Source organism: Streptomyces sp. NPDC052236 (assembly GCF_044548015.1).
Lineage (GTDB): Bacteria > Actinomycetota > Actinomycetes > Streptomycetales > Streptomycetaceae > Streptomyces.
This window is the reverse complement of the sequence record NZ_JBIUBL010000043.1, coordinates 1-47,969: the sequence shown is the minus strand read 5'-3', so window position 1 is coordinate 47,969 and position 47,969 is coordinate 1. Positions and strand designations below refer to the sequence as shown.

Annotated in this window: 46 protein-coding genes and 5 pseudogenes; 12 read left to right on the top strand and 39 right to left on the bottom strand. The window is 68.8% G+C overall.

What is annotated here, in order from left to right; genetic code table 11:
• Positions 1–163 precede the first annotated feature (163 nt).
• Positions 164–367: pseudogene (locus ACIHCQ_RS41425) on the top strand (transposase); the annotation flags it as partial.
• 591 nt (positions 368–958) lie between these two features.
• Here the strand turns inward: ACIHCQ_RS41425 and ACIHCQ_RS41420 are convergent.
• Positions 959–1,348, bottom strand: coding sequence for a hypothetical protein (locus ACIHCQ_RS41420; RefSeq protein WP_399674169.1), 390 nt, complete (start codon positions 1,346–1,348; stop codon positions 959–961).
• 428 nt (positions 1,349–1,776) lie between these two features.
• Between ACIHCQ_RS41420 and ACIHCQ_RS41415 the strand changes: the two are divergent.
• Positions 1,777–3,221: pseudogene (locus ACIHCQ_RS41415) on the top strand (NF041680 family putative transposase).
• A gap of 570 nt (positions 3,222–3,791) precedes the next feature.
• On the opposite strand, the gene ACIHCQ_RS41410 reads toward ACIHCQ_RS41415, so the two are convergent.
• The 5 genes and pseudogenes from ACIHCQ_RS41410 to ACIHCQ_RS41390 all read right to left on the bottom strand — a co-directional run bounded on the left by ACIHCQ_RS41410 (position 3,792) and on the right by ACIHCQ_RS41390 (position 7,924).
• Complete coding sequence (locus tag ACIHCQ_RS41410) at positions 3,792–4,802, bottom strand: IS3 family transposase (protein WP_399674164.1); 1,011 nt, start codon at positions 4,800–4,802, stop codon at positions 3,792–3,794.
• 17 nt (positions 4,803–4,819) lie between these two features.
• Complete coding sequence (locus ACIHCQ_RS41405; protein ID WP_266425331.1) at positions 4,820–5,203, bottom strand: hypothetical protein; 384 nt, start codon at positions 5,201–5,203, stop codon at positions 4,820–4,822.
• Between the two features lie 30 nt (positions 5,204–5,233).
• Positions 5,234–5,944, bottom strand: a complete 711-nt coding sequence (locus ACIHCQ_RS41400; RefSeq protein WP_399674163.1) for a DUF4238 domain-containing protein — start codon at positions 5,942–5,944, stop codon at positions 5,234–5,236.
• Positions 5,945–6,673: 729 nt separating this feature from the next.
• A pseudogene (locus ACIHCQ_RS41395) lies at positions 6,674–7,332 on the bottom strand (IS6 family transposase).
• Positions 7,238–7,924, bottom strand: a complete 687-nt coding sequence (locus ACIHCQ_RS41390) for a hypothetical protein (protein ID WP_399674162.1) — start codon at positions 7,922–7,924, stop codon at positions 7,238–7,240. The pseudogene ACIHCQ_RS41395 and the gene ACIHCQ_RS41390 overlap by 95 nt, the downstream one beginning before the upstream one ends.
• 278 nt (positions 7,925–8,202) lie before the next feature.
• Here ACIHCQ_RS41390 and ACIHCQ_RS41385 point away from each other — a divergent pair, with 278 nt between their 5' ends.
• Positions 8,203–8,976, top strand: coding sequence for a nuclease-related domain-containing protein (locus tag ACIHCQ_RS41385; protein ID WP_399674161.1), 774 nt, complete (start codon positions 8,203–8,205; stop codon positions 8,974–8,976).
• A gap of 499 nt (positions 8,977–9,475) precedes the next feature.
• Here the strand turns inward: ACIHCQ_RS41385 and ACIHCQ_RS41380 are convergent, their stop codons facing one another.
• The 4 genes from ACIHCQ_RS41380 to ACIHCQ_RS41365 form a co-directional block, all read right to left on the bottom strand.
• A complete protein-coding gene (locus ACIHCQ_RS41380; RefSeq protein WP_399674160.1) occupies positions 9,476–10,285 on the bottom strand; it encodes a hypothetical protein in 810 nt (269 codons plus the stop codon).
• Between the two features lie 1,617 nt (positions 10,286–11,902).
• Positions 11,903–12,163, bottom strand: coding sequence for a hypothetical protein (locus ACIHCQ_RS41375; protein WP_399674159.1), 261 nt, complete (start codon positions 12,161–12,163; stop codon positions 11,903–11,905).
• Positions 12,160–12,465: a DUF6247 family protein gene (locus ACIHCQ_RS41370; RefSeq protein ID WP_399674167.1), complete on the bottom strand. Its 306-nt coding sequence runs from the start codon at positions 12,463–12,465 to the stop codon at positions 12,160–12,162. Before ACIHCQ_RS41370 ends, ACIHCQ_RS41375 begins: the two co-directional genes overlap by 4 nt.
• An 80-nt stretch (positions 12,466–12,545) precedes the next feature.
• A complete protein-coding gene (locus ACIHCQ_RS41365; protein WP_399674158.1) occupies positions 12,546–12,968 on the bottom strand; it encodes a hypothetical protein in 423 nt (140 codons plus the stop codon).
• A 1,236-nt stretch (positions 12,969–14,204) separates the two neighbouring features.
• On the opposite strand from ACIHCQ_RS41365, the gene ACIHCQ_RS41360 reads away from it, so the two are divergent.
• The gene (locus ACIHCQ_RS41360; protein WP_399674157.1) at positions 14,205–15,638 is read left to right on the top strand and encodes a glycoside hydrolase family 43 protein; all 1,434 of its coding nucleotides are present in this window, start codon (positions 14,205–14,207) and stop codon (positions 15,636–15,638) included.
• A gap of 195 nt (positions 15,639–15,833) precedes the next feature.
• Positions 15,834–18,149, top strand: a complete 2,316-nt coding sequence (locus ACIHCQ_RS41355; protein ID WP_399674156.1) for a family 43 glycosylhydrolase — start codon at positions 15,834–15,836, stop codon at positions 18,147–18,149.
• Positions 18,150–18,432: 283 nt separating this feature from the next.
• Here ACIHCQ_RS41355 and ACIHCQ_RS41350 read toward each other — a convergent pair whose 3' ends face one another.
• From ACIHCQ_RS41350 to ACIHCQ_RS41335, 4 genes are all read right to left on the bottom strand, one after another.
• The gene (locus ACIHCQ_RS41350; RefSeq protein ID WP_399674155.1) at positions 18,433–18,900 is read right to left on the bottom strand and encodes an IPT/TIG domain-containing protein; all 468 of its coding nucleotides are present in this window, start codon (positions 18,898–18,900) and stop codon (positions 18,433–18,435) included.
• Between the two features lie 131 nt (positions 18,901–19,031).
• Positions 19,032–20,279: a hypothetical protein gene (locus tag ACIHCQ_RS41345; protein ID WP_399674154.1), complete on the bottom strand. Its 1,248-nt coding sequence runs from the start codon at positions 20,277–20,279 to the stop codon at positions 19,032–19,034.
• The gene (locus ACIHCQ_RS41340; protein WP_399674153.1) at positions 20,276–20,551 is read right to left on the bottom strand and encodes a hypothetical protein; all 276 of its coding nucleotides are present in this window, start codon (positions 20,549–20,551) and stop codon (positions 20,276–20,278) included. The genes ACIHCQ_RS41345 and ACIHCQ_RS41340 overlap by 4 nt, the downstream gene beginning before the upstream one ends.
• A 74-nt stretch (positions 20,552–20,625) precedes the next feature.
• Positions 20,626–21,546, bottom strand: a complete 921-nt coding sequence (locus tag ACIHCQ_RS41335) for a phage major capsid protein (protein WP_399674152.1) — start codon at positions 21,544–21,546, stop codon at positions 20,626–20,628.
• 107 nt (positions 21,547–21,653) lie between these two features.
• On the opposite strand from ACIHCQ_RS41335, the gene ACIHCQ_RS41330 reads away from it, so the two are divergent.
• Positions 21,654–21,929: a hypothetical protein gene (locus ACIHCQ_RS41330; RefSeq protein ID WP_399674151.1), complete on the top strand. Its 276-nt coding sequence runs from the start codon at positions 21,654–21,656 to the stop codon at positions 21,927–21,929.
• Between the two features lie 216 nt (positions 21,930–22,145).
• On the opposite strand, the gene ACIHCQ_RS41325 is transcribed toward ACIHCQ_RS41330, so the two are convergent.
• The 10 genes from ACIHCQ_RS41325 to ACIHCQ_RS41280 form a co-directional block, all read right to left on the bottom strand.
• On the bottom strand, positions 22,146–24,086 hold the full coding sequence (locus ACIHCQ_RS41325; protein ID WP_399674150.1) for an NUDIX domain-containing protein: 1,941 nt from the start codon (positions 24,084–24,086) through the stop codon (positions 22,146–22,148).
• Positions 24,087–24,145: 59 nt separating this feature from the next.
• On the bottom strand, positions 24,146–24,355 hold the full coding sequence (locus tag ACIHCQ_RS41320; RefSeq protein WP_399674149.1) for a hypothetical protein: 210 nt from the start codon (positions 24,353–24,355) through the stop codon (positions 24,146–24,148).
• Between the two features lie 12 nt (positions 24,356–24,367).
• Entirely contained in the window at positions 24,368–24,964 is a 597-nt protein-coding gene (locus ACIHCQ_RS41315) for a hypothetical protein (RefSeq protein WP_399674148.1), read from the bottom strand.
• 439 nt (positions 24,965–25,403) lie between these two features.
• The gene (locus ACIHCQ_RS41310) at positions 25,404–25,910 is read right to left on the bottom strand and encodes a Fur family transcriptional regulator (protein ID WP_399674147.1); all 507 of its coding nucleotides are present in this window, start codon (positions 25,908–25,910) and stop codon (positions 25,404–25,406) included.
• Positions 25,907–26,458 (bottom strand): ATP-binding protein, encoded by a 552-nt coding sequence (locus ACIHCQ_RS41305; RefSeq protein ID WP_399674146.1) that lies wholly within the window; start codon positions 26,456–26,458, stop codon positions 25,907–25,909. The genes ACIHCQ_RS41310 and ACIHCQ_RS41305 overlap by 4 nt, the downstream gene beginning before the upstream one ends.
• 156 nt (positions 26,459–26,614) lie before the next feature.
• The gene (locus ACIHCQ_RS41300) at positions 26,615–26,881 is read right to left on the bottom strand and encodes a hypothetical protein (protein ID WP_399674145.1); all 267 of its coding nucleotides are present in this window, start codon (positions 26,879–26,881) and stop codon (positions 26,615–26,617) included.
• Positions 26,882–26,891: 10 nt separating this feature from the next.
• Positions 26,892–27,242: a hypothetical protein gene (locus ACIHCQ_RS41295; RefSeq protein WP_399674144.1), complete on the bottom strand. Its 351-nt coding sequence runs from the start codon at positions 27,240–27,242 to the stop codon at positions 26,892–26,894.
• Positions 27,229–28,908, bottom strand: a complete 1,680-nt coding sequence (locus ACIHCQ_RS41290; RefSeq protein WP_399674143.1) for a hypothetical protein — start codon at positions 28,906–28,908, stop codon at positions 27,229–27,231. The genes ACIHCQ_RS41295 and ACIHCQ_RS41290 overlap by 14 nt, the downstream gene beginning before the upstream one ends.
• Positions 28,850–29,545, bottom strand: coding sequence for a hypothetical protein (locus ACIHCQ_RS41285; protein ID WP_399674142.1), 696 nt, complete (start codon positions 29,543–29,545; stop codon positions 28,850–28,852). Before ACIHCQ_RS41285 ends, ACIHCQ_RS41290 begins: the two co-directional genes overlap by 59 nt.
• A 225-nt stretch (positions 29,546–29,770) precedes the next feature.
• On the bottom strand, positions 29,771–29,965 hold the full coding sequence (locus tag ACIHCQ_RS41280) for a hypothetical protein (RefSeq protein ID WP_399674141.1): 195 nt from the start codon (positions 29,963–29,965) through the stop codon (positions 29,771–29,773).
• 189 nt (positions 29,966–30,154) lie between these two features.
• Here ACIHCQ_RS41280 and ACIHCQ_RS41275 point away from each other — a divergent pair, with 189 nt between their 5' ends.
• Positions 30,155–30,406 carry a hypothetical protein gene (locus ACIHCQ_RS41275; RefSeq protein ID WP_399674140.1) on the top strand — a complete coding sequence of 84 codons (252 nt, stop codon included), beginning with the start codon at positions 30,155–30,157 and terminating at the stop codon, positions 30,404–30,406.
• A gap of 285 nt (positions 30,407–30,691) precedes the next feature.
• Here ACIHCQ_RS41275 and ACIHCQ_RS41270 read toward each other — a convergent pair whose 3' ends face one another.
• Positions 30,692–31,246: an HNH endonuclease family protein gene (locus tag ACIHCQ_RS41270; protein ID WP_399674139.1), complete on the bottom strand. Its 555-nt coding sequence runs from the start codon at positions 31,244–31,246 to the stop codon at positions 30,692–30,694.
• A gap of 62 nt (positions 31,247–31,308) precedes the next feature.
• Here ACIHCQ_RS41270 and ACIHCQ_RS41265 point away from each other — a divergent pair, with 62 nt between their 5' ends.
• Complete coding sequence (locus ACIHCQ_RS41265) at positions 31,309–31,806, top strand: hypothetical protein (protein WP_399674138.1); 498 nt, start codon at positions 31,309–31,311, stop codon at positions 31,804–31,806.
• On the opposite strand, the gene ACIHCQ_RS41260 is transcribed toward ACIHCQ_RS41265, so the two are convergent.
• The gene (locus tag ACIHCQ_RS41260; RefSeq protein ID WP_399674137.1) at positions 31,721–32,656 is read right to left on the bottom strand and encodes an IS5 family transposase; all 936 of its coding nucleotides are present in this window, start codon (positions 32,654–32,656) and stop codon (positions 31,721–31,723) included. The two genes, ACIHCQ_RS41265 and ACIHCQ_RS41260, sit on opposite strands and share 86 nt — an antisense overlap.
• 488 nt (positions 32,657–33,144) lie before the next feature.
• On the opposite strand from ACIHCQ_RS41260, the gene ACIHCQ_RS41255 reads away from it, so the two are divergent.
• Positions 33,145–33,456, top strand: a complete 312-nt coding sequence (locus ACIHCQ_RS41255; protein ID WP_399674136.1) for a hypothetical protein — start codon at positions 33,145–33,147, stop codon at positions 33,454–33,456.
• A gap of 505 nt (positions 33,457–33,961) precedes the next feature.
• Here the strand turns inward: ACIHCQ_RS41255 and ACIHCQ_RS41250 are convergent.
• The 3 genes from ACIHCQ_RS41250 to ACIHCQ_RS41240 form a co-directional block, all read right to left on the bottom strand.
• On the bottom strand, positions 33,962–34,327 hold the full coding sequence (locus tag ACIHCQ_RS41250; RefSeq protein ID WP_399674135.1) for a peptidase inhibitor family I36 protein: 366 nt from the start codon (positions 34,325–34,327) through the stop codon (positions 33,962–33,964).
• A gap of 320 nt (positions 34,328–34,647) precedes the next feature.
• Positions 34,648–35,493 (bottom strand): DciA family protein, encoded by an 846-nt coding sequence (locus ACIHCQ_RS41245; protein ID WP_399674134.1) that lies wholly within the window; start codon positions 35,491–35,493, stop codon positions 34,648–34,650.
• A gap of 65 nt (positions 35,494–35,558) precedes the next feature.
• Positions 35,559–35,792, bottom strand: a complete 234-nt coding sequence (locus tag ACIHCQ_RS41240) for a hypothetical protein (protein WP_399674133.1) — start codon at positions 35,790–35,792, stop codon at positions 35,559–35,561.
• Between the two features lie 192 nt (positions 35,793–35,984).
• On the opposite strand from ACIHCQ_RS41240, the gene ACIHCQ_RS41235 reads away from it, so the two are divergent.
• On the top strand, positions 35,985–38,120 hold the full coding sequence (locus tag ACIHCQ_RS41235) for an endonuclease (RefSeq protein WP_399674132.1): 2,136 nt from the start codon (positions 35,985–35,987) through the stop codon (positions 38,118–38,120).
• Positions 38,121–38,364: 244 nt separating this feature from the next.
• Here ACIHCQ_RS41235 and ACIHCQ_RS41230 read toward each other — a convergent pair whose 3' ends face one another.
• The 7 genes and pseudogenes from ACIHCQ_RS41230 to ACIHCQ_RS41200 all read right to left on the bottom strand — a co-directional run bounded on the left by ACIHCQ_RS41230 (position 38,365) and on the right by ACIHCQ_RS41200 (position 44,739).
• Entirely contained in the window at positions 38,365–38,670 is a 306-nt protein-coding gene (locus ACIHCQ_RS41230; protein WP_399674131.1) for a hypothetical protein, read from the bottom strand.
• Positions 38,652–42,491, bottom strand: coding sequence for a hypothetical protein (locus ACIHCQ_RS41225; protein ID WP_399674130.1), 3,840 nt, complete (start codon positions 42,489–42,491; stop codon positions 38,652–38,654). Before ACIHCQ_RS41225 ends, ACIHCQ_RS41230 begins: the two co-directional genes overlap by 19 nt.
• Positions 42,488–42,745: a hypothetical protein gene (locus ACIHCQ_RS41220; protein ID WP_399674129.1), complete on the bottom strand. Its 258-nt coding sequence runs from the start codon at positions 42,743–42,745 to the stop codon at positions 42,488–42,490. Before ACIHCQ_RS41220 ends, ACIHCQ_RS41225 begins: the two co-directional genes overlap by 4 nt.
• 584 nt (positions 42,746–43,329) lie before the next feature.
• On the bottom strand, positions 43,330–43,476 hold the full coding sequence (locus ACIHCQ_RS41215) for a hypothetical protein (protein ID WP_399674128.1): 147 nt from the start codon (positions 43,474–43,476) through the stop codon (positions 43,330–43,332).
• Positions 43,477–43,614: 138 nt separating this feature from the next.
• A pseudogene (locus ACIHCQ_RS41210) lies at positions 43,615–43,782 on the bottom strand (IS256 family transposase); the annotation flags it as partial.
• Positions 43,783–44,113: 331 nt separating this feature from the next.
• Positions 44,114–44,494, bottom strand: a complete 381-nt coding sequence (locus tag ACIHCQ_RS41205; protein WP_399674166.1) for a toxin Doc — start codon at positions 44,492–44,494, stop codon at positions 44,114–44,116.
• Entirely contained in the window at positions 44,491–44,739 is a 249-nt protein-coding gene (locus ACIHCQ_RS41200; protein ID WP_399674127.1) for an antitoxin MazE7, read from the bottom strand. The genes ACIHCQ_RS41205 and ACIHCQ_RS41200 overlap by 4 nt, the downstream gene beginning before the upstream one ends.
• A gap of 160 nt (positions 44,740–44,899) precedes the next feature.
• On the opposite strand from ACIHCQ_RS41200, the gene ACIHCQ_RS41195 reads away from it, so the two are divergent.
• Positions 44,900–45,571, top strand: a complete 672-nt coding sequence (locus tag ACIHCQ_RS41195) for a hypothetical protein (RefSeq protein WP_399674126.1) — start codon at positions 44,900–44,902, stop codon at positions 45,569–45,571.
• Between the two features lie 215 nt (positions 45,572–45,786).
• Here ACIHCQ_RS41195 and ACIHCQ_RS41190 read toward each other — a convergent pair whose 3' ends face one another.
• Entirely contained in the window at positions 45,787–46,884 is a 1,098-nt protein-coding gene (locus ACIHCQ_RS41190; RefSeq protein WP_399674165.1) for a class I SAM-dependent methyltransferase, read from the bottom strand.
• A gap of 165 nt (positions 46,885–47,049) precedes the next feature.
• Positions 47,050–47,204, bottom strand: a pseudogene (locus ACIHCQ_RS41185) (transposase); the annotation flags it as partial.
• Between ACIHCQ_RS41185 and ACIHCQ_RS41180 the strand changes: the two are divergent.
• On the top strand, positions 47,179–47,418 hold the full coding sequence (locus ACIHCQ_RS41180) for a hypothetical protein (protein ID WP_399674168.1): 240 nt from the start codon (positions 47,179–47,181) through the stop codon (positions 47,416–47,418). The pseudogene ACIHCQ_RS41185 and the gene ACIHCQ_RS41180 overlap by 26 nt on opposite strands.
• Positions 47,419–47,586: 168 nt before the next feature.
• Here ACIHCQ_RS41180 and ACIHCQ_RS41175 read toward each other — a convergent pair whose 3' ends face one another.
• The gene (locus ACIHCQ_RS41175; RefSeq protein WP_399674125.1) at positions 47,587–47,763 is read right to left on the bottom strand and encodes a hypothetical protein; all 177 of its coding nucleotides are present in this window, start codon (positions 47,761–47,763) and stop codon (positions 47,587–47,589) included.
• Positions 47,764–47,969 lie beyond the last annotated feature (206 nt).

Sequence of the window (47,969 nt, the reverse complement as noted above, 5' to 3'; positions counted from 1 at the left end):
GTGCGGCCGCGGGCATGAGAGAACGGGCCCCTTGGTAGTGACGCGGTTACGACACCAGCACGACCAAGGAAGCCCGTTGCCTGATCAGTTGAGCAATACCACTGTGCCTGCGTCCACCGCGGTCACCCCTGGGTGTGACTGCTACGTGCACCGGTTCGGTTCGATCGCTCCGGGACGGCGGGCAGGCTGCTATCCCAGTGACATGACGGATGCGGAGTGGGCCGAGGTCCGCTCCGCGATGCCGGTGCCGGCCTGGCTTCTCAAGCTGGGCGGGCGTCCGGAGGAGTTTTGCCACCGCGAGATGCTCGACGCGGTGCGCTACCTCGTCGACAACGGTGTGAAGTGGATGGCCCTGCCGGTCGATTTCCATCAACCCCGGCACCGACGGCATCGCACCCTCCTCGACCCACAACAAGCCGTCCGCTGCCTGCCCCTACCCCAGGGCGATCACGCCCCGCACACGAAGAAGCCCCTGCTCATCGAACAGGGACTCCCTTTGCCACAACGCACTGAGCCCCGGATGGGGCCACCAGTACGTGCGGGCGACGACGGACGTGGTCGCCACAGCCGGAGGGACGGTCCCGAGGGAGCCCGGCGACTACACCGGCACCTTCGACGCCACCGCCGCCCCCCTAAGGACTTCCGGAGCCGACCACGTAGCAAGATGCTCGGCTGGGTTTCCCAGCCGAGCATCTTGCCTGCACCCATGGACGAAGAGGCCTTCCGCCTCAAGCCCCACGGCTACAACGGCGGACACCGAGCGGCGAGTGGCCACCCGCCAGCAGGCTCCCTGAGACGCATCTGCCTCACGCCCCAGTGTGTGCGGGGCGCGACGTCACGAGCCGCCCGTGCCCTGTGCGTCGCGGCGCTGGCGATCACGTGCCGTGTCGCGGTACCGAGGCAGGCGGTGACGCCGGGACTGCAGGGCCACCGCTGCGGCGCCGCGCTCGGTGGCGGGTCAGAACCTCGGGTCGAGGAACGAGCCCCACGTCCAGGCGCCGGAGGCTGGGATTTCCAAGTCGCTGGTGATGTTGATCGACTTCCAGTCGGGGTTGTCAGGGTCCAGCCACGTCGAGTGGATGTAATAGCCCCCCCAGGCCGGGTCCAGGCAGTCCCCCCAGGTGTACCAGCCCGCGCCGAGGTAGAGGTTCGGGCGCACGACGGTGTCCGTAGACCCCCGGACGTGGCCCCAGTCGTAGTTGCCGGATGCCAAGTAAATGCGGCGCTCGACGCAGGAATTCGGCATGTCGCCGGTGGGCTTATCCGTGAGGTACTGGGTCTTGATGTTCTTGGCCGTCACGGCCGCCGGGGCCGCCGAGGCGGTGCCTGGCGTGCTGAGGACGGCCACGCCGAGCAAGGCTATGACGGATAAGAGGATTCGCGAAATTCGTGCCACGATCGTTTCCTTTCCGATGGGACGGACCGGTGCGCCGGGGCAACAAGCCACGAATAGATTCCCCGGCACGCGCGCCGCCGGTAGCTGCGGTTGTTTCCCGCCTCAGGCGACATCCCTCGTTGTAACGCAAGCCTGCCGGGACCGGTCCCGACCCGGGGCTGGTTCTGCGCGCGGCATCGAGGCTCAGGTCAGCCGACGGTGCCCTGCCTCGTGTCGACCAGCCAGCTAGGCCCAGCAGCTAAGCTTGTTCCTTAACCTCCGGCTTGATCATCAGCGTCCGTCAGGTCGCTCGTTCGGGTGATCGCCGGACGTAGGTGCGGCCTTCTCGTGATCCTGAACTCTGCGACGAAATCAGGGTGTTCACGAAGAAGGCCGCGGTGATGAGTGTGCTGGAACAGGACTGCAAGCGGGATGAGTTCGCGGAACTGTCATACTTCCGGACGGACTTCTACGGGTGTCTGTCGGCGCGGGCGGACGCGTTCTTCGAGCTCACCGACGCGCTGCTGTGTGCGGACGGGCCGGTGAAGACGCCGGTGGAACTGTCTCTGCTGGCCGAGCACCGTCGGGGTTACGGCTCGCTGTACGGCGCGCTGAACCACGGCCGCTTGGACGTGGACCGGCTGCGTGACCTTCTGGTGTCTCTGCCGCTGCCGCGTTTCGGCGGGCGGATCGTGCTCTCCGTGGACGTCTCCCCGTGGCTGCGCTCGGACGCCGCATGCTCGCCGGAGCGGCTGTTCTGCCACGTCCACGGCCGCTCCAAGGCGGCCGCGCAGATCATCCCGGGCTGGCCGTACTCCTTCGTCGCCGCCCTGACGCCGGACCGCACATCCTGGACCGCGGTACTGGACGCGGTCCGTCTGGGGCCTGCCGACGACGCGGCGGCCGTCACCGCCGCCCAACTCCGCGACGTCGCCGAGCGGCTGATCGCGGCGGGGCGGTGGCAGCCCGGAGACCGGGACATGCTGATCGTGATGGATGCCGGCTACGACGTGATGCGCCTGGCCTGGCTGCTGCGGGACCTTCCCGTCGAGCTGGTCGGCCGCCTGCGCTCGGACCGTAACCTGCGACTCTCTCTCTCTCCCCCCCCGGCGTCTACCAGCCCAAGGGCGGCCGACCGCCCAAGCACGGCAAGGAGTTCAGTCTCGCAAGGCCGCAGACCTGGCCGGAGCCGTCAGTGGTGACGGTGAACGACACACCCCGCTACGGCAAGGCCGAAGCCCGCGCCTGGGACCGGCTCCACCCGGAACTCCAGCAGCGCTCCGCCTGGATCGACCACGACGGCGAACTCCCCATCATCGAGGGCACGTTGATCCGCCTCAAGGTCGATCACCTGCCCGGCGACCGCGACGCACCACCGGTATGGCTGTGGTCCTCGGCCACCGGAGCCGAGTCGGCCGACGTCGACTTCGTCTGGTCGTGCTACCTGCGAAGATTCGACCTGGAGCACACATTTCGGCTGTTCAAACAGAGCCTTGGCTGGACTCGCCCACGACTACGGAATCCCGAGGCGGCGGACCGCTGGACCTGGCTCGTGATCACCGCGCACACCCAGCTCCGTCTCGCCGCCCCGCTCACCACCGACCGGCGCAAGCCCTGGGAGAAGACCACTCGCCCCGGCGTCGCACTCACCCCGACCCGTGTCCGGCGCGGGTTCCGACACCTCCGACCCCACTTGCCCTGCCCGGCCCGCGTGCCCAAACCCAGCCGCCCCGGCCCCGGACGCCCGCCCGGCTCGAAGAACCGGCACCCCACCACCCGTCACGACGTGGGCAAAACCGTCAAACGCCCGAGCACCCTCTACGAACGAGACCAAGCCAGACGTTAAGGATCAAGCTAAGGCGGTAGAGACCTTGCCCGACGGGACGGAGACCAAGCTCGGCATCTGGTACAGCAATATTAAGTCCAGGCGCGACAGGCTTACTGCGGAGCAGCTGGACGCACTGCGGAAGCTGGGCGTCGAGTGGGCGTAATCGGTGCGTCAGGACTACCTCATGGCCACCATGGCGCACAAAGGTCGGCATGTCCGGTCGAGGGTCTCTGCCCCGTAACCGGTGCCAAGCTCGATGCCACACCGGGGTACCTTCAGATCGATGGGCGTGCAGTCTACGGACAGCTGCGGTCTGCGTCGCAGGCTTCGGCCGGCAGGAAGGTCCGTGTCCTGTGGAAGGGCGATGACCGCTGCTTCAGCATTCCTGATGACTGCCGCGCGCAGTCGGTCGACCTCCCTACGGGCCAAAATGCGATGGACGATCTTTCGCGGCTGCAGGTTCTGGCTAAGCACGAGCAGGCGGGAAGGACTGAGGGGCCACCACAGGTATTGGCTCGTCAGCGTCGAAGGAGAGCGGCCGGAGGCGTCGGTCCGGAAGATTTCAAGTCCAGTGAGACGGTCGTGATGCTATGAGATCTGTGGTGCGGGTTCTCTGCGCTTGGTCGGGTCGTTGATCCACACCTGTCGAGGTATCGCGGGTGGTCTGGGGCGGCGGCCGAAGCGTTCGGGGTGCCGGGCGTATGCCTCGGTGAGGGTGACGGCCCGCTGGTCGCGGACCTCTTCGGCGGTGCCGAAGTGGACGCTGGCCGGTGTGTGCCATCCAATGCCCGAATGCCTGTGCTCGTGGTTGTAGTACGCGGTGAACGCGTCGAACCATTCGCGGGCATGGGCCAGGGAGTCGAACCGCTCGGGGTAGTCGGACATGTACTTGGTGGTCTTGAACTGGGCCTCGCTGTAGGGGTTGTCGTTGGAGACTTTCGGCCGGGAGTGACTGCGGGTGACACCGAGATCGATCAGCAGCTGGGAGACCTTCTTGGACGTCATCGAGGTGCCCCGGTCGGCGTGGACGGTCTGGGGCACGATGCCGTTGCGTTCGATGGTCTCGCGGATCAGCTCCTCGGCCCGGTCGGCTGATTCGGCGCGCTCCACGGTGTGGCCGACGATGTAGCGGCTGAAGATGTCGATGACGACGTAGGCGTGGTACCAGATGGTCTTGGCCGGTCCGGCCAGCTTGGTGATGTCCCAGGTGAAGACCTGCGAGGGGGCGGTGGCGAGGAGTTCGGGCACGGCTTTGGCCGGGTGGGTGGCCTGACGGCGCCGCTCGCCGCTCTGGCCCTTCTCGCGCAGGATCCGGTACATCGTGGAGATGGAGCAGTGATAGCGGCCGGCGTCCAGTTCACGGGCCCAGATCTGGGCGGGTGGCAGCTCCGCGTACTCGGCGCTGTTCATCAACTCCAGTACCGCTGCACGTTCTCCATCGGTCAGAGCCGACGGTTGCGCCTGGGTGTGGGAGCGGGGTGTGCGGGCCGCCGGGGGCTTGAGCCTGCGGTAGTGGGTGGCCTTGGACCGGCCGGTCAGTTGGCACGCGGCCGTGATGCCGAGCTGGTCTTCGACGCCGGGGAACGCGGTGTCCACCACCGGATCGACGGCGTGCTTCAGTCCGCGCTCTCGGAGATCATTTCCAAGAGCGCGGAAGCTTTTCCCATCACCTCGAGTGCGGCCTTGTTGCGGGCCAGGTCCTTCTGCAGCCGCTCGACCTGCTGTCGCAGCTTTTCGTTCTCCACCTCCGCGGCGGACTTCTTCGCACGGGCCGGGCTGGTCCGGCGGTCGACCAGGTTCTCCAGGGCCCCGGCATCCCGGGCGGCCCGCCACTCCTTGACATGCGAGTGGTAGAGCCGTTCCCGGCGCAGGACGGCACCCTTCTCGTTTCTGGGCGCGGCGTCGTACTCGGCGACGATCCGCAGTTTGTACTCCGAGGTGAAGGTGCGGCGCTTCGGCCTCGGTGCCGGGTCGGACCCGACGGGCTCAGTGCTTGGCATACGGGACTTCTCCTGTCGTGCCCTCTCAGGCTAACCCCGCGGAACGGGACGTCTCACCCAAGGCTGACAGAGAGGGGTCGACAGGATGACTGGCTGGTCGCTGGTGATCAACCGCGCTTGAGGGTCGTCCCACAGCTCAAGTTGTCGGGTGGAGTGCTCGTCGGCTACCCCGTACGCGCTGTGGAAGAGACTCCCTACGAATCCCGTCGTCGTCAGGGTCGGGGTTTCCTGCAGTGCGCGCTTTCTCATCCAAGTGTCCTGCGCCTCCAACAGGCGCTTGCGCTGCGGTGTGCGGTTGCGCTGGAAGGCGAGAACCACGGCGAGCGACATGAAGTCATCGAAGTCCATATCGTCGTCTGGCTCCCATCCACGCAGCAGGCGCAAAAGCCTTGCGGCCTCGTCATCGATGACGGAGAGCATCGCTTCAGCCTGATTGTGCGCGCCAAGAGGGTCTGTAACGCGGTAGAAGTTTTCCCGGACGCAGGTGTCTCGGAGGCCCCGGAGGCGGTCAAAGCCGTTGATCGTGTCCAGGACCCGTACTCGCTTGCCATCGGGGCTCCAGGCCTTCATGTAGGCCTGGGGAACGTAGTGGTGCCTGCGCGAGACACAGTCGCGTCGTGCCGCTGCCGCCGCCACGTTCGCCATGTACTCCTGCACGCGCGGGTTCACTGCCTGGCCGTCGCCCGACACCGGGACCTGGCCCCACGGATTGGCTACTCGGCTGACCAGCTTCCACTCCATGCCGCTCCCCCTACCTCCCGCTCGGTGGCCCCGCTACAGCGGTGTACGCGGTAGGCACGGCCGGTGCGGGTGTTGACGGCCGATTCTCTCAATGCCCATCTGCCGACCGCCCCGAATTATTGCGACCGCGTGGTAACGGCTGATTAGCCCGCCGGGCCAGGGCTGCGTAACGGGTCCGGCTCACCGATGCCGCCTTCTAGGCTGGGGCGTTCCGTGGACGTCCGACCCAGGCTTGGTGGTGAGACGCGACGCGCAGGCGTCCACGCAGGACGCCAACACGTGTTCTGCCCTCCAGGACCTGAAGGCCGCTGTTTGACGGGGCTAGGAGCCGTCTGTCGATCAAGACCGGTGGACGCATCCACGTCCCGCGCTCTTCCCAGTGGTGTCCGACCTCTGCGGGGCGGACTTTCACCCAGTGCACCGGGTTCTCGGCGAAGTACTCGATACAGTCGGCCTCGGACGCGCCGGTCGGCATGTCGTTGAAGTCCGCGGTCGGGATCGTGTCAAGGCGCCACGTGATCCCCTCTAGAGCGATGTCTCCGTAATCCCGCGCGAAATTGGTGTTGGCACCGTGGTCGTAGAGGAACTGCTCGAAGACGTCGTCTGGCCAACGGAGCGGTGTCAGCGCAGGGTCGGCGCGGAAGTCGCCAAAGGGCGTTGTCAACTTGATGGGTGTGAAGCCGGTCCCGGGCAAGTCGAGGCCGGGTGGGGGCGGTGGCGGTGGTGGGGTCAGGCCGTGGTGGGCAGGCTGGTGATCTCGTTCCAGGTGGTGAAGCGGTCGGTCATCTGATCGCGGTACTGGGTGGCGGTGAGGCGGTGCCGTCGGGGCCGGAAGTGCGGGGAGATCGCGCTGAACGCCGACAGGAAGCGCTGCGCCGCGCCGGGTGAGCGGAAGCCCTTCATCGCGCGTTCCCGCTGCCGGGTCGGCTGATGGGAATTCTCGGCCCGGTTGTTCAGGTACTTCGACCGCCGGTGCTCGACAGAGGGCATGACCTCGCGGTGGGCCGCACCGTAGGAGCGGAGCTTGTCGGTGACGATCACCCGGGGCGCCGCACCGGTCTTCTTCAGCAGCGTGCGGAAGAAGCGTCTGGCCGCGCCGTGTCGCGGCGGTTCCGCACGAGGATGCCGAGCACGTTCCCGTCCTGGTCGACAGCCCGCCACAGGTAGCGCATCTGCCCGTTGATCTTGATGAAGACCTCGTCCAGGTGCCACTTGTCCCCGGGCTTGGGCCGCCGACGGCGCAGCGCGTTGGCATAGGCCTGCCCGAACTTGGCACACCAGCGGCGGACCGTCTCATACGAGACGGTCACACCGCGCTCCAGCATCAGCTCCTCCACCTCGCGGAAGCTGAGCGGGAAGCGGTGGTACAGCCACACACAGTGGGAGATGACCTCGACCGGGTACCGGTGCCCCTTGTACGACGGCGACGTACTCCCCACGAACCATCCCCTCCAGCATGATCAACCCGAAGATCATCCCACCCCTGCCAGCCAACGTGACAGCGCCCTCCAGCTGGTTCCTGACGGCTTTGAGGTTGTGGGCTATCGGCGCGTTGATGACGAACGCGAGGGGCCTGCCGTCGCGGCGCAGGCGGTCGGTGACGTGCCGGTGCAGGACCACGAGGGTCTGCTGTTCGAGGTCGCCTTCCTGCAGCAGCTGGTTCCAGCCGCCGAGGATTTCCAGGAACACCTCGTGGACCACCTGTTCCGCCACCCGCCGGCTGCCGAGGTGGAGCTTCGCGAAGTGGTGGAAGAACTCCTGGTGGCCCAGGTAGAAGGCCTCAAAGTCCAGGGGCAGGTCCGGCGGTTCATGGACGGGCTGGCTGTGTCCGCCGTCCTGCGGCGAGACGTCAGTGTCGACGTCGCCATTGCTCACGCGGGCCTCCAGTGCTGCGATCACCGGGTCCTTCTTGTCGAGGCCGGTGATGCCGGGTGCGGGCAACTCGTCCGCACGAGGAACCTGTTGGCCCCTCAGCCCCACCCTGTCGATTTTCCGGTCCCCACACTCAAACGCCCTCCAGGAAAATCACTCACTGATCATCGGAGGCCAACGGAACGTGAGTGCGAGGCAGGGTCACCCGTTCCCTCGACATCCCGTGACCAGGGGAGATATGCGCCCCCTTGGCGCCCGGCAGGCAAACGACGCAAACGAAGTGGCACACGTCACACACGACTCGTCCAGGTAACGAAACTTGTCGACCACCGGCCGATCCGATGCGAGCGGCTCTGGGGTCATCGGACGGAGAGCAGAATGCGGCAATGGATGCCATGAAGCCCTCCGACGCCGCCGAAGCCCGGGTCGCCCGCTACCTCACCGAGCGGGGCTACTCCTTCGAAGTCGAACCCGACCTCGGCATCATCAAGCGGCCCGACTTCCTGATCACCACCGACCGGACGGTGGTGGTGGAGGTGAAGGCGTTCGAGACGTACGGCATGTTCGAAAACCCAGTACTGAACCAGCCGATGGCCCGCTCGTTGACGGACGCGCTCAAGCCGATCAGGAAGCAGATCGAGGCCGCCGCGAAGCAGCTCAAGCCGCTGCAGGACCGCGGCTGGCCACTCGTGGTCATGCTGGCCAACCCCGGGAGGCGCCCGATTCCCTTCACCTCATCCATGATCTTCTCTGCAATGTACGGCGACCTGGAGATGCAGGCCCCGATGCTGTCGGACGGCTCGCTCGGTGAGTTCCGCGGGGCAGCAGGCCTCAACGGAAAGCTGAGGAATCACCACGCGTACATCAGCGCGGTCGCGGTCGCCCGCCGCCGCGACCACTCCGCGCAGTGGGCCGCGGAATGGTGCGACGCACACGAGGCCGAATTCGGCGACGACGTCACAGGGCTGGTGGCCGCGCTCGCCGAGGCGCACCAGGACGCCCCGGAAGGCGATGAGGTCTTCCTGGAAGTCTTCGAGACCCTCAGCAGCACGGCCGTGCCGCTGCCCCGGGACATCTTCAACGGGCCCGGCGACCTGCACTGGGTTCCCAACGCCGACCGTACGGCCCTCACCCCTTGGCTGACCACCGAGCCGCGGTGACTGGCTCGCCTGCCGTCGTGCAGAAGATATCGAGCAGCTTGGCAATCGAGGAGATCGACGCCTTGTGCTTCGGGCCTGAGGTGGTGGGCACCTGATGCGTCCGGCCCCGCCGTATCCGGCGGGGCCGCAGTCGGTCTCCTGCTGCGCAGGTGTGTGAGGCCCCAGAACGCGCACCGGCTCGACGGCCCCAACGGTCGCTGTGGGACGTGACATGGGAAGGCCGCCCTGGATGCATGTCCAGGGCGGCCTTCAAGACAGGGGGGCGCGCCCCGAACCGCGCTGCTTGTTGAACCGCCCGCCATGATCGGACGGTCAACTCGGGGCTCAGCCCAGCGCGAGGTGCCAGCCGATCGGACACGTCGACTGGATCAGCTCGACCATCCAGCCGAGAGTCCAATGGATTCCGCCCCCGGGGAAGGTGACGTCTTCCATCCGAGCAGTGGTCTAACCGTCGTTCAGGCTGCGGCACCCGGTTCAACTTGGAGCGGTTCCCCGTTGATCAGGCGTTTTGCCAGGTCATCGGATGTGAGCGGCATCGACGCGGTAAGACGGAGAGCAGCGTCAGCAAGGGCCACGACCACCCGCGCGGCGAGCTCATGGCGCTCGGGCTCACCGGGAACAGCCCCAAGGACGAAGGACAGCCATACCCGGCCGTCGCCGCCCGCAGAGACCTGCACCGCTTCATCCGGGGCGCAGGGGATCCCAGCACCGGCGAGCGCGTGGGCGACCGTGGCGTGCAGTTGGGCGTTGTTCTTCTTGTCGACCTCGTGCGCGGCCAGGTAAATCGCATGGGTGAGTTCGCCGGCGGCCTGGTCGACGGCGCTGACCTGGATCCGGTAGGGGCCCATGGAGACGGTGTCGTGGCCGGGTCGTAGCCGAAGCCCCAGAAGGCGCGCGCGACGTCGCGCGGTGCGTCACCAGCCTTGACCCGCTTCTGCTGCGGACCGAAGCCCTTCCCGCGGGACCAGTCCTCGAAGTGGATGAGGCCGTCGCGCATGTGCTTGATGCCGGGCAGCGCCGCCTCGAAGCGCTTTCGTGCCTGCTCCAATGCCTGTCCGGCCGCCGGGTCGATGCCCAGTTCAGCCAGCGCAATCTGCTCCAGCTTCTCTGCCATCAGCAACTGCCGCAGGGCCAGGCACAGCTGCCGCGCGTCGATCTGCCGGGTTTCGAACCCGCCAACTGCGTCGTCGCCGGCGTGGATGCGCCGGACCGCCAGCGCGGCGGTGCTCTTCCACCACTGCGCCTCCGATACGGCAATCGAATACGGATGGTTCGCCGGTGACCAGTCATCGACCACGCTGTCGTTCATGGTGAGCATCATGGCCGACCCAGGCACCCAATGTGCACGGATTACTGGCCCCAATGCACCGATGCCCCGGACTCACGGCCGCAGCGGGCCCGCAAGGTCAATTGTCCCCGGTGGCGGTATTTTATGGTGCGCCGGTAGCCCCTTGTTGGAATCGCTCGTGGCAGCATGAAAGAAAGCGCCCCGGACGCGGAACGCCCGCGATCTGCCGCACACCAGACGAGGCCTTCGAGGCCGGCGAGTAGTTGTTGGGCGGCGGCGCGCCGCCGCCCAACAGCACCTGGAACAACCGGCCGCCCGCTCCCACAGCCAGCCGTCCGGTCCTGAGCGCTCCGCACCGGCGGAGCGCTCAGGACCGGACGGCCAGGTCAGTGCTCCGACTTGGGCGGGGTCATACGGGCGTGCAGAAGGGCCGCCCGGCTGAGTTCGGTGCCCTGCCGGTGGTTCTCGTTGAACAGAGCGGTCAGCCCGCGCGGGGCGTTCCAGTGCTCCGCTAGGTCGACGTCGGCCGCCAGGTCGTCCAGGAGCTGGTTGATGACGGCCGCGGCCTCACTCGGGCGGTCGCCGTACCCGGGGCCGAACCACAGGTGCTCGCGGGGATCGCAGGGGGGCGGGGTGCACCTGACCGTCCGACGTCGTGATCACATGCCGTGGTACAGAACGACCGAGGCCAGCTCCCCGTGGCCGGCGGGCAGGGACAGCGGGGCGAAGAAAAGCCACCGGGCTTCTCGCCCTGGGTCCGCAGGGCGGGCATGTCGGTCAGGGGGCGACGAAGAAGGCGTCGATGGGCCGGTCTTCGCCGCCTTGGGCGGGGGACGCGGGGCACTTAACGATGTTGTCCTACATGGGCATGACCCAGCTACGCAGGTGGCCAGCCCCGCTATGAGGCAGACCAAGGCCTGATGTCGCTGCCCGGGGCGAGCGGGGCCGCGCTGGCCTGTCGGCGCTGACCGATTGGAGGGGACGAACGCGTGAGTGGCGCCGGGGTGAACCAGACGGCCTCACGCATACCTCCCGGCGTGGGCGGTCAGCTCAGTTCGTTAACGTGACCGGGGTGAAGGTCGAGGTGCTGGAGGTCACTTCCGAGGCGTTGGAGGAGTTCAGCTGCAGCTTGCCGGTCTGGATCATGCTCATCGCTTCTGCCTTTCGCTCAGCGGCCGACGGCCGGGCCCGGTCTCGGGCCCGCAGTGGCCGCGGTCTATCGCTTCCCTGCGAAGCAATCCCGGCGGTGAATTGCCCATGGTTATTGGTGTTTAGAGCAGAAGTCATCGGTACGCGGTAACTATGCCGGTACTCGTTGACACGCAGCTGACGAGCCCAAGACGCGACGCTTTCTCCAGCAGGGGCGGATGGACTGAGCCTCCGGCCGCAGCGAGTCGGCGCTTCGTGTACCCCATGTGGTTCGGTCCAAGTTAGTTGGCGCTTGGTCCAGGTTTGTTGTCAGAGGACAGCGTGACACCGGCCCGGCGCGGCGGCGGAGCGGGGCCTGGCCTTCTGGCGACGCGGGTGGATACGCGTTGCCGCCCGGGTGGCAACCGGTGGATACGGCCGTGGCTACGATGCGAAACGCCCTGACCCCGGCAGCTGCAATGCCGTGGTCAGGGCGTTGTCACCGGGTGGCTATCCGAGCCAGACGATGTTCAGGACGGTCAGGCGGCGCAGCGGCCTGTTCACCCAGTAGGTGAGGGACAGCTGGCCGACGGACGCGTAGCGCACGTCCTCGCCCTCGAGGTCACCGGCGTTCCACTGGTGAAAACCCCACGGGTCGCCGGCGGCGGCGTCCAGGACGTCCCACACGGTGTCTTCGACATGCTCGGGCAGGGTGTCGAGGACCTTCGCGGCCGGCGGCGAGAAGCGGACCGCGTACGGCTGTCCGGTCACCGGCGCCTTCCCCGCAGCTCCGCCATGTCGATAAACTCGCTGTCGTCGTAGCCGGAGGCGACGAACGCATCGACCGCCGGGGCGTGGGCGAGGCGGCCCTGCCAGTCCTGGACGACCTCGTACAGCCCGGCGAGGGAGAACGTCCGGCGGGACTCCTCCAGCGCCGCCGCCCACTCCCGCTCGAAGGCCGGCACCCACTGCGCGGCGCGCCGGTCGGCGCGCAGCTGGGCGAGGAGTTCGGCCGGAGCTCCCGGGGCGGGCGCGTACGGCGGGACGGGTGCGTGGTCGGGCTGCGCGCTCATCGGCTGTTCCTCCCGGCGGGTCGTCACCTCACGGTACGCGCGCCGGGTGGCCGTGGATGCGGGCATGGACGGATCCCCTTCTACCGGGTTAGGGCGCGGGCGACGGCCTGGGCGTGCTGGCGCAGCGGGAGGTCCTGCTTTTCCCATGTGGCCGCCACGTAGTTGAGGAGTTCGGCCGTCACGCGTTCTGAGTCGCTTGGGTCGCTGATGAGGAGCTGGTCGGCGGCGAGGGCGACGTCGGCGGCCGGGGTGGACTGCTGCGGACCGGCGTCGTTGCGGTCGACTCCCAGGACCAGGAGGTGACGGACGCCGCCCCGGGTCTGGACGGTGATGGTGTCCTCGCGCGGCGAGTCCGGGGTGGCGACCACGAAGTGCGGGGCGTTGAGGATCGCCGCGGCGAGGGCCTCGGTGAGCACCGGCTCGGGCAGGAGGTGGTCGTTGATGGGCTCCGCGTCCCGCAGGGTGAGGGTGTAGTTGATGCCGGCCACGGTGGTGAACCGCACAGTGTCGTCGCCGGGTTCGGCGTCGGCGGCGAGGATGTGCGGGCTGCCCAGCAGTGCGTCGGCGATACGGACCGAGTCGTGGTCGGCGTCAAACAGCGGGCTCTTGTCGCGGTCGATGGGCTGAGCCGAAGCTCAGTAGTTGTCACCGGCAGAGCCTGTTGAGCTGGTGAATGAGACCGGTCGAAGCAGCTTGGTTATCACCAGTGAGGCACGCGGCTTGTCACAAATCCTCATTCGGCAGTCTCTCTGTCACCAGTAGCGAAGAGAATGCAAGCCGCGGGCTTTCTGGGGCGATTCCATAAGGCCATGGCGGTGAAACGCGTTGGGCTGGAGAGGGTAGTAGAAGCCGCTGACGCGGTGGCCGTCTGGTCGCATCAGTGCAGTTGGAAGGACCTGTTCGTGTCGGTGAACATCGACGCGGGCAGGGTCGGACTTGATCTGCGCGACGGCTGGATGAGGCGGTGGGCGGTCTCGTGGCGGGCTTCTTTGATCAAGGAGGCGGACCGGGAGTCGTTCGCGGCGGCTGCCGAGTCCGCCGTCGCCTGCGGCTGGCGTTACACAGTCGCCGCCCGCTGGCGCGAGCACGCCTTCGCCGGGCTGGACGCACCGGCTTCGCGGCGTGTCAGCTGCGGTCCGATCCGCTGGGCCTGCGGCCGGTGCTGCTCTCCGAGGCCGCCGGCGGGCGGAGGTTCGGCGTTACGTGCTTGCAGGCGAGATCTTTGTCCTTGTTCGCAGTGCCCTGTCAATGGTTGTGCAGTCGGCGTTCTCGCGAACGGCCCGAGCGCGTAGGGAAGTCTCCGCAGTTCAAGGGGGTGCAGCAGAGAAAGCCTCACCGTCATGGGCGGTTACGGGTGCGAACGCGGGGAAGTCGAACTGGCCGGTTCCATTGACGCGCTTCTGGCCGACATCTATCTTCTGATCGAACTTGCGAACAACGTTCGATTTTTCGAACCATGGCCGTCAAAGGGGACAGCCCGTGTTACGCACCCGTCTCCGGCGCGCTCCCGAGCCGGCTCTGTCGGCCCTCTCCGCTGCCTTCGTCACCCGGCCCGCCACGGCGGGGTCTCCGGTCGCTGCCATGCTCACGCGGAAACCGCAGCTCGTCGGCCGCCGACCGGCATGACGCGGCGTCCCACGTCGCCCGGAGCCGGTCCTGCCCCAACGGTACGGAGGCCGGGCCTCACCCTCGACCTCACTTGCACCTGATCACGGCACCCCAGAAAGACAGGAACGCATATGCCCGCAGTTCTCTCCCGGCTGGCGGCGATACTTGTTGCCGCCTGCCTGCTCTTCACCGCCCAAGTCGTGACCACACCTCAGCGGGCCGCCGCCGCCGACGCCCCGGGCTACCTGATGACGCACTTCATCGGGGAGGGGGCGACCGGTCAGCAGATGTACTTCTCGTACAGCGCGGACGGTCTGAACTGGACCGATCTCAACGGCGGCGGAATGACCCTGCGCTCCACCGTGGGCACGCGCGGCGTGCGCGACCCCGCCCTGGTCCGCTCTCCCGACGGGAGCAAGTACTGGATCATCGCGACCGACCTGTGCATCGACTGCGGGCAGTCATGGGACGACTCCATGAACAACGGCAGCCGCAACCTCGTGGTGTGGGAGTCGACGGACCTGGTCACCTGGTCACAGCCGCGGCTGCTCAACGTGGCCGGCGCGATCCCCGACGGACGCAACGCATGGGCGCCGGAGGCGATCTGGAACCCCGCCACCAACGACTACGTCCTGTACTGGGCGACGAACGCCACCGTCAACGGCGTGCTGAAGCACCGCATCTACTACGCCCGCACCACCGACTTCCGCACCATGACCACCCCCCAGCTCTACATCGACCGCCCGGGCACCCAGAACATCATCGACACCCAGATCGTCGAGATGCCGACGGGCGTCGGCAACTTCCGCTACGTACGGGCCTCCGGCGACGGCCAGATCACCCTCGAAGGCAGCAACTCGATCCTCGGCACCTGGACCAACCTCGGCAACCTCTCCGGCATCGGGCTGACCGGCTCCCAGGTCGAGGGCCCGATGTGGATGAAGTTCAGGGACCGCAACGAGTGGACCCTCTACCTCGACCAGTACGCGGCCGGAAAGGGATACATGCCGGTCACGACGACCAACCCGTCCGCCCCCGGCACCTACCAGCTCCCGACGTCGGGCACCTACTCCCTGGGCGGCACCAAGAAGCGCCACGGCTCGATCCTGAACCTGACGGCCGCCGAGGACGCCCGGGTGCAGGCGCGCTGGGCGAACACCCCGGCCAAGCGGCTGCAGTCCTTCAACTTCCAGGACCGCTACGTGCGGCACGCCAACTTCGATGTGCGCATCGACCAGAACGTCACCAACGCGGACGCGCAGTTCCGGCCGCGACCCGGCCTGGCCGGCTCCGGCACCGTCTCCTTCGAGTCGGTCAACTTCCCCGGCCACTACCTGCGGCACGACGGAGCCGACTTCCAGCTCGTCTACAACGATGGCACCGCCCAGTTCGCCGCGGACGCCACCTTCCGCCAGGTCGCCGGACTCGCCGACTCGTCCTGGTCGTCGTTCCAGTCGTACAACCACCCCGACCGCTACATCCGCCACTACGCGTTCCAGCTGAAGCTCGAAACGATCACTACCGCGACGGGACGCAGCGACGCCACTTTCCGTCTGACGAGCTGACCTGACAGGGATGCCGGCGCCCTCGGGCGACGCCCCACCTGCCGCCGCCCTCAAGCGAGGAAGGCGTCGGCATCCCACCCGCGAGCGCAACGCGACACCAGATGTCATTCGGGCAGGACGCTGCACCTCGGCCGAGGCGTCGCGTCCCCTCCTCCTCAGGCATGTCTTCTTCAGGGGATGTGAACCATGCACAGCGTGAGACTTCAGTGCCGCTGGAGATTCCGGCAGGGCGCTCTGGCCGCCGTGGCCGCCGCCTCCCTCATGGTGGGCGTCGTCGGCCCGGCGGCCCCCGCCCAGGCGGCGGAGATCACCGACGGCCTGGCTCTCTGGTACAAACTCGACGCCACCTCGGGCACCGTGGCAGCGGACGCCTCCGGCAACGGACGCAACGGCACCGTCAACGGCACCGCGGGCTGGTCGGGTGCCGGAGAAGGGCTCACGTTCAACGGGTCCAGCACCTTCATCAAGGTACCGGACAACATCATGCGCGGCATGAACGCGATCACCGTCTCGATGGACGTGCAGATCGACGCCGCCCAGGCCACGCCCTACTTCATCTACGGCTTCGGCAACACCGCGAGCAGCGGCACCGGCAACGGGTACCTGTTCACCACCGGCAACTCGTTCAGGACTGCCATCGCCTCCGGGAACTCGTCCACCGAACACAACACCCGGACCTCCGCCGCGCTGCAGCGCTCGGTCTGGAAGCACGTCACCTACACCCAGACCGGCACCACGGGCGTCCTGTATGAGGACGGCGTGGAAAAGGCCCGTAACACCTCGGTCACCCTCACCCCCGGTTCCATCGGGTCCGGCATCACCACGGCCAACTACATCGGCAAGTCGCTCTACACCAGTGACAAGCTCTTCAAGGGCAAGATCCGCGACTTCCGGGTCTACAACCGCGCGCTGGCACCCGGCGAGGTTCTCGATCTCAGCGGGAACACCACGGGCATCGGCGCGGCCACCCACCCCAAGCTGAAGATCGACGCTATCGTCGACGACGCCAACAGCAAGATCACCCTCCCGCTGACCGAGGGCACCGACCTCACCACGCTCGCCCCGCAGTTCACCATCGCCCAGGGCGCGGCCATCAGCCCGGCCTCCGGCACCCCGCGCGACTTCAGCGAGCCCGTGACGTACGAGGTGACCGACTCCGACACCGAGAAGCGCATCTGGACGGTCGAGGCGCTGATCGTGAAGAGCCCGGTTCTGCCGGGGCTCACCGCCGACCCGAACATCGTCCGGTTCGGCGACACCTTCTACATGTACCCGACCACCGACGGCTTCGCGGGCTGGAGCGGCACGCGGTTCAAGGCGTACTCCTCCAAGGACCTGGTCCACTGGCAGGACCACGGCGTCATCCTGGATCTCGGACCCGATGTCAGCTGGGCCGACGCCCGGGCCTGGGCCCCGACGATGGCCGAGAAGAACGGGAAGTACTACTTCTACTACTCCGCCGACACGAACATCGGCGTCGCGGTCTCCGACTCTCCCACCGGCCCGTTCACGGACCCCCTGGGCAGGCCGCTGATCGCCCGCGGCGCCTTCACCGGCCAGATGATCGACCCGGCGGTCTTCACCGACGACGGCAAGACGTACCTCTACTGGGGCAACGCCAGGGCGTACGTCGTCCCGCTCAACGACGACATGGTCTCCTTCGGCGCCTCCAAGGTCACCGACATCACCCCCAGCGGCTACAACGAGGGCACCTTCGTCGTCAAGCGCAACGGCACGTACTACTTCATGTGGTCGGAGAACGACACCCGGGACGAGAACTACCGCGTCGCCTACGCCACCGGGTCCTCGCCCACCGGTCCCTGGACCAAGCGAGGCGTGATCCTGGAGAAGCGCCTCGACATGGGCATCAAGGGGCCCGGCCACCACTCCGTGGTGCAGGTGCCGAACAGCGACGACTGGTACATCGCCTACCACCGCTTTGCCATCCCCGGCGGCGACGGCACCCACCGCGAAACCACCATCGACAAGATGGAGTTCGACTCCGACGGCCTGATCAAGAAGGTCGTCCCCACCCTGAGCAGCATCGACCCGGTCACCGTCGGCGCCACCCTGCCGACGCACACCAACCGCTCGCTCCAGTCGGTCAACTTCACCGGCCGTTACGCCGCCGTCCGCTCCGACAGCCTCGGCTACCTCGACCCGGTGACCTCCTCCAGCACCACCGCGATCAAGCAGAGCGCCACCATCACCATCGTCCCCGGCCTGGCCGACTCCACCTGCTACTCGTTCCGCGACTCCTCCGGCCGCTACCTGCGCCACAAGGACTTCCGGATCCGCTTCGACGCGAGCAACGGCACGGCCACCTTCCACAAGGACGCCACCTACTGCGCCCGGCCGGGCTCGGCCGCCGGCTCGGTCAGCCTGGAGTCCTACAACTACCCCGGCCGCTACCTCCGCCACTACAACTACGAGCTGCGCATCGACCCCCTCCAGGACAACGCCACCTTCCGAGCCGACAGTTCCTTCACGGCGGTCAACCCCTGGGCCTGACCGCATCCCCTCACTCGCCGGCTGCCCCACACGGCTTTACCGTGCGGGGCAGCCGGCATCGTGGCGCACCGAGCCTCACGTCGGGCGGTCAGCCGCGTCGTCGTCGGGGCCGGGCGTCTCCCAGCGCGCGCCGCGGCGGTGGGCTTGCGGGTACGGGTGGTGGACATGGTGGCTCCCTCTCGGGGTGGTGGACCGGTCGGCGCACCCTGCACGTGGCGACGCGCTTGTGTCTCGTCCTCGCCGGGGCCCCCAACGTGGCGGTTGGGAGCCCCGGCGGTGGTTGTCAGGCGTAGGTGTATCCGGCGGTCTTGGTGACGTTGCCCGCGTCGTCGACCAGGACGACGTCTTTCGCCCCGGCAGTGCCGGCCGGGGAGGTGACGCGCAGCTGCGTGGCGGACACGATGGTCAGGGCTGTGCCCGGCGTCGCGCCGAAGTTCACCGCCGATACCCCGTCCAGGTTGGTGCCGGTGATGGTGACTGCGGTGCCGCCCGCGGTCGGTCCGGTGGCGGGGCTGACTGTGGTGATGGTCGCGGCCGGGAACAGCTTGTCGATCTCGGACTGGCGCAGCACCGCACCTGCCTTGTAGGCGAGGGTCTTGATCGATCCCTCGGGCTGCTTGTCGCCAGAGGGGGTGGTGTACGGGCGGGTGCTGTAGATGTCCTGGGTGACGACCTTCTGCGGGTCCGTGACAGCGTTCGCCGGGAACGCAGCCTTGGTGATCCGGATGCCTGCCGCGTTGTAGAGGCCCATGGTGGTCCTTCCTTGGGGTGATGGTCGGGGAAGGATGAGACACCGGTACGGCTTGGGTCGCGCCCTGCCCGCGGGCGCACTTGCACAATTGGGCAAGAATGATCTTGATGGCTTTGCGCAGAGCGCCATCTTTAGAGGATCCGGAGGTCGTCCCAGCCGGCCGGACCGACGCTGAACACCAGGAGTCCGGACGTCGAGACCTCGCCGCTGCGCACCGCATACCAGTCCGAGCCGTTGTCGAGGGTCGGGGCCTGCACCCACAGTCGGCCCGCGCCGAGCTGCTGCGCGCGGAAGTGGTGGTAGTGCCCCGTGATCAGGATTTGCGCGTCCGCGACCGGCTGACGGCCGAAGGTCTGCCCGCGCCACCAGTCGCCCGACTTCTCCGGCCGGGGGTACTGGTGGCCGTGCGCCAGGCCGACGATGGTCCCGGCGACGTTCAGACTCACGGTGTCGCGCCACCGCTCCGGCATCACGAACGAGACGTGCCCGTACGCATCCTGATTCCTTGAGTAGGCATCCGCGACCTGCGAAAAAACCTCGATCCCCCAGTCATCTATGGGGGGTCCCACCGCGTCCTTCCCGCGCCGGACGCGGGCGTGGTTGGAGCCGCACGTCGCCGCGACGACACGGCCGAACCGCCCAGCGAGCCGGTCAAGGCCCTCGAACGTCAGCCTGCGGTGGACACGGATCATCTCCGTCAATGTGAGGTCGTTGGTGAACGCCTGCTGAGTCGTGTTCTCGAACCCTTCGACACAGTCCCCAGCATCCGCCCAGTAGGCCACTGTCGGGGCCCGCCCGACCGCTTTGAGGTCTCGTATGTGGTCGTCAAGCCGGTCGAACCGGTCCGCGACACGGGCGATCAGCTCAGGGGTTCCGCCGTCGCGGCCGACCTTTCCGGCCTGCGCGTCGGCGTAGACGACAACCAGGGCCCGCTCGGCGGTGTCCACGGCGGTACGGGGCTTGCGGCGTCGCCGCATGGCGTCACGCACCAGGGCGTCGACGTCGCCGGCGGACAGCCATGCCGGGGTGCCCGGTTCGACGAAGTACCGGCATCGCCACACGGCCCGGGTCACTGCGTCCTCGCCCTGGGCGTCGCGGTGCCAGGCGGCCGGGTCGTGCCGGGCCTCAACCAGGCGCACGCGGAACCCTTCGGGGATCGCCAGGCCAAGGGCTTCGACGCGCTCGCGCCAGTCGGCTTCGCTGTTGGGGGGCTGCTCGTCGGCCGGGGCGGTGACGACCATGGTGCCGCCCGGCTCATACCGCACGCCCGCCTCCCAGCCGCGGGGAACGGCGGGCTGCGGGCGCTGGATCTGGGTCGGCTGGGTCTGGCCGGCGTCGGCGGGCTGCAGGAGCGCCTGCAGGTCGGTGGTGAGCGTCATCGCGGGCACCGGCACCCGTTGGACTCACCGCGCCGCCGGTGCCGGGCGACGGTGTAAACGGTGATCGTGTCGCCGTGCCGACTGAGGGCGTCGGCTATGGCCTTGGCGGTGATGTCCGCGGTGTCCAGGGCAGTACGGAGCGTGCGAGCCGTGATCTCATCCGTGCCATCAAGGAGAGCGCCGACGCTGCACGGTGGGCCCTTGCGGGCGGCGGGAACACTGGCGAGCGCTTCCAATTCCGCCGCGAGTCCAGTGAGCTGAATCTCGATCACGAGCGACCTCCGTCGTATGGGTTGGCCTCGGAAAGGGGGGCGCACCGGTGGGGTGCACCCCTCACTCACTCGGATCAGGCGGCAGGCTCGGTCCAGGTGCCGATAACGAAGGACTCAGGTCGCGGTACCTCGAGCGCCACGCGCTCGTCCCCACGGAACGTGATCAAACCCTTCTCAAAATTTTCCGCGTTTTCGCTGGAGACGGTGACGGAGACGCTCTCACGGTCGTGGAGCTGAGCGCCGAGACCGAAGCCACCGACGAGGAAGTCGTCGTCCGCCATGGCCGTGGTCTCGACGACATTGAGGCGCCACACCTTTTTCTCGGCGCCGATCGCGATGGCGACGGCGACACGGAAGGCGCCGTTCTTGTCCTCCTCAACCTCGACGTGCTCCCACATCGTCGGCGACAGCACGATTCCCGTCGGCTCATACTCGGCGAGCAGTGTCTTGGTGATGCTGCGCCGGATCTGCACGCTGTACTGGTCGGTGGCCAGTCCGGTGTACTGCTGGACGCCCGGCGTGTTGTAAAGGCCGGTCAGGGACTGGCCGTCGCCCACAGAGTGCAGGAGGTCCCAGTCTTCCTGGTACTTCACGCCCTCGATCATCCTTGTGTTCATGAACGTCTTGAGGCGCGGCTCGTCCGCCAAGATGTTCTTGTGGCCATCGAGCAGGTGCGCGATCTCGGCGACGGGGTACATCACCGGGACCAGGGACAGCTTGGAGCGCGGTGCCCGTCCCCAGGTGTCGGTCTCGGCGCCGGTCGGCGGGCTGACGCCGTCGGCGGCGTACCGCTCCTTGACCTGCCGGGCGGCGTTCGTCCAGCCGGTCTCCCTCGCGCCGTAAAGCACCGCCTGCTTGGTGGTGCTCTTGGGGAACAGGTCGCGGATGTGGAACTTGCGGTACGCCCGCTCCGCGATGCCCAGGTTCTGGACGGAGCCGAGCGTCTGGTGGGTGACCGTGCCCGCGGACAGCGAAAAGATGGACTTGCCTTCCATCTCCGCCCGCAGGTATGGGCGGTCACGGAATCCACCCTTGACGGCGCTCTGGAAAGCGTCGGACTCGACGAACAGGTCGCCGAGCGACTTCTCCCAACTCCCTGCGGTTGTCCGTAGTGCAGGCCCGCGGCCGGGGGGCCTTCGGGGGCTTCCAGGTACTGCTTGACCTGAACGAGGCCCTGCTCGGCATCGATGAGGGCCTTGATCTCCTGTGCCTCGGCGGAGACCTTCTTGAACGCGTTGGCCTGCTCGGTGCTGACGACGAAGCCGCCGTCCTCGACCTTGAAGGTCTGCGAGATCCGCTCGGCCTCGTTGCTCTTGGTCTGGAGCTGCTCCTGGAGCGACTTGAGGCGACTGTTGTCCGGCATGGTGCTCTCTCCTGATGCTGGGTGCGGTTGACGTGCGTCGCTCGCCCGGCCAGCACCGGGACGCCTCAACGCGAGGCTGAATAGAAGGAGGAGAGAGGGCTTAACGTCGCGTGCTGCCCGCCATGGCGATCAGGATGGGCAGCACAAGGGGCATTGACCTGGTCTTTTTCGATGTGTCGGGTGAGCTCGGGGGCGTGCATAGGCCGGACGCGGGTGAGGCTGAATCGCGACTCAGCCCCGCATTGAGGCGAGCGCCGCCTTCACCTCTTCCTGGTCCAGGCGCACCGTTTCCTCCGGCTCGGTGGCGTCGTCCATTGGGTCGATGTCGTCTGTTGCGGCGACGTCCGGGGCCGGCTCGTCGTCCTCGTTGTCCGCGAAGGTGTACTCGTCCCACAGGTCCATCCCCGCCGGGCTCCCGGGCACCTCCGTGTCCTCCTCCGAAGGCGGCTGGGCAACATCAAGCCCCTTGGCGGACAGGGCCCCTATGAGGCTGCGAACGGTGGCACGTACCTCCTCGAGCTGTTCCGGGTCGGCGGTGGTGGCGGAGATACGCGCGGTGGCGTCAGTCAGCGCGTCGACCGTGGGCTGGACCACGCGGGCATCGACGTCTTCGGCGCTGGTGGCTGCCCGGTGGCTGCTTGCTCCCTCGGGGACGACGATGGTGGCCAGCTCGACGGGCTCGGGCACGCCGAGGCTGATGCCGCCTTCCACGACGTGGTACGGGACGGAGTACGTCATGTTCGTGTCCGCGCCGGGACCCTCGCTCTGCACGGAGACGATGACGCGGTCCGGGTAGGTGCCCTCAATGCAGGTCCACGTCTCGCCGTCCTGGCCGAGGAGTTCACGCACGCTTTCGGCGAGGCGCAGACGGAACTGCTCGTACGACTCGGGCAGGGGCTGAGGGGACATCATGGGGGCCTCCGGAAGGGGAATGCGACTCTTGGCCTCGGTGACCATGTCCCGGGCCGACTTGTGCTCGATGGGCGGCGTATGGGCGCGGGCGGCGGCCACCGCGGCGCGCGCCGACTTCGCCTCACCGCCCTTGAGCACCCGGAAGGTGCTCATCACGCCGGCGGCGAACTTGCCAGCGGGAGCAGATGGTTCGGGGGCCTTCTCCGCGGACGGCCCCTTGGGCAGGTCAGCGCCTGCCAGGAGAGACCAGGGAGTATCCCGGCACTCGGGGCGCAGCACTGGCAGGTCCGGGAGGGAAGTGATGGGCCACCAGGCAGTTACTTCCGTGGCGTCGCCTTTGGGGTCGTCGGGGTTGGCGACGCGGCGGTCTTCGTGGGGCACGTTGATCGAAAGGGCGTCTTCGGATGGGACGACAGCGACGTATCCGCGGTAGATGCCGTTCGGTGCGGTCCAGGCCCCAATGACGCTCGTGGTGCCGGGGAGCGTCGACCCGGTTTCCTCCTGCCACTCTCGCAGTGCCGCGGCGAGGGGGTCCTCTCCGTCCTCGATGTGGCCGCCGGGGAATTCCCATGTGCCGGCCGCCGGATCGTCGTCGTCAAGGGCGCGCTGGAGCATCAGCACGTGGCCGGTGTCGGCTGCTTTCACGACCAGCCCGGCGACCCTCACGGCGTCCTCGGTGCTCGCCGCGACTGCGACGTCGATCTCGACGGGCGAGAGGGTTGCCTTGTACTCCATGCCGTCCTGCCCGGCGGAGGCCTTCACCTCCAGTGCGCGGGCCAGGGGGTGGGCGCCGTGCAGTACGGGCGATAGTTCGAACAAGTCGAGGCGGTGGATGACGCGGACGCCGTCACCGCGGCGGGTGGCCCCGTCTGTCGGTACGCGGTAGCCAATGGAGAACGCGGCTTCGCCGTGCTCGTGCCACTGCTTGACCTGCTCGTACGCGTCTCGGCCCTTGGTGGTGCGCAGGTTGTAGGCGACGGTCCCGACGAGCGCGCCAGCCTCTTGCGGCCAGTCGGGGACATCGGCGAACCGGGGGTCGCCGGGCCGCCATTCCTCCACGTCGAGGACGACACCGACGGCGTCCTTCCACTCGTGGTGCCATGCGGCCTTGGTGCGGCGGGTCGCGAGGGTGTGGGTAAAGGCGCCGGACAGGATTAGGTCGTTGACTTCATCGACGACGCCAGTGATGGCGTAGATTGCCCGGCTGGTGCCTCGCAGCGTGCTGGGGTGTGACGATCTGGTGGGTGGGGCGCTCGGCACGGCGGGGAACCTCCGGCGGTGGACAGTGGGCCGCCGGGCACCGTGCCTTTCTTGGCTCCTTACTGTCCTGTGGTGGCCGTGGGCTCCGGTTGTGCGGCTTCGGCGGCCGAGCGCGCCTCTGTCCAGCCGCGGGTCCAGTAGCGGTATCCGAACTGCTGCTCCGCATTGCCGAGGCGGCTGTACGGGCAGGCGTCGGAGGGGTCACCAGCCTGGTGCGCGGCCTTCCCCTCGTTGACGAGGGCCCGGAAGGTCTGGCGGTTCAACTGCACTGCGTCAACTCCTCACTGGGGCGGGAACATGGGCTCTTGTTCACCGCGGTCGCTTGCCGGAGCGGTGCCCGCGTCGTCGGTTTCGGCGCGGCTGTGCGTGCGGGTCATCTGGGCGTCGTCGACGTCGATGGCCCAAGTTTCCGCGTCACTGTAGAGCCACACCTGGCCGGTGGAGTCTCGTACCCACCCGGTCAGTGTGCCGTCTGGCGCCTGATCCAGCCATGCCTCCTCGCCCTGACTTCCGGTGTAGGCGGCGAAGGCGGCAGCCGGGTCGGTCTCGTCACCCTCGTCGTACACCTCGCCGGACCACAGTCGGGCGTCGTCGGCCGGAGGCTGCGGGGGCGCCTCCATGTCGTCAGTGGGCGGACCGGCCCCCGCCTCCCCGGGAGGCGCGGCCGGGTCTTCCTCCCCCAGGAGCTCCGCCGAGTCCGCAGCCGGGTCAGCAGCGTCATCGAGTGGGCCGCCCGCATCGGCAGGGGGCTTCGGTGGGCCCGAAGCGGCATCGGGCCCAGGCTCCGGGGCCTCCTCGGGCTGGTCGTCCTCTTCATCGTCCCCGAACGGCTTTCCGCCCTTGGGGAGGGCCTTGATGGCGAATCCGTATCTAGTCACAGCGGGCAGAGTGCAGGGCGGGACGGCTTGTGTCCTGCGCCGCAGGAAGCACTGACACTTTTCAAGATCATTCTTGCCCAATTGTGCAAGCGGCCTCCCGCTCAGCTCTGGGGCACCTCCGCTCGACGGGGCGCCCCCACTCCTGGGTGATGGTCTTGCCGGCCTCGCATTCGCGCGCTCCGGCCATCCCACCTGGGCGCTCGGCGACTACTACCGCCAGGTTCGCCGGCCCGGTCACCGAGCACCATGACGGCCGCAAGCCGTACTACGCGGCGGCGGGGCGGGGCAACACGGGCGCCAGGCCTCTCGTCCGACGAACTGCGAGGGCGCAGACGAGGGCGCAGAAGCGAGCGCGGTGGGATCGGCGTGAGACGCCGCAGCACGTCGTCGGTGATCACCCATGTCCTGTGCCAAGAAGGTTGGTCCTTGCCACTGGAGGTCAATGATCATCGTGTCTTGAGCGGCACTGTGTACTGGTGCCGCTGGGAGATCGTGGGGGGGCGGCGTCGCGGCACTCGGGGCACAGACCCCAGAAAGTCACGGCGGCTTCCTGGATGTCGTACTCCTCCGGCAGCTGTGGTTCCAGGCAGGGCGCCGCACCCACCGTGCACTCGACGTCACGGATGGCGGCGCAGCGGAGGCACACGAAATGGTGGTGGTTGTCGTGGCGCTCGATCTCGTAGCGGGCCGGATGGCCGGGGATCTGGGTGCACCGGACGAGACCGGCGTCCGTGAGCGCACGCAACACGTTGTAGGTGGCCTGCAGGGACAGGCCGCCCGTGACCCGCTGCGCGCGCTCGCGCAGGGCGTCGGCGCCGAGGTGGCCGGCCGACTCGGAGATCGCCGTCAGCATGGCCATGCGCTGGGCGGTCACCCGCATTCCTGCCCTGCGCAGTCGTGCCGCGGCCAGCGCCATCGGCTCCTCGCCGGTCGTCGCGGATGTCATACGGCCTCGCCCTTCCAGTCGCCCTTCGCCGTGACGGGGTCGTTCACGACACTCGCCTCTGCCCGCAGGGCGTTCTGCCCGCCCGGGGATTGCCTTCCGTCCAGGCCCGGCGTGTCCGCCTCGGCGCAGAGTTCGAACCATACGGTCTTCCCCATGAGCGGACCGGGCTCGTAGCCCCACCGTGCGGCCAGCATGTCCACGAGAGCCAGTCCACGGCCTCCCTCGTCTTCGGGGCCGGCGTCAATGGGTCGCGGAGGTTGCGAAGAACCGTCGCTGATCGAACAGCGCACATCGGGGACCCGCTCGAGGATGAGGCGCAGCGGGCCGGCCCCGTGCCGCAGCGCATTGCACACCAGCTCGCTCACCAGCAGTTCGGCGACCGGGACGAGCTCACCGAGACCCCATCGGGGCAGTACGTCGCGCACGGCGGTCCTCGCCAGCCCGCACGCGGCCGGCGACCACAGCAGCCCGGTCTCGTATGAGCCGGGGACAGCCGCCTCGGGGATCGTTCGGCCCGAGTGGGAATCCCGGGCGATGGTGCGGATCATGCCGACCACCCTTCTGAGGACGGTTGCCTTCTTTTTTTGACCGTACGCCTCTTATGGAGTGAGTCAAGTCTATGGAGAGAGATAGTTTTCCTGATCAGCTCCAGTTGCTGGAGACTGTTCAGGCTGGTGCCGAGCGCCGGTGGGGGGCGGGCCCGGTCATGCGCCAGACCCGCACCCGGGAGCGACCCCCCGATCCTCGATGACGTTGGTGTACTCCCGCAGGACCGCGAGGACGGTTGCCTCATCGGTCGGGCTCACCTTTCGCAGCGGGCCTGTGGGCGACAGGGTGATCGGGCGGCCCTGGTGCAGCACCATGAGGGCCGCGACGCGGCGCGACCCGATCACCGGGCGGTCAGCCCGCCCGGTGACCTGCACTGTGTAGGCCGCTCCGTCATCGAACGTGCCGGTGACGGTGAAGGGCATCTGTTGCCTCCTATCGCGTGGCGAGCAATCCGAGGAGGAAAGCTCTCAGGTCGTCGTCCAGGTACCAGTCGCCGCTAAACATCGACTGAATGGATCTCGCGAGGCTGTCACCCGTGGCCGGTTGCGTCTGCTGCCGGGACAGAAGACGGCTCAGCGCGCTGCGGTTCATCCGGCGGGCACCCGGGCGCCCGGTGTGCGTGCGCGTGAACCAGAACACGCGCTGCGCGGCGTCCAGGTCCGCAACGTGCCGGGCGAAGTGCTGCGCCAGGGCGTGCCCGGCGGTGCCCAGCCCGTCGTCGGCGAGATCGGCAATCGTCGCCCGCGGCAGTTCGGGCTCGTACCGGCCTTCATCGCCGTCCACCGCCGTCAGGCGGCGACCGGCCGGGACCACCCAGCCACGAGCGCGGCAGGAGACGCTGCACGCCCCGTACGGACCGCTCGGCGTCCGGGGTGCTGTCCGGGGTGAAGACGATCCCGGCGCTGCCCTGGGGGCCGATGTCGCGGATCTCGGCGAGCGCCGCGGCGACCGCGTCGGGCACCGCCGCGGTGTACCGGGCACGCAGGTCCTCCCACTCCCGGCGGGCGGTCCCGGCCTCCATACGCGCCGCAGCGATCTCGACCTCGACGTCGGGGTCCTGGATGGTGGCACCGCTGCGGGCCGCCTGCAGGTTGACCAGGCGCCGCTCGGTGGCGGCCACGTAATCGTCGGCATGCTGGAGCGTGCCGTGCGGATCCCCGCCGAAGTCGTCGCCAAGCGCGTCGGCCAGACGACGGGTCACGTCCTGGTCGACCTCGCTGCCGGCGGCACGCAGCGCGGCCATGTGCCGCAGTGCGGTCAGGCCGGGTCCACCGTCGGCCGCTCGGTCCGGGGCCCACTGCATCCGGTCGTTACGGCCCGGGAGCCGTCCGGCGGCGAGCTGCCTCCAGGTCGTCGGCCGCCACCAGGTAACACGCTGCGAGGTCTGGCCGAAGCGTCCCGGCTCCGGCATCAGACCGGCCCAGTGGGTGACCCGGGCGGCCAGGGACTCGCCGTCGGCTGCGGGCAGGTTGAGGGCGGCCTGCAGGCGGGCGAGGCGCCGGGACTCCGGCCACTGGCGGACCCGCGTCGCGAGCCGTCGGAGGAAGGCACGGAGGTGGGCCAGGCGCTCGCGGGCGTCGCGCCACTTCTCGGCGATCTTCCTGGCCCCGGCCTTGACCAGCTCGACGAGGCGGCGGCCGAGGCGGATGAGGAGGGCGACGATGCGGGCCAGCAGGCCCGGCTGCCGCCCGGCGGCCGGGGACGTGGCCGCGACCCGCCGGGCGATATGGCGGGCGGTCGCCTGCCGGGAGCCGTTGAGGTGCCCGGCAAGGAGCCGACCGACCTGATCGGCGTCGCCGGCGTCGAGACCGGCATCCTGGAGCTGCTGCAGGAGAGCGTTCACCGCGTCGTCAGCGTGCCCCGTAACCGCCTGGGTGACGTCCGGGTCGGCGTCGGGGTCCGTCGCCGACGGGCGGCCAGCGACCTGGTCCGGGATGAGGCGCAGCAGGTCCCGCGCGCGGGCCGCCAGGTCCTCATCGCTCTCATCGGGGAGCGGCTCGAGGTCGTTGATGGTGCGCAGGGCTGCCCGCACCGTCTCGTCGTGGGTCTCTTGGCGGGTTCGGTAGAAGCGGCGGCGGGCGGCGTTCCGGTCCTGTCCGGCGATGCCCGCGGCGTCGAGGACCGCGACACCGTCACGACGGGTCGCCTCGCGAGCGTCGCGCAGCGCCTCGGGTGTGAGGCGCTGCGCGATCTGCTCGCGCAGGGCGTGGATGTTGCCGGGCGGCTCCGTGCCCGCAATGGCCTCCTCGATGATGCGAGCGTCCAGCCGGAACGTCCGGCGCGTGGTGTCGGGAGACTGAGCAGCGTGCCCACCTCGGTGCCCGAGGCAGTGATCAGTTGGGCCAACGCACGCGCCATACTCCTTGCCCGGCCCAGCCCCCGGCCACGGCCTACCCTGCTCTCGACGTCCCGCCGGAACCCGTGAACCGGTAGGGGCGTTCCATCGCAACCAGCAGTTCTCGCGCCGCCTGCGCGTCCCCCAAAGCCCGGTGACGACCCGCTGGGGCGCCACCGCATCGGTGGATGGCGTCGGGGACTGTGCCGCGATTGCGGGCATTCAGGTCTGCGCGCCTGCCGTGGGTGCGCCAGAGCAGAGCCAGCGCGGGAGAAGCCGGTTCGAAAAGCCGGTGCTGCCTGCCTTGCCAATGCTCGTTCATGACGCGGTCGTAGGCGTTGCGGACGGCGACCTCCACGCGTGGGATGTCGTGTATGAGAGCGCTCACGAGCCGTACATCGCGCGCAGCTGCTCCAGCCGTCGCCGTGAGCAGGTACTGGGCGGTGCGCTCCCGGGGGGTGTCGGCGGCCTTGGTCGCGGCGGCGACGGCGTCCGCGCCGTTCGGGTTGGCTCGGAACCAGCGGCGGTTCTGTTCGGTCGCGTACGCCCGCCGCGCCTCCGCCTCGGCTTCCTCGGTCCGGCCCAGCATCGCCAGCGCGGACCGCCGGTACTCCGGGGCCGCCTGCCCCACCACCTGGAGCGCGTCGGCGGCTGCCGCGGCCTGGCGTTCGCGCTCCGCCCGCTCCTGGGCTGCCGCGCGGGCGGCATCACAGCGGGCCTGTTCCGCGGCGGCCTGCCCGCGACGCCACACGAAGTCCTCCGCCGCTATGGCGGCTGCTCACGGAGCCGGTCCTCAAGGACCTGGCAGCGCTCGCCCCCACCGAGGCCGGACAGCTGCGCGTCGACCTCCGCCGCGATCCGGGCCGACCGGACGCGCAAACGGAATCAATCTTTCCCACTTCGGCCTCTGGTTTTGGTGGTGCGTCGGCCGGCGGCCGCCACGGTGTGGCGCGCCCTGCCCGGATCAGGCGAGAGGTCAGGCCCGCCGGGAGCGGACAACCGGCGCCTGCACGCGCGGCACTGCGAGCACCAGGTGGCTGTCGCGGTGCGCCGCGACGTACAGCGTCCACTGGTCGCTCGACTCGAAGCGGTACCAACTGCCGACCCACGGCTCGCGGGTCCTGAACTCCAGCCCGGCGAGTGGTCCCCCAGCGAATCGGATCGTGAACATGGTGTGACCTTCCCGGCGAAGAGCCCTTCCTCCACCCCTTACGTGGCGTCGGACCGGGTGGGACAAGAACGCGTACCCCCGGGATGGTCTGGCCCTGCCCTGGAGCACACCACTCTCCTGCACCACCCGATCCAGCGTCAGTCACACCGAAACGGGCCCGTTGGCAGACCGCACTGGAAAGATCCGCTCATGACCGACAAAACCCCGGGCATGCAGGCCCGTGAACTACTCACCCGGGCAGCCCAGCACCCGCTCGCCAGCCCCCAGCGCACCGCCCTGGTTGCCGAAGCTGCCGTGTGGGCAGCGCTGGAGCAGGCCGACTCAGCCGCCGACGCGGCGGACAAGTCCCAATCGGCCGCCGCGTCTCTCAAAGAGGCAGTCGACAAACTCGGCAGTGAGGTCGGCGAACTGACCGAACGCATCAAACTCAGCCAGCTCTGACAGCGCTCCTGGTGCCCGGCTCCCTGGCGGTGTCGGCGGCCCTGGTCGCGGCGGCGACGGCGTCCGCACATCAGACGGCCGTCGACGACCGTCCTGCGGAAGCCCTCGGGCCCGGCAAGCCGGAATCGGAACGGCAGCCGCCTGCTTTCCGGGCGCGCGTGCTCATTGTCTGGGCCTGCGCGGGGCTCGGCCGGGCTGACGTACGGGAGGATCCACGGGGACGCCGGGTGTCTGGAGCAGGTCCGTGCGTGGCTCGGCCGCCCGCTGTGGGACGATTTCGGCTCCTTAGGTGGCCTTCTTCACCGTGATCGCCGTGTCGGGGCAGTTGGCCGCCAGGCGTGTCAGTGCGTTCTTCTCCGCGGTGTCCGCGGTGAGCTGCCAGCGCAGTTTCACCGCAGTCCACTCGGCCACGTACCGGCAGTGCACCGCTTCGAGGGACGGCAGCCACTCGGCTGGATCCTGGTCTGCCTTGGCCTGGTTGGCGTTGTCCGTGACCGCGACCAGCGAGCGGGTATCACCCAGGTCGTTGGCGTAGGCCTCGCGCCGGGCAGGGTTCCAGGCGGAGGCGCCGCTGTCCCACGCCTCCGCAAGGGGAACCATGTGGTCGATGTCCACGTCCCCGACCTGCGTCCAGGTGGCACCGTCGTAGTAAGACTGCCACTCGCCCCCGGATAGGCGGCACTTGGCCCCAACCTGCGGGGCCCGGGTCGCCTCGCTGATCAAGACTTCTGCCCGGGTCGGGCATCCGTCGTCATCGGCGTCCACCCAGTGCTTGAACAAGGTCCGCTTAGAGGGCTTCTCGAAACCGAGTGTGGGGCTGGGTTCGTGCTGGTCAGGCATAGTGCCGGGGTGGGCGAGGTAGGTCCGGTGCGTCCGTGGAGATGGCGTGCTGGAGGTATGTGATGGCGTCGGTGTTGGGGCGGCTGGAGGAGCGGGAGCGGGCGGCCCGGAAGCGGGTGGAGGAGTTGCAGGCCGAGCTGGAGGCGGCGCAGTGGGAGTGGGACGAGTGGCTGATCGCCCGCAGGCGGGTCAGCGAGGTGTGGGACGGGGACGAAACCGCAGGCCAGGACGGTGAGGCGCGAAAGACACCGGACGGGAGTGAGGCCGCGGCGCCGGCGGCAAGGCCCGGGTCGGTTGTTCCTCCCTGGCGGGAGGGGCTGTCGGCCGAGGTGCTGGCGCCGGAGTATCAGCAGGTCATGGGCCTGCTGGCCGAACGCCGCGCCACCGGCGGTCAGCCACTGAACTGCCGTGAGCTCACTGCCTTGTTGGGGCTGGAGGTGGTTGCGGCGAAGACGGAGGGCGTGCGGTGCAAACTCAAGCGGCTCGTTGCGCGGGGATGGGCGCACGAGCCGGTGCCGGGCCGGTTCGCCTGTGGCGACGGCCGAGCCGGCGGGTCATGACCATGGTCATCGACCACAGGATCACCGCCTCTGACGACGCGGGCAGCCGCTCGCAGTCGCGGGCGAGGCGCCGGGAGCGGGTGAGCCAGGCGAAGGTCCGCTCGACGATCCACCGTTTGGGCAGCACGACGAAGCCTGTCTGGCTGTCGCTGCGGCGGATGATCGTCAGTATCAGGTTCAAAGCGGTTGCGCACCAGCCCACCAGCATGCCGGTGTATCCGCTGTCCGCCCATACGCGCCTGAGCCGGTGATGCCGCCTGCCGGCCTGGGAGAGGAGGTCCCGGGCGGCGTCCCGGTCCCCCGTCGAGGCGGGGGTGACCATGACCGCCAGAATCAGGCCGAGGGTGTCGACCACGATGTGCCGCTTGCGCCCTTTGATTTTCTTCCCGCCGTCATAGCCGCTGGTCGCGGCCTCGACCGTGGACGTGCCTTTCGCGGACTGCGAGTCGATCGCCCCTGCCGTCGGCTCCGCATCCCGGCCCTGCGCTTCACGGGTCGGGGCGCGGAGCCGGTCATGGAACTCGCCGATCAGCCCCTGCTTCCGCCACCGGGTGAAGAACCGGTGCACCGCCTTCCACGGCGGGTAATCGGCAGGCAGCGCAGGCCACTTCACACCGTTGTCCACCACGTACCTGATCGCGTCGAGTATGTCCCGGTGGCAGTACTCCTCCGGCCGGCCACCCCGCCCCTCGGCCCACGCGGGCTTCGGGATCATTTCGCGGACCGCGGCCCACTCCGCGTCCCTCATGTCGGTCGGATAGCAGTGCCCGCCGGACATATTATCCGCGGCGTTGCCGTACGTGTGGGCGAAGCAGTCACACGTCCGCGTGTCCGGAATGGACTCTTTCACAGCAGACCGATACAACTGCGGCAACAGGGCCTCCCGGTGAGCAGTGGCGTAGACACCCTCTGTGCTACCGAGAGGCCCTGCCTTCATGCCCCCGCGCGGCCACAACCACCCGAACAGCACACCCGTACGGAACCCCCAACCTCACACTCGGTTTCGAGAAGCCCTCTTATATCCGCTACGGGCCTCCGCCGCGACCGGCAGGGAAGCGACCGCACCCCGCAACCGCACAGTGCCCCCCGTTGCCGGAGACGTCGGCCCCGGCAACGGGCTCGCAGACGCCTTGCCATCCGCGGGCGCTGACGCCGCGTCGTCCGGTTCCGCCCCCGAGCCGCACCCCGCCACCACCACCATCAGCCCCACCACAGCCAGCAGCCGACCCCGCATACCCGCCCCCTTTTTTGCCCCGCAGTCTCCTGGACCGTAGAGGGCTACCCACCACCGCACCAAGAGCAGTCCATCAGCCGCCCAAACCACCCCTGGGAGTCGGCGTGGAACCCGGCGACGGCCCGGTTCGGCTGAGCCGGTCCGGTCTGGGAATGGTAGGCGGCATCGACTTCCACGAGCCGCTGCCCGTGGACGCCTCGCCTCCCCGGCCGCCGTCCGTGCAGTGCTCGCTGGCCATGACCGATCCCCGTGCCGCACTCACCGCGGCGGCCGCCATGGAACGCGCCGCGCTGCCGATCCTGACCGCGGCCGCCGACGCCGCCCGCGCCGCCGGTGACTCCTGGACCCACATCGGCGCCGCCCTGGGCACCACACGGCAGTCCGCACACGAACGGCTGACCAAGTCCTCACCGTGACAGCGACGGTGTGCGGACCCCGAGTGCCTGGCGTTTTCGGCGAGCACCGGCGTGGAAGGCCGTCGTACGAACCGCGGTTGTCGGTGCGGATCCGGCGTGAGGAAGACTCCCCTGATGAGCACCACGCGCCGCCCTTTGGGCACAGGCCCACACCCCGCCGACGACGACCAGGAGCAACCTCTGGTGCGCGGCGGAACCGTTGCCGACCGGGCCACGAACGAGGCGGGCGCAAGCGGGCTACAGCCCGGCGCCGAGTCGGCGGCCCCGCCGGCGGGACGACGCCGACTCGGCACCGGTCCCCGTGACTGACAACCGGCTTACGCGGCCGGGCCAACGACCCGTGGTTCGCCGCGAAGGTCCGGGCGGCCTTCGCGCTTGCAGGCGTGACGGTGAGGCCGCCTCTTCGGCGATTCTTGGTCCGTACCTGTTTCTCATCCCCAGGAAAGGGGGGCGGGCCGATTCTCGCGAGTCGGCCCGTTCCGCGCACGGCTGGGCCGGCAGTCGGTTACTGCCAGCTGAAGACCCGTGTGTGTTCGGCGGTCTCACCTGACGCCAGCGTGACGGCGTGGGCGGTGCAGTTGAGGTCCCCGTAGAAGGACCAGGTCTGATCGTCATTGTTGTAGATCGACCTGGCGGGCTGGAGATCCGTTGCGGCGCAGTCGTGCCACACGGGGTTGTCGTAGATCGTCATCTTCCCCCGAAAGTCCGGCAGGGACCAGAAGCAGACGTGGCCGTCGGGGCAGCTGGCCGCGGCGCGAGATGTCGCCGCCTCGTTTGGTGCGGCGGCGGACACCGGGCTGGTGATGCCGAGAGAAAGTGCCGCTGATCCGACAAGGGCCCCGAGTGCGGCGAGCGCACGGCGGATGCGCATGGATAACCTCCAGAAGTGGAAGCGAGTGGGCAGTTGGCGTCCTTCAGAAGAAGGCTTGCCATGACCCCCTCAATCAAGCGAAAACGTCCTTTCATAACCCAAAGGGGTTAAAGGTGTAACGAGCGGACTATACGACTTCTGGAATCGATGTCCCGGCGGCGCGAGCCGATGGGCCTCGGTGCCGCGATCGGAGGGTTGGTCACCGAGCGGTCCTGGGAGCTCTGGCTCGTACTCACCCTTCTCCGGCCATGTGAACTCGGCCTCCCACGGATCCAGCTGATCCGTCACGCTCGTCTCCGTCCCTCTTGGGGTGGTGCAGTTCACGCCGTCCTACCCAACGACTGGGGCGTGGTCTGGCGGGGGAGCAGCGTCCCAGCCTGCTTGGCTCGCGCGCGCCGCACGGCGGCCGCGTGGGTGACGGCGGCTTCACGGCGGCGCTGGACGCGGGACGCTTCGATCGGGACCGGCTGATCGTCCGGAACCGCCTCCGGCTCCGGGAACGCACGTCGGCTCAGTTCGCGCATCGCACGGGTCTGCCGCTCGACTGCATCCGTAATGCCCGGGTCCACCCGCTGCGCAAGCGTGGCCGCCTGGTGCGCGGCGAGCGCCAGGTGGAAGCCGTATGAGGCCATGTCGCGGGTCTTCACCGGCGCTTTTGGCACGGTCGGATCCGCGGCCGGGGCGGTGCCCGCCGCCGGGGCTGTCGGGGCCGCCGTCGCTCCGACGGACAGGACCCGGACCGTACGGACTGCTTCCGAGCCCGCCGCGTCGTTGGCCGCGCGGATGATCCGGGACGTGATCAGGCGCAGCTGGGTGGCGTACGCGGGCGAGTCGGGGCGCAGGTCCAGCTGCCCGGTCTCTGCGTGGAAGGCGACGGCCTGGACGTGCTCGGGCAGTTGCGGCGAGATGGCGGCGGCGATGGTGGGCCACTGGTCCAGGATGCTTCCGCCGGCGGCCGGGAGGTCCCAGGCCCGGTCGGCCATCAGGCGCTGGAGCACGGCGGCGAACCCGGTGGGCTCGCGCCCGTCCCGTCGCGCGGTCGTCGTGCGGGTGCGCCGCTTCGCCTTCCGCGTGCCCGACTCGCCGCGGGCCTTGGCGGCCTCGCGCGCCGCGTGCAGCGCCACCCGGGCCAGGTCGACGCCGGACGGCTGCGCCCCCGTGGTCACGCGATCACCGTCCCGGCGAGGTCGTCGCTGATCGGGCGGGCGGCGAGCTCGCTCAGGCGGTCAGCTCACGGCGCGGCCGCGAGGGTGGCCGCATCGGTGCGGCCATCGGTCAGCGCGCGCAGTTGCTGCAGCTGCGTGGCCAGCATGTGCTGGGCGGTGCGCTCGCGGGCGTCTTCCGCAGCCTGCTCTGCAGCAACGCGGGCGAGCGGCCTGTCGGGATACCAGCGGTCCTGGCGGCGGCCCTTCTCCGTGTCGTACGCCGCCTCGGCCTCCGCCTCGGCCTCCGCAGAGCGGGGCACACCCGCCACCGCCCGCTGTCCGGGGCAGCCCGGACACCACAGAGGCATCTGCGCTGCGGCACGACACTGCAGGTCACACCACTACGCCATACGGAGACACCTCGAGGGGCGAAATGACGTGGTCCATGCCCATGCTGGTGATTCAGGGCAAGGGAAGGTGCGCGCGGCTGCGCGGCTAGGAGACGAACCACAGTGACCACCACCGCATACGTGCCCGAGACGGGCCATCTGCAGCAGGTAGAGCGGGCCGAGGGGCGGTACGACGAGCGTGCCAAGGCACGGGAGCAGACCCGGCAAGTGCTCGATGAACGGGGTGTGCTGCACGCTGATACGCCCGAGCGTGTCACCAGGCGGCTGGCGCGGCTGGGGGCGGACTGGTCACAGGCCACCGCGCTGGAGCAGACCCCCAGCCAGGCCACCACCGGGGGCAACCTGCGCGGGCTGTCCCCGGACAGTTTCAGCGCCGCCATGCTGGGCCTGGAACGGCTGATGGGGCGCAACGACCTGATCGACGTCGGCTTCCTTGAGGCCGGCTATCTGGCTGCGCGCTCCGTGGGACGGGTGTTCGTCCGTGGCCCCGCCGCGCACTACGGCACTGGCTTCCTGGTATCCCCCTCTCTGCTGCTGACCAACAACCATGTGCTGGCCAGCCGCCAGGAGGCCGACCGCGGGGTGATCGAGTTCAACTACCAGGCCGGCACTGGCGGTCGGACGTTGCTGCCGGTGGTCTTCGATCTGGAACCCGGCCGGTTCTTCGTCACCGATCAGGACCTGGACTTCACTCTGGTTGCGGTAGCCGACCGGAGCCAGGGCGGTGAGGGATTGGACGGCTTCTCCTGGCTGCGCCTGAGTGAGGCCCAGGGCAAGGTGATCCTGGGCGAGAAGGTCAACATCATCCAGCACCCCAACGGCGAGCCCAAGCAGCTGGCGCTGCGCGAGAACCAAGTGGTGGACCTGCTGGAACACTTCGTTCACTACGCCACTGACACCGCACCGGGCTCCTCTGGCTCACCGGTCTTCAACGACCAGTGGGACGTCGTCGCCCTGCATCATGCCGGAGTCCCGCTCAGAGACGACAACGGCCGCTACCTGTCCGTGGACGGCAGCGTGTGGAGGCCGGACATGGGCGAGGACCGTCTGGCATGGAAGGCAAATGAGGGCGTACGGATCAGCCGGGTGCTGCAGGCCGTGCGGCAAGCGCCCTTGTCCGGCCCTGCCGTCGACCTGCGGGCGCATCTGTTCGAAGTCACCGCCCCGCCGCTCGCGTCACCCGGTGCTCCACAGCACCTCGCCGACAAGAGACCCGAGCCGGCCGCAACAGCTGGCTCCGACGGAGCGCTGCATCTGACGGTGCCGCTGCACATCACCGTCGGCGTCACAGCTGCCGCCACATCCGTCACCGCGGCTGTCGACGGTGCCCCCAGCATCAGAACTCAGCCGACGGCCGTTGCCCCGGCGAATGGGCACGTTTCTCCGGCAGAAACGGACCTGAGGGCCGCGCTCGCGGGTCTGGAAGTCGGCCGGGCCCGCCCGTACTACGACGCTGAAGCCGACCAGGCCGCGCAGCAGGCCTACTACGCAGGGCTCGATGGCGCCGGGCTGGGCCGTGCACTGACCGACCTGCTGGAACGCACCCACGAACGCCAGCCCGCCTACAAGCCGATGCGGCTGCTGTATCCGTGGGTTGACCTTCACCCCGACAAGCAGCTGCGCAGCATTTACTCCGGCCAGGCCTTCACCCCGGAAGAGTTCATCCGCGCCGACGCCGCCGTCGAAGCCGCCCGCATCCAGCGCTGGCAGGAACTGACTTTGAGTGAGGTTGCCCTTGGCACAGAAGCACTCGAGGCGGAAATGGACGCCCTGGAGGCGTCCCTGGCTTTCAACTGCGAGCACGTGGTGCCGCAGTCCTGGTTCAGCAAACGCGAACCCATGCGCGGCGACCTGCATCATCTCTTCGCCTGCGAGACCACCTGCAACAGCTTCCGCAGCAACATTTCCTACTTCGACTTCACCGACACCGAAGAACTCGTGCGCTCCTCCTGCGGACGCCGGGAAACCCAGGGGTTCGAGCCGTCCGCAGGCAAGGGCGCCGTCGCCCGGGCGACCTTGTACTTCGTGCTGCGCTACCCCAGGCAGGTGGGAGACGCCGCACGCGAACTGCAGCCGGAACGACTTGACATGCTGCTGTCCTGGCACGAAGCAGACCCTGTCAGTGCATACGAACGCCACCGCAATTTCGCCATCGCTGAGATCCAGGGCAACCGCAATCCGTTCATCGACCACCCCGAGTGGGCACGGAACACCGACTTCACCCACGCTTGGCAGTAAGGGCGAGTCTGCGGCCGTGATCGCCACGAGAGCCAGCGGCCGTTTCCTCCCCCGGCCGCTGGGTCCGAAGTGACACGACCGGTGCCCGCCACGTGCTCGACCCGGGCCATCCGCCGATCGGCAAGCTTGCCATGAATCCTCTGGGAAGTCCCCATCCACTGCTCGGTGGTCGGGCAGCGTGCCGCCGACGAGCGCTCGGGAGGCAGCCGCCGCGGACGCCGGCGTACTTCGCCGTGGTGACCGGTCACAGTGCGGTGCGCAGGTGGGGCTGGAGGATCACCGCCGCCACAGCTGCTCGGCCGGGGTGGGGGCGTAGGAGGTCCTCACCCCTGGCCCTGTGGGCCGATGTGGTCTCGCGGGTACGCACCCGCACCTTGAGCGCCGACGCAGCCCGAACCGGTGCCACATCGGCGGCCGCCATCGCCGACGTGGAGCCGGGGACGGAGCCGGGCGCCAGCACGAGGGCGGCCGGGGCCGTGGATGACGGCCTCCCCGCCTGGTCGCCGAGGCGGCGCCGGGCCCGCCGCGGGCTCAGTTCCGTCCGGGGCACGGCGGGTCGTAGGGCAGTTGCGGGATGTACGTGTGCCAGAGCGCGGGCGTCAGCAGGTTCCCGGTCGCCCGGCACACGTAGTCGGCGGCGGCCTGGGTGGACAGCGGCAGGATGTGCACCGTCGCATTGCCGGTGCCGATGAAGAGGAAGCGCCCGTCCGGGGAGAACGCGACGTCATTGACGTAGTTGATGACGCCGGTCACCGGCAGGCCGTGGGCCCGCGCGCGGCCTCCCTCGTCGATGTCCCACAGGCGGATCGTCTTGTCGAAACTGCCGCTGACCAGAGTCTGCCCGTCCGGGCTGAAGGCCAGCGTGTAGACGGTGTCCTTGTGGCCGGTGAGGGGTGGGGCCGTCGGTGTGGGGTGCGTGCGGTCCGCGAGGTTCCACAGGCGGATCGTGGCGTCGTTGCCGGAGGCGGCGAGGGTACGGCCGTCCGGGCTGAAGACGGTTGTCTGGACAGGGTCCGCACTGGCGCGCAGGGGTACGCCCAGGGGTGTCGGGCGCGTGGGCTTGGTGATGTCCCACAGATGGAGGGTGCCGTTCTGCGCCGCGGCGGCGAGCGTGCGGCCGTCCGGGCTGACGGCCAGGCGGTTGACCATGCCGGCGCGGGTGTCCAGCGGCGGCCCGAGGGCAGTGGGGTGGGACGGATCGGAGACGTCCCACAGCGCGACCGTGCCGTCGCCGTTGCTCCCTGCCAGGGTGCGCCCATCCGGGGTGAACTCGACGGCCAGGTAGTTCTCCGGTGGGTTGTGGAGTGGCCCGCTGAGTGGCTTGGGCGTGGTCGGTACGGTGACGTCCCACAGCCGGATGTCCAGGCCGGCGGCGACGGCCAGCGCTTTTCCGTCGGGGGTGAAGGCGACCCAGTTGACGTACGGGGTGCGGCCGCGGATCGACGCGCTGAGCGGGCGGGGATGGCCCGGGTCCCGGACATCCCAGAGTCGGACGGTGTTGTCCTCGGAGCCCGAGGCGAGCAGACGTCCGTCGGGGCTCACGTCCACAGTGTCGACGTAACTCGTGTGCCCGCTCAGGATCGTGCGCGGGATCGTCCACAGCCGGACGGTGTGGTCGGCGCCCGCGCTGGCCAGCATGGTGCCCTTCGGGTCGAAGGCCAGGCCCAGCACGTGTCCGGTGTGGCCGGTCAGGGCCTGGGTGAGGTCCTCGACCTTGTCCGGAGCCTTCACGTTCTCGAGCCAGATGGTGTTGTCGTCCCCGCCGTAGGCCATGAGTCGGCCGCTGTCGGAGAAGGCGACGGTGTTGACGACGTTGTTGCTGCCCGGGCTCTTGAGCGGCCTCGGCTTGGCGGGGTTCTTGACGTCCCACAGGTGGGCGGTCTGGTCGCTGCCGGCCGCGGTCAGTGTGCGGCCGTCCGGGCTGAAGGCGACCGCCTGGGCGGAGCCGGGGTTCCCGGCCATGAAGGAGATGTCGGGCGTCCGGCCGGCAGCGGAGGGATTCCGCCGGTCCGCCACCTTCCACAACCGCACCGTCGCCTCGCTCCCGCCGGACGCCAGCAGCTTGCCGTCCGGGCTGAAGGCCACCCCGTTCACCTCGTCTGCGGAGGCGGGGAGCGGCTCGGCGAGGGGTCGTGGGTGCCGTGGGTCAGTGGTGTCCCACAGGTAGATGCGGGCGCCGTGTCCCGCCGTGGCGAGGGCGCGTCCGTCCGGGCTGAAGGCTAGCGTCTTCAGGGCGCTGGTGCCGGCCCGCGCGGGGGTGCCCAGACCGGCCGGGTGGCGGGGGTCGCGGACGTCCCACATGTGTACGGTGCCGTCGTCGCCGGTGCTGGCCAGAAGGTGTCCCCGGGGGCTGAAGGCGAGCGCCCGTATCGCGCCCCGGGGCCCGTGTAGCGGGGTTCCCAGCGGGACTGGGTGGTCCGCGCGGGCCGTGTTCCACAGCCGGATCGTGCTGTCGCCGCCGGCGCTGGCCAGCAGGCTCCCGTCCGGACTGAAGTCCACGGCGTTCACCCGGTCCGTGTGACCGCTCAGCACGGTGGCCAGCGGCACGTTTTGGGCGCTGAGCAGCCGGGTCTCCGTCGACGCGGCCGGCGACATCCGGTGCGCGACCAGATCCAGTTGGGCGGCCAGCGAGGCGTCGGTCGGGCGCACCAGGTCGGCCTGGGCCCTGGTCTCGCCGAGGATCGCGGTGTTGCGTTCCTGCTGTGCCGTGTTGCGCTGGTGGAACGCGAGGGCGGCGGAGACGGCGGCGAGCACGGCCAGCGCCGTCAGCCCGGCGATGACCCCCTGGCGGATCCGGCGTGCGCGGTGCCGCTGCCGTACCGAGGCGGCCAGAAACGCGGACACGACCGGACCGCACCCGCCCGTGTCCGTGTCATTGGCCAGGGCGCGAGCCTCGTCCAGCCTGTGGCCCCGGTACAACAGTCCCGCGTCGCGGTCGGCCTCATGCCACGCGGTGGCCGCGTCCTCCAGCCGCTGGCGGGCCATGTACTGGGCGCGGTGGGCCTCGATCCACTGCCGCAGGCGCGGCCAGGTCCGCAGCAGCACTTCGTGGGTGATGGTGACCGTGTCCTGTTCCCGGGTCAGCAGCCGTCCCCGGGTGAATGTCTCGACGACCTCGGCCGTCTCGTCGGCGGGTGCGCCGTGACCCAGCAGTTCGGCGTACCGCGCCGGGCGGCGCGTGTCGTGGGTGCCGTCGCCGAACTTGACCAGGCGCAGGAACACGGACCGCGCCGTCCGCTGCGCCTGCGGGTCCAGCTGGTCGAAGCAGCGGTCCGCTTCGGCCGTCACGCTGTGCGCGATGCCGCCGGTGGACTCGTAGCCGTCCACGGTCAGGACATGGCCCGACCGGCACAGCCAGGTGGCCCGCAGCGCATGGGCGAGCAGGGGAAGCCGCCCGATCTCGTAGGCGTCGGCTTCGTCCGTGCCCGGATGCGCGGGGTCCGGTTCCGGTGCGCCGAGGTCGCGCAACAGCACTGGCACGAGGCCCGGTTCGACGTCCAATCCGATCGCGCGGGCGGGATGGAGGATCGCCTCCCGTACCCCGGCCCGGGACAGCGGTCCCACGATCACCTGGTTGCGTTCCACGGCGTCGAGGAGCCCCGGATGGGTGGCGCAGTGGGTGTAGAAGTCCGAGCGCAGGCCGAAGACGACCAGGCCGACGGGCTGTTCGCCGTCGGGGCCCATGTCCGCCAGGCGCAGGACCGCGTCCAGGAAGTCCCGCCGCTCACGCTCGTCGGCGCACAGCGTGAACAGCTCCTCCAACTGGTCCACGACCAGGACCAGGCGGCGTTCCGCGCCGGTGTCGCCGTCGTCCGCCGCGAGCGTGCGCCGCAGGACGGCCGGTCGCCACACCGGCCCCTGCGCCCCGTCGCCGGACGCTCCGCGACTACCGCACGTCACCTCCGACAGGCGGGCGCCGAGGGCTGCCATCGGATGTGCGGTCGGGGTCAGCCACAGGCGGGGCCAATGCGCCGAGCCCGGCAGGGCGCCCCGGGCGACCTCGGGCAGGAGTCCCGCTCTGAGCAGCGACGACTTCCCGGCCCCGGAAGGCGCGACGACGACCAGCGCCCCGCCCACCGCGAGGCAGGCGTCCAGCCGGACCAGAAGCTTGGCCACCAGCGCGTCCCTGCCGAAGAACCACTGGGCCTGTTCGGCGCTGAATGCGGCCAGCCCGGGATAGGGGCACTCCTGAGACACGGCGGCGGTGTGCACGCGGTGGGCCGTGCGCACACCGTCTTCGTAATGCAGGTGCAGGTCCCGTTCCGACAGGTACAGATCCCGGCGCGCCTGATAGATCCTGGCCCGGTCCGAGGCATAGGCCTCCAGCGGGATTCCCTCTCTGTGTAGGGGCTGCCTGTCGGCGGGACTCATGGCCCGTAGATGTTCTGGTCGCGCCCGGCCTGGTATACCCGGCCGTGTCCGGATGCCTCGGCGCGGAACTCATGTGATCCGGTGCGAGTGCCGTCCTCGCGGCGCAGGAGCGGAGCGATCTCCTCGTCGATCAGCCGCCGCAGCTCGTCCACCAGCGCGGGGTCGTCCCGCAGCAGTGCGGTCAGACGGGACCCCCAGGCTGCGACGAGGTGTGATTCCGCGTCCTCGTCCCGCGCTCGGCGGGCCGTCAGCAAGCGGTCTCGGGACTCTACGAGCGCAGCGTCCACCTGGTCTGCCTGATTCGGACGTATACGTCGACACCAGGCAACGAGGACCGCTCGTGCCTGCTGCCATGCGTCCGTGGCCATCGCTCCCACCAAGGACGTGGCCGCCGACAGTACGATCGCATCCATCACCATCAACCTCGCCATGCTCTTCTTTGTCCAATGTACCAACTTGGGATATTGCGGGGCAGTTTCGTTGATACCTGAAAGACCGGACGGGTGTGGTCCGCGCTCGCGTGTGACCTTGGATCCGCCATGACGCACAGGCGCCGCCTCAGGTCTCTGTGAGGTGCCATGGCCAGCCTTATAGTCAGCCCGCCCGCTTGCACGTCGGGGCTACACCACCGACGTCAGAAGGTGCTACTGGGAACGCACCGACGCCAACGGCGAGGCGATCGACAACAACTTCCTCAACGCAGCGAAGCGGTCCAGTGGCGATCCGGGCCAGCGATCGGCGACCTGACCCGGTCACCTCCGCCTCGCGGCTGCCGGCGGCTTCCTCTGCGCTCCGACCGGACGGGCGGGGCCACGGTCGACCCCCTCGCCCCGCGCCCTCAGGGCGGGAACAGGGCCAGCGACGCCAGGACCTGACCCAGGCCCGGAAGGATGTGCTGTAAATCCTCGGGCCGGGCCTTCGCCACCACCGCGCGAGCAACGACAGCGAGCAGCACGAATGACCGCGAGAGCAGCGAGTAGAACATGGGAGGGCATGGCAGAAGCAAGACCCGCCACGGAGACCTCCGGAGCTTCGTCACGGACGACGGCCAGCTCGTGCAGGTAGCGGGTGAATGGCTGGCGCTCGTCCTCGGCGGAACGGTCATCGGCGCCGTTGAGGCCACTCACGCAGCGGCCTCCTCGGCGCGCTCGACCAGGTGGCCACGTTCAAAACGGGCGCGGACCTGCACCAGCGCCATGAGATGCGGTGCGTTGACCGCGCGCCAGCGGCCCTGCGCGGATTCGATCAGCTTGAAGACCATGGCGAGGGCTGCGGTGCGGCTGCCTACCCCCCTCAGTGCGCGTATGCCCCGGCAACGGGCACTCCACCACACGCCTCTGACATCATGGGTCAGCGATGAGAAGCCACTGCAGTCAAGGAACGGCAAAGCCCCTCTGAAACCGCAGGTCGCGAAGTGTGCTCCCCGCGAAGGCGGGGGTGAATCGCTGATGGCAGCCGTCGAGCAAGCCCGGCCTAGGTGCTCCCCGCGAAGGCGGGGGTGAATCGACCAGGGCGGCGCCGCTCTTGGGCGGGTGAGGCGGGGGTGAACCAAGGTGGTCGTGCGGGCGGCGGAGGTACTTCTCGCGCGATCTGCCCGAACGACCCTCCGGTCACCACCGTGATCATTCAGGTGTGCTCAGGGAGCGCAACCGGTCGGCCACGTCGAAGACGGTCACCCGCAGCGCCCGGACATCGGTCATCAGGTCCCGCCACTCGTCGATCGAACCGTGGATGCTCTCCCCCGACGCCTTGATGTACGCCACGGCCACGCCGTACCCGAAGGCTTCGTTGCGCGCGGGCAGCGGCTGCACGAGCACGATCTGTTGCAACAGCGCGGCGGCCCGCCAGTACGCGTCCGGCTCGCCCACATCCAGGTGAGGAGTGTTCACACGGTGTCGTGCCACCGCGGCGATGAGCGCCGAGTAGTCGGACACCGCCAGGTCCTTGCCGAGCAGTTCCTCCTGGCGGTTCAGGAGCCACCGGATGTCGATGTTCAGGTTCAGGCCGCCCGGCTGCCGGAGGGCCGCGAGGCCGGGAGCCCGCCGAATTCGCGGTCGAAGGCTTCGAGAAACCCCGGCCGGGCAACCGCCTCGCGGAAGGCGGCGGTCGCGTGGCCCAGCTTGATCTGGTTCTCCTCCTCTATGGCCAGCTCGGCCAGGTAGGAACGCACACTCTGCCCGCGGGCCGCGGCGATCGCGGCGAACCGGTCCCGCGTCTCTGAATCAATCTTCACAGTTGTGTCAGCCATAACCCGAGTATGCACCCGCGACTACTGACGTGAATACCGTTTGCCGGAATCCACCCCGCACGGTCGCTGTGACTTCCAGCGATAGATGTCACCTTCCAGCAGTTGTTGTCACCGGTAGCCCCGCAGGTGGGTGTCAGTGGCGTGCGCTTGTATGGGCGCCATGACCGTTCACGATGTTGCCGAGGCGCTTCCTGACATCCCGACGCTGCGGGACCGGTGTCGGTCGATGGCCATGCTGGAGGCCGTGCTGAACCCTGACGGCGAGCGCTACTACTCATTCAGCCAGGCTTGGTCTGAGACGGAGGAGATCGCCTCCATGCGCAACGGCTCGGGGGACGAGTTCGACGTCATCTTCTCTCCGGCGGGCGCGTATGTCCGAGGCTTTGACCACGAGTCGGCGATGAGCCCGTATGTCGACGACGAGCCCTGGCCGGGCGTCGTGGACTCGGTCCCCGAGGTGTTCCGCAGTTGCGTCGAGGAGCCGGCCTTCACAGACGACGGAGTGCCCAGGGTGACGGCCTGCATGTGGCGTGAGGCGGGAAGCGAGCACTGGCAGGCGGGAGAGATCGACTTCCCTGAGGACAGCGCCGACCCTGACGGCTCGGGTTGGCTGTTCCACTTGCTGGTCGACCCATCGCCGGAGGCATTCCAGAAGTTCGCTGAGGACTACTACGAGGTCACGGTCGACATCAACGCGGTGCGCCACGTGTATGCCCTCCGCCCATTGACCCAGGATGTGGTCACCGCTTTGAACGACAAGGCATCCCTGACGGGCGTCGCCGACGCAGCCGCCGCGATCGGCTATGCCATCGCGGCTGGCTCGGCTTCCTGACCTGGGTCTGCCGGACACGGGGTCGAGGCCGTCACGCTGCGCGCGAGTCTCGCACACCAACACGTTTTCCACCTGTGTTGGTGGTGCGGTGGGCTGTGTGCAGGGGCATTCACCTGGGTTCATGGGCGGATGGTCGTCGATGCTGGGAGGGTTGCAGGTCTCGCATGAACCCCCGTGAACGGGGCTGAATGAGACGGAAACTGAGATGAGCCCGCTCACAAGTCGGGTGACTGCGGGCTTCGGTTGGCGCTGGTGCCGGTGGGCTGGGCAGGGGCCTTCGCGGCGAGGATGCGGTAGGCGTTACTGTGGCGTGGCAGCAGCGGGCGCACAGTCAGGTCGAGCAGGAAGCCGGCTGGCAGCGCCGGCAGGGCGAGGAGCAGCGCGGCGGCCCATCGTGCGTGGTCGGTTGTGGTGGGTGGGCGAGGTACCCAGGGGCGGCGTGGGTCCTGGGCGAGGGTGGAAAGAAGCCTTTTGGCGCCCAGCAGAAAGTCCAGTCCAAGGTCGGCTCGTCTGTGCTCGACGGTCAAGATCGAGAGGCCGTTGGCGGCGAGGGCCTGTTTGAGGTTGCCGACGGGGAACATGTGCAGGTGCTGGGGTTGTACCCACTGTGACCAGTACTTGCCGAGGAGGCGGGCCCCGGCGCATTCGGGGTCGGGCACTTCGATGAGGAGGTGTCCCCCGGGGGGCAGGACGTGTGCGGCGGCGCGGATCTCAGCGATCGGGTCGATTGTGTGCTCGAGGTAGTGGTGCATGCTCACCACGTCGTAGCGGTGGGTGAGGGTGTCGGCGAGGTCGGGGAACGAGCCTTGGTGGGCGTCGTCGATCCAGCCACGGCGTTGGGCTTCTCGCACTCCGTCGCCGCGGTCCAGGCCCGCGAAGGTGGTCTGTGGCCAGATCTGCTTGGCGGTGTGGCAGAAATGCCCGTAGCCCGTGCCGACATCCAGCCAGGCGCGGGGCGTGGTGTATGGCTGGAGCATGCGGGCGCGCCGCTGGTAGAGCTTGCGCATCAAGCTGAAACCGAACTCGACGCTCTTGGCACCGAGCCCGTCGTAGAGGTCCCGGTAGTAGAACTCAAGGCCGGAGGCGTTCAGTCGGGGGTTCTGAAATATGTGTCTGCAGTCGCGGCACTGTTCCAGCGTGAACGAACCGGGCTTGGCTTGAATGAAGTCGGGGCTGGTCAGGTGGACTTGAAGGGCCGTTGAGCCGCACCAGGTGCAGCCAGGGCGGCGCGGCTCCAGAAAGCGGGCCGTTCCGTCGGCGAGGTCGGCCTGGTATTTGGTTCTCAGGGCGGCTCGCGTGCTGGGCGTGGTCATCACGGCGTCCTTGTCCTTTCCTGGGTCAGCAGATAGCCGGCGCCCAGGGCCTGTGGATGTCGGTGGGGCAGGGGCTCGTGTTCGTTCTTGGTGTTCTATCAGTGGTGCGCTCCGATGTCGGGGCCGAAGTCGGCCAGGGGTTGGCAGATTATGGACGTCGAGGTTGCGGAACGCGGTGACCTGCTCGTCCAGATACTTGGCCATCGCGCTGACTTGGGACTTTGACACCTGGGTGACGCCCAGGCTCTCGGCGAGCGCTCGACCCGGCGGGTGGAGACGCCGAGCAGGTAGGCGGTGGCGACCACGCTGGTGCGTCTGCGGGAGGAGGCCGAGCGTGTGCAGGCCGCGCTCGGTGAGGCTGAACGCGCGCTTGAGCGGCTGGCCGGTGCGCGCGAGACGCTGGCTGAGGTGTTGGCCGAGGCTCCTGCCGGGGGTGAAGAGCCGACGCGGAGCGCGGTGGCGGGCTCGGTGGTGCCGCACCGCACCGAGGATGCCGTCGTGGAGGGCTCGCGCCGGAGTACCAGCAGATCCTGAAGGTGCTCGCATCGCCGGACGCTGTCGCGGGGATGCGGGTGAAGCAGATCGTGGCAGGGCTGGGGTGGGAGGCGACGCCGGCGAAAGTGGAGGGGGTGCGCTCGCGAGTGAAGCGGCTGGCCGCACGGGGCTGGGCCGCAGAAATGCGGCCGAACGTGTTCGCCGCGGCTATCGGGACGGCGTCGGTCTCCGCGGGATGAAAGCGCCTGGGCGGCGCCTGGCCAGGCGGCCGCTCATGAGCATGGTCATGGACCACAGCACCATGGCCTCGGGGATGGCGGGCAGGGTCTCGTAGTTGCGCACCAGGCGGCGCGAGCGCATCAGCCAGCTCAGCGTTCTTTCCACCACCCACCTGCGAGGCAGCACCACGAACCCGCATGTGTCGTCGGAGCGTTTGACGATGTCGAGGGTGAGGGGGAGTTTCTCGGCGGCCCAGTCGACTAGGGCCTGTGTGACGTCGTGATCAATCGGCTGCTCGCAAGAGGTCCTCGAGCCAGATCATCGAGGCGCGAAGTTCGAGGCCGGCGAGGTAGCTTTCGGGTGTCTTGTCG

Excerpts from the sequence above, each read along its gene's own strand:
- ACIHCQ_RS41405 (WP_266425331.1), bottom strand. The coding sequence starts at position 5,203 with ATGCCAAGCACTGAGCCCGTCGGGTCCGACCCGGCACCGAGGCCGAAG.
- ACIHCQ_RS41400 (WP_399674163.1), bottom strand. The coding sequence starts at position 5,944 with ATGGAGTGGAAGCTGGTCAGCCGAGTAGCCAATCCGTGGGGCCAGGTC.
- ACIHCQ_RS41385 (WP_399674161.1), top strand. The coding sequence starts at position 8,203 with ATGGATGCCATGAAGCCCTCCGACGCCGCCGAAGCCCGGGTCGCCCGC.
- ACIHCQ_RS41380 (WP_399674160.1), bottom strand. The coding sequence starts at position 10,285 with ATGAACGACAGCGTGGTCGATGACTGGTCACCGGCGAACCATCCGTAT.
- ACIHCQ_RS41370 (WP_399674167.1), bottom strand. The coding sequence starts at position 12,465 with ATGAGCGCGCAGCCCGACCACGCACCCGTCCCGCCGTACGCGCCCGCC.
- ACIHCQ_RS41360 (WP_399674157.1), top strand. The coding sequence starts at position 14,205 with ATGCCCGCAGTTCTCTCCCGGCTGGCGGCGATACTTGTTGCCGCCTGC.
- ACIHCQ_RS41350 (WP_399674155.1), bottom strand. The coding sequence starts at position 18,900 with ATGGGCCTCTACAACGCGGCAGGCATCCGGATCACCAAGGCTGCGTTC.
- ACIHCQ_RS41345 (WP_399674154.1), bottom strand. The coding sequence starts at position 20,279 with ATGACGCTCACCACCGACCTGCAGGCGCTCCTGCAGCCCGCCGACGCC.
- ACIHCQ_RS41335 (WP_399674152.1), bottom strand. The coding sequence starts at position 21,546 with ATGGAAGGCAAGTCCATCTTTTCGCTGTCCGCGGGCACGGTCACCCAC.
- ACIHCQ_RS41310 (WP_399674147.1), bottom strand. The coding sequence starts at position 25,910 with ATGACATCCGCGACGACCGGCGAGGAGCCGATGGCGCTGGCCGCGGCA.
- ACIHCQ_RS41305 (WP_399674146.1), bottom strand. The coding sequence starts at position 26,458 with ATGATCCGCACCATCGCCCGGGATTCCCACTCGGGCCGAACGATCCCC.
- ACIHCQ_RS41300 (WP_399674145.1), bottom strand. The coding sequence starts at position 26,881 with ATGCCCTTCACCGTCACCGGCACGTTCGATGACGGAGCGGCCTACACA.
- ACIHCQ_RS41280 (WP_399674141.1), bottom strand. The coding sequence starts at position 29,965 with ATGTTCACGATCCGATTCGCTGGGGGACCACTCGCCGGGCTGGAGTTC.
- ACIHCQ_RS41275 (WP_399674140.1), top strand. The coding sequence starts at position 30,155 with ATGACCGACAAAACCCCGGGCATGCAGGCCCGTGAACTACTCACCCGG.
- ACIHCQ_RS41270 (WP_399674139.1), bottom strand. The coding sequence starts at position 31,246 with ATGCCTGACCAGCACGAACCCAGCCCCACACTCGGTTTCGAGAAGCCC.
- ACIHCQ_RS41265 (WP_399674138.1), top strand. The coding sequence starts at position 31,309 with ATGGCGTCGGTGTTGGGGCGGCTGGAGGAGCGGGAGCGGGCGGCCCGG.
- ACIHCQ_RS41250 (WP_399674135.1), bottom strand. The coding sequence starts at position 34,327 with ATGCGCATCCGCCGTGCGCTCGCCGCACTCGGGGCCCTTGTCGGATCA.
- ACIHCQ_RS41225 (WP_399674130.1), bottom strand. The coding sequence starts at position 42,491 with ATGAGTCCCGCCGACAGGCAGCCCCTACACAGAGAGGGAATCCCGCTG.
- ACIHCQ_RS41215 (WP_399674128.1), bottom strand. The coding sequence starts at position 43,476 with ATGTTCTACTCGCTGCTCTCGCGGTCATTCGTGCTGCTCGCTGTCGTT.
- ACIHCQ_RS41200 (WP_399674127.1), bottom strand. The coding sequence starts at position 44,739 with ATGGCTGACACAACTGTGAAGATTGATTCAGAGACGCGGGACCGGTTC.
- ACIHCQ_RS41195 (WP_399674126.1), top strand. The coding sequence starts at position 44,900 with ATGACCGTTCACGATGTTGCCGAGGCGCTTCCTGACATCCCGACGCTG.
- ACIHCQ_RS41190 (WP_399674165.1), bottom strand. The coding sequence starts at position 46,884 with ATGACCACGCCCAGCACGCGAGCCGCCCTGAGAACCAAATACCAGGCC.